The organism is Flavobacterium sp. Root901, from assembly GCF_001429765.1.
Classification (GTDB): Bacteria; Bacteroidota; Bacteroidia; order Flavobacteriales; family Flavobacteriaceae; genus Flavobacterium.
This window is the reverse complement of the sequence record NZ_LMJB01000006.1, coordinates 865070-908823: the sequence shown is the minus strand read 5'-3', so window position 1 is coordinate 908823 and position 43754 is coordinate 865070. Positions and strand designations below refer to the sequence as shown.

37 protein-coding genes, 2 tRNA genes, 1 rRNA gene and 1 pseudogene (1 of these 41 cut by a window edge) are annotated in these 43754 nt (G+C 32.9%); 25 read left to right on the top strand and 16 right to left on the bottom strand.

Features of this window, described 5'->3' with window-relative positions; genetic code table 11:
* Window positions 1-3 precede the first annotated feature (3 nt).
* From rrf to ASE21_RS13455, 5 genes are all read left to right on the top strand, one after another.
* A 5S ribosomal RNA gene (gene rrf, locus ASE21_RS13475) occupies window positions 4-113 on the top strand.
* Between the two features lie 71 nt (window positions 114-184).
* Window positions 185-257, top strand: a tRNA-Phe gene (locus ASE21_RS13470).
* A 9-nt stretch (window positions 258-266) separates the two neighbouring features.
* Window positions 267-352: transfer RNA gene (locus ASE21_RS13465), tRNA-Leu, on the top strand.
* Between the two features lie 140 nt (window positions 353-492).
* Window positions 493-945, top strand: coding sequence for a DUF1569 domain-containing protein (locus tag ASE21_RS13460; protein ID WP_057123167.1), 453 nt, complete (start codon window positions 493-495; stop codon window positions 943-945).
* Window positions 946-964: 19 nt separating this feature from the next.
* Window positions 965-1399, top strand: coding sequence for a nuclear transport factor 2 family protein (locus ASE21_RS13455; RefSeq protein ID WP_057123166.1), 435 nt, complete (start codon window positions 965-967; stop codon window positions 1397-1399).
* Between the two features lies 1 nt (window position 1400).
* On the opposite strand, the gene ASE21_RS13450 is transcribed toward ASE21_RS13455, so the two are convergent.
* Both ASE21_RS13450 and ASE21_RS13445 read right to left on the bottom strand, forming a co-directional pair.
* Window positions 1401-2054 (bottom strand): endonuclease III domain-containing protein, encoded by a 654-nt coding sequence (locus ASE21_RS13450; RefSeq protein WP_057123165.1) that lies wholly within the window; start codon window positions 2052-2054, stop codon window positions 1401-1403.
* Window positions 2055-2102: 48 nt separating this feature from the next.
* Window positions 2103-2969, bottom strand: coding sequence for an alpha/beta hydrolase (locus ASE21_RS13445; RefSeq protein WP_057123164.1), 867 nt, complete (start codon window positions 2967-2969; stop codon window positions 2103-2105).
* A gap of 115 nt (window positions 2970-3084) precedes the next feature.
* Between ASE21_RS13445 and ASE21_RS13440 the strand changes: the two genes are divergently transcribed.
* From ASE21_RS13440 to ASE21_RS13415, 6 genes are all read left to right on the top strand, one after another.
* A complete protein-coding gene (locus ASE21_RS13440; protein WP_057123163.1) occupies window positions 3085-4512 on the top strand; it encodes a glycogen synthase in 1428 nt (475 codons plus the stop codon).
* Entirely contained in the window at window positions 4502-5782 is a 1281-nt protein-coding gene (locus tag ASE21_RS13435) for a glucose-1-phosphate adenylyltransferase (protein WP_057123162.1), read from the top strand. Before ASE21_RS13440 ends, ASE21_RS13435 begins: the two co-directional genes overlap by 11 nt.
* Before the next feature lie 57 nt (window positions 5783-5839).
* A complete protein-coding gene (gene glgB / locus ASE21_RS13430; RefSeq protein ID WP_057123161.1) occupies window positions 5840-7744 on the top strand; it encodes a 1,4-alpha-glucan branching protein GlgB in 1905 nt (634 codons plus the stop codon).
* 198 nt (window positions 7745-7942) lie between these two features.
* A complete protein-coding gene (locus ASE21_RS13425; protein WP_057123160.1) occupies window positions 7943-10345 on the top strand; it encodes a glycoside hydrolase family 31 protein in 2403 nt (800 codons plus the stop codon).
* Between the two features lie 83 nt (window positions 10346-10428).
* On the top strand, window positions 10429-11241 hold the full coding sequence (locus ASE21_RS13420; RefSeq protein WP_057123159.1) for a M48 family metallopeptidase: 813 nt from the start codon (window positions 10429-10431) through the stop codon (window positions 11239-11241).
* Window positions 11242-11393: 152 nt separating this feature from the next.
* Window positions 11394-12713 carry an MFS transporter gene (locus ASE21_RS13415; RefSeq protein WP_057123158.1) on the top strand — a complete coding sequence of 440 codons (1320 nt, stop codon included), beginning with the start codon at window positions 11394-11396 and terminating at the stop codon, window positions 12711-12713.
* An 87-nt stretch (window positions 12714-12800) separates the two neighbouring features.
* On the opposite strand, the gene ASE21_RS13410 is transcribed toward ASE21_RS13415, so the two are convergent.
* From ASE21_RS13410 to ASE21_RS13395, 4 genes are read right to left on the bottom strand one after another with little or no spacing between them, the layout of a single operon-like run.
* The gene (locus tag ASE21_RS13410; protein WP_057123157.1) at window positions 12801-13517 is read right to left on the bottom strand and encodes a head GIN domain-containing protein; all 717 of its coding nucleotides are present in this window, start codon (window positions 13515-13517) and stop codon (window positions 12801-12803) included.
* Between the two features lie 25 nt (window positions 13518-13542).
* Window positions 13543-14601, bottom strand: coding sequence for a hypothetical protein (locus ASE21_RS13405; RefSeq protein WP_057123156.1), 1059 nt, complete (start codon window positions 14599-14601; stop codon window positions 13543-13545).
* Entirely contained in the window at window positions 14585-15121 is a 537-nt protein-coding gene (locus ASE21_RS13400) for a hypothetical protein (RefSeq protein WP_057123155.1), read from the bottom strand. The genes ASE21_RS13405 and ASE21_RS13400 overlap by 17 nt, the downstream gene beginning before the upstream one ends.
* Window positions 15118-15672, bottom strand: a complete 555-nt coding sequence (locus ASE21_RS13395; RefSeq protein ID WP_057123154.1) for an RNA polymerase sigma factor — start codon at window positions 15670-15672, stop codon at window positions 15118-15120. Before ASE21_RS13395 ends, ASE21_RS13400 begins: the two co-directional genes overlap by 4 nt.
* Window positions 15673-15858: 186 nt before the next feature.
* On the opposite strand from ASE21_RS13395, the gene ASE21_RS13390 reads away from it, so the two are divergent.
* From ASE21_RS13390 to rpsA, 6 genes are all read left to right on the top strand, one after another.
* Window positions 15859-16845 carry a DUF6252 family protein gene (locus tag ASE21_RS13390; protein ID WP_057123153.1) on the top strand — a complete coding sequence of 329 codons (987 nt, stop codon included), beginning with the start codon at window positions 15859-15861 and terminating at the stop codon, window positions 16843-16845.
* Window positions 16846-17086: 241 nt separating this feature from the next.
* Entirely contained in the window at window positions 17087-19540 is a 2454-nt protein-coding gene (gene lon / locus ASE21_RS13385; protein WP_057123152.1) for an endopeptidase La, read from the top strand.
* A 237-nt stretch (window positions 19541-19777) separates the two neighbouring features.
* Window positions 19778-20797, top strand: a complete 1020-nt coding sequence (gene porQ, locus ASE21_RS13380; protein WP_057123151.1) for a type IX secretion system protein PorQ — start codon at window positions 19778-19780, stop codon at window positions 20795-20797.
* A gap of 418 nt (window positions 20798-21215) precedes the next feature.
* Window positions 21216-21908 (top strand): (d)CMP kinase, encoded by a 693-nt coding sequence (gene cmk / locus ASE21_RS13375; protein WP_057123150.1) that lies wholly within the window; start codon window positions 21216-21218, stop codon window positions 21906-21908.
* Window positions 21909-21977: 69 nt separating this feature from the next.
* On the top strand, window positions 21978-23240 hold the full coding sequence (locus tag ASE21_RS13370) for a nucleoside permease (protein WP_057123149.1): 1263 nt from the start codon (window positions 21978-21980) through the stop codon (window positions 23238-23240).
* A 450-nt stretch (window positions 23241-23690) separates the two neighbouring features.
* Entirely contained in the window at window positions 23691-25469 is a 1779-nt protein-coding gene (gene rpsA, locus ASE21_RS13365) for a 30S ribosomal protein S1 (protein ID WP_057123148.1), read from the top strand.
* Between the two features lie 143 nt (window positions 25470-25612).
* Here rpsA and ASE21_RS13360 read toward each other — a convergent pair.
* Together ASE21_RS13360 and ASE21_RS13355 are read right to left on the bottom strand one after the other, a co-directional pair.
* Window positions 25613-26125: pseudogene (locus ASE21_RS13360) on the bottom strand (ExbD/TolR family protein); the annotation flags it as partial.
* A gap of 55 nt (window positions 26126-26180) precedes the next feature.
* Complete coding sequence (locus tag ASE21_RS13355) at window positions 26181-26705, bottom strand: ExbD/TolR family protein (protein ID WP_057123147.1); 525 nt, start codon at window positions 26703-26705, stop codon at window positions 26181-26183.
* Between the two features lie 333 nt (window positions 26706-27038).
* On the opposite strand from ASE21_RS13355, the gene ASE21_RS13350 reads away from it, so the two are divergent.
* Together ASE21_RS13350 and ASE21_RS13345 are read left to right on the top strand one after the other, a co-directional pair.
* The gene (locus ASE21_RS13350) at window positions 27039-30554 is read left to right on the top strand and encodes a patatin-like phospholipase family protein (protein ID WP_057123146.1); all 3516 of its coding nucleotides are present in this window, start codon (window positions 27039-27041) and stop codon (window positions 30552-30554) included.
* A 199-nt stretch (window positions 30555-30753) separates the two neighbouring features.
* The gene (locus ASE21_RS13345; protein ID WP_057123145.1) at window positions 30754-31308 is read left to right on the top strand and encodes a fasciclin domain-containing protein; all 555 of its coding nucleotides are present in this window, start codon (window positions 30754-30756) and stop codon (window positions 31306-31308) included.
* Window positions 31309-31373: 65 nt separating this feature from the next.
* Here ASE21_RS13345 and ASE21_RS13340 read toward each other — a convergent pair whose 3' ends face one another.
* The 8 genes from ASE21_RS13340 to ASE21_RS13305 all read right to left on the bottom strand — a co-directional run bounded on the left by ASE21_RS13340 (window position 31374) and on the right by ASE21_RS13305 (window position 39619).
* Complete coding sequence (locus tag ASE21_RS13340) at window positions 31374-32216, bottom strand: EamA family transporter (RefSeq protein ID WP_057123144.1); 843 nt, start codon at window positions 32214-32216, stop codon at window positions 31374-31376.
* A gap of 95 nt (window positions 32217-32311) precedes the next feature.
* Entirely contained in the window at window positions 32312-32455 is a 144-nt protein-coding gene (locus ASE21_RS13335; protein WP_057123143.1) for a hypothetical protein, read from the bottom strand.
* A 79-nt stretch (window positions 32456-32534) separates the two neighbouring features.
* A complete protein-coding gene (locus ASE21_RS13330) occupies window positions 32535-33971 on the bottom strand; it encodes a serine hydrolase (RefSeq protein WP_057123142.1) in 1437 nt (478 codons plus the stop codon).
* A gap of 27 nt (window positions 33972-33998) precedes the next feature.
* On the bottom strand, window positions 33999-35810 hold the full coding sequence (locus ASE21_RS13325) for a M56 family metallopeptidase (protein ID WP_057123141.1): 1812 nt from the start codon (window positions 35808-35810) through the stop codon (window positions 33999-34001).
* A gap of 8 nt (window positions 35811-35818) precedes the next feature.
* Window positions 35819-36187 (bottom strand): BlaI/MecI/CopY family transcriptional regulator, encoded by a 369-nt coding sequence (locus ASE21_RS13320; protein WP_057123140.1) that lies wholly within the window; start codon window positions 36185-36187, stop codon window positions 35819-35821.
* Window positions 36188-36214: 27 nt separating this feature from the next.
* The gene (locus tag ASE21_RS13315; RefSeq protein WP_057123207.1) at window positions 36215-37846 is read right to left on the bottom strand and encodes a M56 family metallopeptidase; all 1632 of its coding nucleotides are present in this window, start codon (window positions 37844-37846) and stop codon (window positions 36215-36217) included.
* Window positions 37847-37865: 19 nt separating this feature from the next.
* Window positions 37866-38234 (bottom strand): BlaI/MecI/CopY family transcriptional regulator, encoded by a 369-nt coding sequence (locus ASE21_RS13310; protein WP_057123139.1) that lies wholly within the window; start codon window positions 38232-38234, stop codon window positions 37866-37868.
* A 167-nt stretch (window positions 38235-38401) separates the two neighbouring features.
* On the bottom strand, window positions 38402-39619 hold the full coding sequence (locus tag ASE21_RS13305) for an MDR family MFS transporter (protein WP_057123138.1): 1218 nt from the start codon (window positions 39617-39619) through the stop codon (window positions 38402-38404).
* A gap of 97 nt (window positions 39620-39716) precedes the next feature.
* On the opposite strand from ASE21_RS13305, the gene ASE21_RS13300 reads away from it, so the two are divergent.
* The 6 genes from ASE21_RS13300 to ASE21_RS13275 all read left to right on the top strand — a co-directional run.
* Entirely contained in the window at window positions 39717-40316 is a 600-nt protein-coding gene (locus ASE21_RS13300) for a DUF1684 domain-containing protein (RefSeq protein WP_057123137.1), read from the top strand.
* Window positions 40316-40969: a TatD family hydrolase gene (locus tag ASE21_RS13295; RefSeq protein ID WP_057123136.1), complete on the top strand. Its 654-nt coding sequence runs from the start codon at window positions 40316-40318 to the stop codon at window positions 40967-40969. Before ASE21_RS13300 ends, ASE21_RS13295 begins: the two co-directional genes overlap by 1 nt.
* 136 nt (window positions 40970-41105) lie before the next feature.
* Window positions 41106-41822: a ThiF family adenylyltransferase gene (locus tag ASE21_RS13290; protein ID WP_057123135.1), complete on the top strand. Its 717-nt coding sequence runs from the start codon at window positions 41106-41108 to the stop codon at window positions 41820-41822.
* 154 nt (window positions 41823-41976) lie between these two features.
* A complete protein-coding gene (locus tag ASE21_RS13285) occupies window positions 41977-42639 on the top strand; it encodes an HAD family hydrolase (protein ID WP_057123134.1) in 663 nt (220 codons plus the stop codon).
* Between the two features lie 71 nt (window positions 42640-42710).
* Complete coding sequence (locus ASE21_RS13280; protein WP_057123133.1) at window positions 42711-43553, top strand: DUF2911 domain-containing protein; 843 nt, start codon at window positions 42711-42713, stop codon at window positions 43551-43553.
* Between the two features lie 129 nt (window positions 43554-43682).
* Window positions 43683-43754, top strand: the beginning of a protein-coding gene (locus ASE21_RS13275; RefSeq protein ID WP_057123132.1) for a TetR/AcrR family transcriptional regulator. 456 nt of this gene lie beyond the right edge of the window; 72 of the gene's 528 nt are visible here — the first part of the coding sequence; the start codon lies at window positions 43683-43685; the stop codon falls past the right edge of the window.

The window sequence follows — 43754 nt, the reverse complement described above, 5'->3', positions numbered from 1 at the left end:
TCTTAAGGTGGTTATTGCGGCGGGGCTCACCTCTTCCCATCCCGAACAGAGAAGTTAAGCCCGCCTGCGCAGATGGTACTGCAGTTATGTGGGAGAGTATGTCGTCGCCTTTCTTTTTAAAAACCCTGTTTCCAAGAAACGGGGTTTTTTATTCTAATTTTTAGTTATTAGTGTAACTAAATAAGGTACCTTAGCTCAGATGGTAGAGCAATGGACTGAAAATCCATGTGTCCCTGGTTCGATCCCTGGAGGTACCACAATAAAATGCTCGGATGGTGAAATTGGTAGACACGCTGGACTTAAAATCCAGTGAACAGCAATGTTCGTGCGGGTTCAAGTCCCGCTCTGAGTACTAGAAACTTCAATTAGCAAAGCTAATTGAAGTTTTTTTTTGGATAAAACTAAAATTTTTAATATTTAGGATAGATTTGTATTAATTATAATTTTTATATTTTTACAGTGCTTATTGAATTTTAAAAATTATCTATAATCGTGCAAAACGTTTTTCTTAAAGAAGATTGTGATCAATTTATTAACAGAATAAATGAGCTTAAGTCAGATTCTCAACCACTTTGGGGTAAAATGTCTGTTAGCCAAATGCTTGCGCATTGTAACGTTACGTATGAAATGGTTTATGATAATATTCATCCCAAACCAAATTTTTTGATAAAACTTTTATTGAAATTACTGGCTAAGAATAAAGTTGTAAGCGAAAAACCTTATACAAGAAGTCTTAATACAGCTCCACAATTTATTATAACTGGTGACTGTAATTTTGCATTGGAAAAGAACAGACTTATAAATTATTTAATTAAAACTCAGGAATTAGGAGAAAATGAATTTGAAGGAAAGGAATCTCTTTCTTTTGGGAAATTAACATCTAAGGAGTGGAACAATATGTTTGCAAAGCATTTAGATCATCATTTTAAACAATTTGGAGTATAACTAAAAAAACGTTTTTATTATGAAAACTTATTTTATACTATTTTTTCTACTGTTGGGATTAGTTACAGACGCACAGAAACAAGAAGTTCAAAAAACTATTGAAATATTTTTTGAAGGTTTTCATCTAAGAGATTCTGTTAAAATAAAATCGGTTTGTGCTGATAAAATGATTTTGCAGTCGATTAATGAAAGTGTTTTAAAAGGAAATAAATTATCTGATGAAACAGCAAAAGAGTTTTATAAATCAATTGCGTCGATTCCTTCAAACATGAAATTTCAAGAAAAAATATTGAGTTATAATATCCAGATTGATGGCTCAATGGCACATGTCTGGGCACCTTATGAGTTTTATATTAATGATAAATTAAGCCATAAGGGAGTAAATACCTTTACACTGTTTAAAGAAAAAGACTTTTGGAAAATTATTTACTTAATTGACACAAGAAGAAAGTAGTTTAATTTCTTTGAACTACGACCGTGTTATAATAAAGACAAATATCAGTCAAAGGGCACTCTTCGCATTTTGGTTTTGGTCTGCATATTTCTCTTCCTAAAAATGAAATGGCCATTCCTATTTCTGACCAAATATTTTGTGGTAGAACCTGCATTAAATCTTTTTCTACTTTATTACCATCTTTACTTTCTTTGATGATTCCAATTCTTGGAGCTACTCTTATTACATGTAGGTCGGCAATAATTCCTTCAGCTGGTTTATTGGTTTCTCTTAAAATAACATTTGCAGATTTCCTTCCAATTCCTTTTAAAGCAGTTAGGGCTGACATGGTAGAAGGAATATTTTTATCGTCTTTTAGTTCTTGAGCAATTTCTAAAAGCCATTTAGCTTTAGTTGCATGGTTTCGTACCTTACTTATGTACGGCATGAATGTTTCAAAATCTGTTTTAGACAGACTTTTTAAATTTGGAAATTTTTCAAATAAAGCCGGAGCAATATTATTAATATTAGCGTCTGAGTCCTGAGCTGAGAGAACAACCATTACTAATAACTGATAAGTGCTATGATAATTGAGAGGATGCTGCCTGCCTTTGTACTTCTTTAAAATGGGCTTCAACTTAGCTTCCCAGTTTGATGATTCTCCAAATAAATCCATTTTTAGCTTTCTTTATTTTTGATTTTTAAATAGTTATCTCTTATAAAGTTAACTGATTTTAATGAATTCTAAAGTCTTTTTTATGACATTTTGATTTCCTAGAATTTTTCTGTGTCCAAGTCCTTCGGTTAAAAATAAAGTACCATTTTTTAAATTTTGATGAATATGGATTCCTGCTTTAACCAAAACTTCAGGATCATCATGATCATGAATTACTAAAACCGGAATTTCAATTTTTTGTGCTGCCTTGTAAGCTGTAAAATCATCCATTTTTACCTGATATTTTTCTTCAAAAAAGTTTTTAAGTAAATTACTGATTTCTTTTTTCAGTCCGAGTTTAAAAATAAATTCATCCAAAATATCCTGTACAATATCACCACTTCCAATAATTACGGCTTTCTTTACGTTGAGACCATCTTTTGTGGCATTTAAAACAGACATTCCTCCTAATGAGTGTCCAATTGCAATTTCAAAAGGCCCAAATTGTTTTTCTATTTCCAGTATTGAATCTATAAACTCAGACATTATTGTCGTTTTTCCTTCAGATTTTCCATGAGCAGGTGCGTCAAAACTAATAGTTGAATATCCATTTTGCAAAAGCTCATCGGCTATTTTGAATAACTGTGTTCCTCGTCCTGACCATCCGTGTACTAAAAGTATTTTACGTTCGCTACTCCCATATTTGTAAGTGACAATGCTTTTTTTGATTGCCGGAACGTAAATTTTTTTCTGTACGCTTTTACGATCCATTTCAAATTCTCGTTTTGGAATTTTATGTTTTATTGGTGTGGTAAAAATTCTTGCTGCAAATTTTGTAACCAATTTGCTGGATATATAAGAGAAGATTTTGGCAGATATTATAATTATCTGCGGAATTTTTAATGATTTAGTAGGATTAATTGCCTTTTTTGCCATTTCAATAAAACTTATTTTGAAGCTAAACTTTGCTTATTTTTTGCTAAATTTAAAAAACATAAAAATAGCATATTAATGATTGTTTCTTAAAAAATAATCACAAATAAATTTCTGAATGGAAATCTTTCATATTAGTGCAGAATGTTATCCGATGGCTAAAGTTGGCGGACTTGCCGATGTAGTTGGTGCCCTGCCAAAATATCAAAATAATGCTGGCCATGAGGTTAGAGTTGTAGTTCCGGCGTATGATACAAAATTTAAAAAAGAGAATGACTTTACGCTTGTTCATTCGGGGACAATTAAATTAGGAAGTTTCAATTTTCCTTTTAGTGTATTAAAGGAAAACAAGGATAAATTAGGATATGAATTATACCTCATAGAAATTGATGAATTGTTTAATCGATCAAATGTATACGGTTATGAAGATGATATTGAACGATTTTTATCTTTTCAAATTGCAACTTTAGATTGGATTATTACCCGAAATACAGTTCCGGATATTATTAACTGCCACGACCATCATACAGGATTAATCCCGTTTTTAACTCAGTTTGCTTATAAATATGAAAAGTTAAAAGATCTAAAAAGCGTTATAACAATTCATAACGGATTATATCAGGGATGGTTTGGTTTTGACAAACTATTTTACCTGCCGGAATTTGATTTGAAACATGTTGGATTTTTAGAATGGAATAATGCGATTAATTCACTTGCTGTTGGCGTTAAATGTGCTCAGGCCGTAACTACAGTTTCTCCGAGTTATTTAGATGAAATTAATTACGCCGCAAATGGTTTGGAAAGTTTATTCCAAACTGTTCGAAATAAATCGAAAGGAATTTTAAACGGAATTGATATTGAAGTATGGAATCCCTTAAAAGATCAAATGATTGCAGCAAATTATTCGATTGAAAATTTTGAAACAGGAAAACAGAAAAATAAAGAGAAGTTATGCGAGCAGTTTGAACTTGATCCTTCTAAACCATTATTTAGTTTTATTGGGCGTTTGTTTGAAGAAAAGGGAGGAGATTTGCTTCCACAAGCTTCTGCATTAGCATTGTCAGAAAATTTTGAAAATATTAATATTTTAATTTTAGGTTCCGGAAACTCAGAAATCGAATCCCAGCTCACACAATTACGTGATGACTATAAAGGAAATTACAATGTTTTTATTGGCTATAATGAAGAATTAGCCCATTTAATATACGCAGGTTCAGATTATATTTTAATGCCTTCGAGAGTAGAACCATGCGGGTTGAATCAAATGTATGCAATGCGTTATGGAACAATACCAATTGTTAGAAGAACTGGAGGTTTACGAGATACGGTTATTGATTTTGGCGACGAAGGAAACGGAATCTGCCATGATCAGGCTTCGGTTGGAGACATCTGTTATTCTATAAATCGTGCTGTAAAACTGTACAATGATAAAATTAATTTTAATAAAGTTTTAAAAAGAGGAATGGAAGCAGACCATTCCTGGGAAAGTGTCTGCCAAGAATATATTGAGATATACAACCTAATAATTCAGAAAAATGAAATTTAAAAAGAAAAACGTAGTTGCTATTATTTTAGGAGGAGGACAAGGATCACGTTTGTTTCCGTTAACTGAAACAAGATCAAAGCCGGCTGTTCCGATTGGAGGAAAATACCGTCTGGTCGATATTCCCATCTCAAATTGTATCAATTCTGATATTTTTAAAATATTTGTTTTAACACAGTTTAACTCTGCGTCTTTAAATGCACATATAAAAAACACTTTTAATTTTAGTATTTTCAGTCAGTCGTTTGTCGATATTTTGGCTGCAGAACAAACTCCTGACAATCCAACCTGGTTTCAGGGAACTGCAGATGCTGTTCGTCAGTGTATGTCTCATTTTTTGAAACATGACTTTGACCACGCTTTAATTCTTTCGGGAGATCAATTGTATCAAATGGATTTTAACGAAATGCTCGAAGCACATATTGCCGCTGATGCAGAAATTTCGATTGCAACTTTGCCGGTAAATGCTAAAGATGCACCAGAATTTGGAATCCTTAAAACCGATCATGAGAATAATATCCATGCTTTTATTGAAAAACCAGACGCTTCATTATTGCCTGAATGGGAATCTGAAGTGAGTGAACATATGCAGGAAAAAGGCAAAAAATATCTTGCGTCAATGGGAATTTACATTTTCAATAAATCGTTATTGGAAGAATTAATGGCGAATCAGGAAACTAAAGATTTTGGTAAAGAGATCATTCCGCAAGCTGTTGGAAAACATAAAATATTGAGTTATCAATATGAAGGGTACTGGACAGATATTGGAAATATAGAATCGTTTTTTGAAGCAAATATTGGTTTAACAGCTGATATTCCGGAGTTTAATTTATTTGATAACGAAAACAAAATTTTCACAAGACCAAGATTACTTCCTCCGTCTAAATTTAGAAATTCAATAATCAACCAGTCTTTAATTTCTGAAGGATGTATTATCAATGCCAAGGAAATAAAAAGTTCAGTAATTGGAATTCGTTCCAGAATTGGTGAAGGAACCGTTTTGGAGAATTGTTATGTTATGGGTAACGATTTTTATCAGGATATAGATGAAATGAACCATGACAGCAGCATCAACAAAATTCATGTTGGTATTGGTGAAAATTGTTTTATAAAAAATACTTTGGTAGACAAAAACGTTCGAATTGGAAACAATGTTCATATAAGCGGCGGAAAACATCTTGATAATTTTACAAACGAATTATACAGTATAAAAGACGGGATTGTTGTAATTAAAAAGGGCGTTACATTATCCGATAATTTCAGAATTGAATAATCTTAATAAATTCCAACACAAAAAATCCAAATTTAAATATTGCCTTAAAAACCAAATATGACCAAAGTAATCACACATTCCTTATTTACTGATTTTGATATCGATTTATTCAAAGCCGGAAAACACTTCAAATTATATGAAAAATTAGGAGCGCATTTAATAGAAGTGGATGGAATAAAAGGAGTTTATTTTGCTGTTTGGGCACCTACCGCACATTCGGTTTCTGTAGTTGGCGATTTCAATTATTGGACACAGGGAGAACATGTTTTAAATGTTCGCTGGGATTCGTCGGGAATTTGGGAAGGCTTTATTCCTAATATTTCTAAAGGAGCACTTTATAAATATAAAATCCAATCGAATATTAATGGAATTGTAACTGAGAAAGCAGATCCCTTTGCTTTATATTGCGAAAAACCACCACATACTGCTTCTGTAGTCTGGGATTTGGATTATAAATGGAAAGACGAAAACTGGATGCAGAATCGTAAACAAATCAATGCTTTAGATAAGCCATATTCTGTTTATGAAGTACATTTAGGATCCTGGAAAAGGGCAGATCATAACAAGTTTTTAAGTTATCTGGAACTGGCTGATGATTTAGTTAACTATGTAAAAGAAACTGGTTTTACGCATGTAGAATTTATGCCTGTGATGGAATATCCCTATGATCCTTCCTGGGGATATCAATTGACAGGATATTTTGCACCTACTTCACGATTTGGAAAACCACAGGATTTTATGGTTTTAGTCGATAGACTGCATCAGGAAGGAATTGGTGTAATTTTAGACTGGGTCCCTTCACATTTTCCGGATGATGCCCATGGTTTAGGCTATTTTGACGGATCACATTTATATGAACATCCGGATCGTCGAAAAGGGTATCATCCTGATTGGAAAAGCTTAGTTTTTAATTATGGAAGAAATGAAGTTCGTGCGTTTTTAATTAGTAATGCCGTTTTTTGGCTTCAAAATTATCATATTGACGGATTAAGAGTTGATGCTGTTGCTTCGATGTTATACCTTGATTATTCGAGAAAAGAAGGAGAGTGGGAAGCCAATATTTTTGGAGGAAGAGAAAATCTGGACAGTATAAGTTTTCTTAAAGAATTTAATGAAGTAATCTATTCTAATTTTGATGGAGTTCAGACTATTGCCGAAGAAAGTACTTCTTTTCCTATGGTGTCAAGACCAACATTTACGGGTGGTTTAGGATTTGGAATGAAATGGATGATGGGCTGGATGCACGATACTTTAAAATATTTTCAAAAGGAAACAGTATATCGAAAATACCATCAAAATGATTTGACTTTTTCAATGACATATGCCTTTACAGAAAATTTCATGCTTCCGTTTTCTCATGACGAAGTGGTATACGGCAAAAAATCTTTAATTTATAAAATGCCGGGTGACGAATGGCAGCGATTTGCCAATTTAAGATTATTATACGGTTATATGTTTACACATCCCGGCACAAAGTTATTGTTTATGGGTGCCGAATTTGGTCAAACCGGCGAATGGAATTTTGAGCAAAGTCTCGACTGGCATTTACTGCAATACGATTTCCATTCGGGAATAAAAAGATTAATTACAGATTTGAATAAGTTGTACAAAACATATCCTGCATTGTATGAAAAGCAATTTACAGGAGATGGTTTTGAATGGATTAATTATTCGGACCACCAAAATGCGGTTTTATCTTATATACGAAAAGGGAATAATGCTGATGAAAATGTTGTTGTAGTCTGCAATTTTACTCAGGTAGTACGAGAAAATTACAGAATTGGAGTTCCGCAAAAAGGCAAATTACAAGAGATTTTCAATACTGATGCTTCAATTTATGGAGGAAGCGATGCTGGAAACGAAAAATCTTTAAAAGTTGAAATCACTCCTTATGATGGAAGAGATTTTTCTGTTGAATTAATTTTACCACCTTTAAGTGTAACCGTTTATTCTTTCGTTTAAAAATCTGACAAATATTTTTTGCAGTATTGTTTTGTCATTTTATTGGTTTTAAATTACCGAATTATTGATTTTTTGAATGGTAATTTAATACTCAGTCAGAAAAAACGTTTTCGTGAATAAACCTTTTATTCATAGCCCTTTACTAACTTTTTTTGTATGTTTGAAAGACATTATTGTTATAATTAATTCATTGGCGGTATGATTACAAACACATCATTAGAATACAAAGGCGATTTATATCCATCAAAAATTATTTCGTACGAACACGAAGGAGATTCTATCTTTTTTAATACGGATAATAAAGTAATTTTAAAAGTCACTATTCTCAGAGACAGTTTGATTCGATTTCGCTTCACCACAAAAGGCTATTTCAGTAATGACTTTTCGTATGCAATTGATAAAACACAGCTTCATGGATATAATTTTCTTGAGCTTACAGAAGAAGAAACTTTTTTCCAAATCAGGACCAGCAAGGTAAAATGTAAGATCCAGAAAGCCGATTTACGTCTTACCATTTATGATTTAAATGATTTTCTAATTCTTGAAGATGAACTTGGTTTTCATTGGGAAGAAAGTTATGAATATGGCGGAAATATAGTAAAAATGAGCAAATTCTCTAAAGATGGAGAATGTTATTATGGTCTTGGAGATAAAGCAACTCAAATGAATCTTAAAGGTAAAAGAGTAGAAAATTTTGCCACAGATCAATATGCGTATCAAAAAGATCAGGATCCGCTTTATAAAGTGGTGCCATTTTATATCGGTCTTCATAACAAACAATCTTACGGAATTTTCTTTGATAATACCTTTAGGACTTTTTTCGATTTTTGTCAGGAAAGACGAAATGTGACCAGTTTTTGGGCAGAAGGCGGAGAAATGAATTATTATTTTATCTACGGCCCGCAAATGCAGGACGTCGTAACGACCTATACTGATTTAACCGGAAAACCGGAGCTACCGCCGCTTTGGGTTCTCGGCTATCATCAATGCAAATGGAGTTATTATCCGGAAAGTAAAGTAAAAGAAATCACATCAAAATTTAGAGAACTTAAAATACCCTGTGATGCTATTTATCTGGATATCGATTATATGGAAGGATTTAGATGTTTTACATGGAATAAAAACTATTTTCCTGATCCAAAAAGAATGGTTGCCGAATTAGCCGAAGACGGTTTTAAAACAGTTGTCATTATAGATCCGGGAATAAAAATCGATAAGGAGTACTGGGTTTACAAAGAAGCTTTAGAAAAAGATTATTTCTGCAAAAGAGCTGATGGTCCTTATATGAAAGGTAAGGTGTGGCCTGGAGAATGTAATTTTCCGGATTATACAAATCCCGTAGTCAGAGAGTGGTGGGCCGGATTATTTAAAGAATTAATTGCAGATATTGGCGTTAAAGGAGTTTGGAATGATATGAATGAACCGGCTGTTATGGAGGTTCCAAATAAGACTTTCCCAATGGACGTGCGCCATGTTTACGACGGAAATCCATGCAGTCACAGGAAAGCACATAATATTTACGGAACACAAATGGCAAGGGCAACTTATCATGGTGTTAAGCGATTTGCTTATCCAAAACGACCTTTTGTGATTACAAGATCAGCATATTCCGGTGCGCAGCGCTATACATCTTCCTGGACAGGAGATAATGTAGCAACCTGGGAACATTTATGGGTTGCCAATATTCAGGTGCAGAGAATGTCAATTTCTGGAATGGGATTTACGGGTTCTGACATTGGAGGATTTGCAGAACAGCCAACGGGAGAGTTATATGCACGCTGGATTCAGTTAGGAGTTTTCCATCCGTTTTGCAGAACGCACTCTTCCGGAGATCACGGAAATCAGGAACCTTGGGCTTTTGATGAAGAAGTAATCAACATTACAAGAAAATTTGTCAGCCTTCGTTATCAGTTATTACCTTATTTATATACTATGTTCTGGCAGTATATTGAAGAAGGGGTTCCGATGCTGAAACCTCTGGTTTATTATGATCAGGATGACACACAAACCCATTATCGTAATGATGAATTTATCTTTGGAAACCAAATATTAGTATGTCCGATTTTGGAACCAAATGCTGTAGGCCGACGCATGTATATTCCAAGAGGTGAGTGGTATAACTATTGGACAAACGAACTTTTTATTGGAGGAAGAGAAATATGGATTGATACCAAATTTGATGAAATTCCGGTTTTTGTAAAAGCTGGAGCGATTATTCCAAAATACCCGGTTCAGCAATATGTTGGAGAATTAGAATTTGATGAGCTGACGCTTGATGTGTATTACAAAAATGGTAAAGAACAATCAGCAGTTTATGAAGATGCGCAGGACGGTTATGATTATAAAAAAGGACGTTTCAGCCATTTATCATTACGAACTATTGGAAAAGAAAAAGAATTAATAATCCAGCTTCATAAAGAAGGAAAATACGAAACACCGTATTCAAAATATAAAATTAATTTAATAGGACTGCCTTTTAAAGTTACAGAAATAGAAATCGATAATGAAAAGGTTGAATTTGATAAATTTACTTTCGAATTAAATAATTTTTTAATAGTTGATAAAGAGTTTAATGAACTGCATATCGTAGGTGATAAGTAAAATTGTGATAGCGTTTGAAATAATTATGTAAGATTTTAAGTAATATAAATTGTATTTTTGTGTATGTTTAAAATTTTAAGATCATGAAAAAACATTTAATTTCAGGCCTTTTTGCTGTTGTTTTAGTATGCAGCTGCGCAACAAATCCAATTACCGGAAAACAAAATCTAAATTTTGTTTCTAATAGTGAATTATTTCCATCTTCATTTCAGCAATACAATCAGTTTTTATCTGAAAATAAAGTAATCACCGGAACTGCAGATGCAAAACGCGTAGAAACTGTTGGATACAAAATTAAGGCAGCAGCAGAAAAATATTTAACCTATTTAGGACAATCACAATATTTAAAAGATTATCGCTGGGAATATAAACTGGTAGATAATAAAGAAGTTAATGCCTGGTGCTTGCCGGGAGGAAAAATTGTTGTTTACTCAGGAATTTTGCCAGTTACACAAAATGAATCCGGTTTAGCAACTGTTATGGGGCACGAAGTATCGCATGCATTGGCTAATCACGGGGCACAAAGAATGTCAGCTGCACAATTGCAGCAAATTGGCGGAGTAGCTTTAGATGCAGCCACAAGCGGTAAGTCTGAATCTACACGACAAATATTTGCTCAGGCTTACGGCCTTGGTTCAGAAGTAGGGGTAATGCTTCCTTTTAGCAGAAGCAATGAAAGCGAAGCAGATAAAATCGGCTTAACTTTAATGGCTATTGCAGGTTATAATCCGGATGATGCTGTAGCGTTTTGGAGTAGAATGTCTGCCAAATCTGGCGGTGGATCAACTCCTGAGTTTATGAGTACACACCCTTCTGATGCTACCAGAATAGCTAATATTAAAGCTTTAGTGCCAGAAGCAAGAGCGATTGCGCTAAAAGTGGGTACAATCAAATAAAAAATATTTAAAATATAAAAAAAGCTATTCGTTTGAGTAGCTTTTTTTATGCCCGGAATTGTTTATAATTTATTAATAAACGATTTAGATAAATTATATTTGATTATCGCAAAAAATAGATAAATTCGTAGCGCATTAACAAAACCATTTCTATGAAAAACCTACAAAAAGGAGACAAGAAATTATTAAATGCCTGGGCATTTTATGATTGGGCAAATTCAGTTTATACGCTTACAATTGCTTCGGCAGTATTTCCAATTTTTTATGAAGCATTATTTGCAAAACGCGATCATTATATTGATGTATTCGGGATGCATTTAAAAAACTCTGCATTAATTAGTTTTATAACTGCAGCGGCTTTTATGGTTGTTTCTTTTATTTCACCTTTACTATCCGGAATTGCAGATTACGTTGGAAATAAAAAGTCTTTCATGAAGTTTTTCTGCTATTTGGGAGCCCTTTCCTGCATGGGATTGTACTGGTTTGATTTAGAAAATATTTATGTTGGACTCATCTTTTACTTTTTAGGATTATTAGGTTACTGGGGAAGTTTGGTTTTTTATAATTCCTATCTTCCGGATATTGCTTTTGAAGAGCAGCAGGACAGAATTAGTGCCAAAGGATATTCAATGGGATATATAGGAAGTGTGCTTTTGCTGATTATTAATTTAATGATGATAATGAAACCGGACTGGTTTTCAATCGAAGGGCCGGAACCGGCTATGAAAGCCATGAGATATTCTTTTATAATGGTAGGAGTCTGGTGGATTTTATTTAGTCAGTATACCTATTACTATTTACCAAAAGGAAGAAAAGAAACCGGAGCAAAGCTAACAAAATCTGTTGTTTTTAACGGTTTTAAAGAATTGAAAAAGGTTTGGGTCCTATTAAATGACAATGTTCCTTTGAGACGATATTTAGGAGGTTTTTTTGTTTCAAGTATGGCGGTACAAACCGTAATGCTTGTAGCGACTTATTTTGGAGCGCAGGAAATCCAGTGGACTTCAAAAGAAGAAAGTACAATTGGTTTAATAATTTGTATTTTATTAATTCAGCTGGTGGCGGTTTTGGGCGCGGTTTTAACTTCTCGTGCTTCAGAAAAATATGGAAATATTCCAACCTTGATTTTTATTAATGCTATATGGGCTGTATTTTGTGCTTTGGCTTATTTTATAACCCTTCCAATGCATTTTTATGTTATGGCAACTATTGTAGGATTTGTAATGGGAGGAATTCAGGCTTTATCACGTTCAACATATTCAAAGTTACTGCCTGAAACAGAAGATACAGCTTCATTTTTTAGTTTTTATGATGTTGCTGAAAAAATAGGAATTGTAATAGGAATGTGCGTTTACGGAATTATCGATCAGATTACAGGAAGCCCGCGTGCTGCGATTGTTATTCTGGCTGTTTTCTTTGTAACGTCTATTTTTCTTTTGAGAAGAGTTCATAAAAAAGACGTTTCAAATTAATGAAACGTCTCTGATACCAATATCACGAATTGCAGGATTATTGATTGATGATGATTTTGAAATTCGTGATATTTTTTTACTAATACATTAACCTTTTGTAATATTTCCTGAACCGGAAACTTTTACGTCACGCTTTTCCGGATTTCCTAAATATTTAATATTTCCGGAACCTGCTACTCTTGCCGTAAGACTTTCATTTGAGCTTACTTTTGTGTTTCCGGAACCAGAAACATTGGCAATAACATTTTTAGATTTTAAGTCGGCTGCATCAATATCGCCGGAACCTGAAAGTTTTGTCGTAAAATTATCAGCTGTGCCTTTTAAATTGATGTTACCGGAACCGCTGACATTCAAATCTAAATTATTTGTATCAATTGGCAGATTAAAATCGCCTGAACCCGAAAGTTTTACAGATAAATTATCACATTTAATAATATCTTTAGACTGAACATTTCCTGATCCTGAAAGGCTTAATTGAGAAACTTTATCAAATGGAACTACAACTTCAATTGTTTTGGATGGACGAATGTTTGTCGATTTTTCAACATAAATTTTCAATGTATTTTCTTCTACTTCCACTTTAACATATGACAATAAATTTTCTTCACCTTTAATAGAAATTTTACCTTCTTTTCCGGCAACAAGATTTACATCAAAAGAACCAGAAACCTTAATTCCGTCATAATCGCCGGTTGTTCTTGTTTCACTAACTATTTTGCCATTTCCTTTAATTTTATTTTGAGCGTTGGCAGTAAAACTTAACAGAAATACTGTGCAAACTAAAAGTAGAATTGATTTTTTCATCGTTTTTGATTTTTTAAATGATTGATTAATTTTTTACTAATGATATATTTCCGTAATTAGAGGTAACATTGATTTTGTTTTGTCCTCTTTTCTTATAATAACCACTGATTCTTTTGCTGTTGCTTTTGACTTCACTTGTTGTTATATCTAAATTATTATCGTGTCTAATGCCTGTATATCTTCCAGAAATATCAAAGTCAAAAGCATAATTGGTATTATATCCTAAAGAAACATCTGTATATCCTGAATTAACAATAATGTTTCCGGCTTTTTCATTAATTGTTCCAATACTGATTTTGCTGTAATTTGTATCAAAATTTAAGCTGTTGGAAATTTCACCAATTGTAATGGTCAGATAATTTCCGGATCCAGATAATGAATTGATTTTTTGAAATTTAAAAGTTCCGTAATTGCATTCATATTTAATGTTCTGGCCGTCATTTAAAGTAACATCAGTATAATTGGCATCAAGATTAAGATTTCCTGAATCATTGATTCTCAGACCTGAATATCGGGCATCAATAACGCCGTTTTTAATATAGTCAACACTTGAATTTTGGCAGTAAGCAATCTCAATTCTGTTGCTCGCTCCGTTTAGCCTTCCCAGTGTCACTTTTCCGTATTTACAGCTAATATCAGTTGTTGATTCTAAATTCAGGGCAGAAATATTTCCATATTTATTAATTAGTTTTACAGAACCATTTTTCGGAATTTTGATAGTATAATTAATCTCAAAACTGTTATTGCTTCCCCGGCTTTTAAGAGATGAATTTCCAATATTAGTTATCGCAGTCACTAAACTTTTAAGCGCTGTAATATCAATGTCAATGCTGTTTAAACGTTCGTTTACCCACGTTTCATTGGCGCCATTGACCTTAATCGTAATGTCAAGATCTATTTTATCTTCATCCCAGGTAGACACAGAGATATTTCCGTATTTGTTATCAATATCAATTCCGGCATTCGGGTTTACGATATACGTTTTTTTAATAGTTTTTTGTTTTGTGATATAAGTATCATCATTTGAAAACCCTAAAAAAGGAATCAAAAGCAATAAGATTAATAAATTATAATGTTTTTTCATTAGATGTGTTTTTTAAGTTTTCGTTTTCTTCAATTCGCTGTAAAACTGTCTGTAAAAAAGAAATTCTAGTTTGCAGGTTGCTTATCATAGCGTAAATAATCTGTTTGTTTTCTCCGTTTTTCTGAACCTCTTTAATGATTTTTTCATAATCGGCGTCAAAAACTTTCATTTGCTTTAAAGCATCATTTATAATTTGCTCATTTTCCGGAGAATTTTTTTCTTTTAATTTAACTAGCTCATTCTCAATTAAAATATTAAAGATCGAATCGGTGCGTTTGGTTTCTTTTGATGCAAATTTGAATTCTTTAGGTTTTTCATTGTTGTTATAAAAGAATGATATTCCTAAAAGCAGTGCTATCGAAGCAGCCATAGCCCAGCCGTAAAAATTCTTTTTCTTTTGCGGTTTATTATTTAATTTATTCAAGAAATCAATTTGATGATCCGGATTCATTTCATGAATATCCCACTGATTTTCAAACTTGTTAAATAGTTGATCTAATTCTTCATTTTCCTTTTTCATATTTCCTCTAATTTTTTTCGTAAACTTTCTTTCGCTCTGCTCAGCGTTGTTCTGCAGTTGGCATAACTAATATTTAAGATTTCGCAGATTTCTTCCTGATCGTAACCTTCAATATAAAAAAGCGTAAGAACCATTCTGTAATTATCTTTCAGGCCTGAAATGGTATCCAGAACCTGTTTCACTTTAAGTGAGTTCAGGTCGATACTATCTGACAATACCGAATCGTTTTCCTCAATTTTAAAGAGCGTTTTGTTTAGGTCATCCATTTGAAAGGCATTGTTTTTCTTGTAAAAATCAATGCTATAATTAATGATGATCCTTTTGAGCCACGCACCAAACGCGACTTCCTGTTTATAATCGTTAATTTTTGTAAAAGCTTTCAAAAAACCTTCCTGCATGACGTCTTGTGCAAAATGCTCGTCTTTTACAATTCTGTAAGCTACGTTGTACATAGCTTTGCTGTAACGATTGTAAACTTCGAATTGTGCTTTCTGATTATTGGTTTTACAAAGCGCGATTAATTCTTCGATATTTTGATTAGTTATACTCAAGTAATGGTTGCTAGTTTTTTATAATGACTTTACTTTTTTTGGTTTGTTACAGTTTTGATAAAATTACTTTTATTTTTTTTGAAAATAATTTAATACTCACAACAGATGAAAATTTTTGAAGAATAAACATGTAAGATTTTTATTTCATTCGATAAAGTTTATATTTGCAGATAAATTAAATTAAGTATGAAAAAAAATAAGATTTTATTTCTTTTGTTTTTTGCAATAGCCGGTTTTTTGGGCTCGTGCAGTCAGGATTTTGATAATGGTTTGGATTTTTCTAATTCTGAAAATAATGGAAATGTAAATGAAAAAGCGGTTTTTACAGCTAAAGTTGGAGAAGAAGAATTTACTGCAAACGTTACAAATGCAATTGTATCAGATAATTATGTGGTTATAACTGGTGTTAGGTCTTCTAAAGGAGATTTAATCCAGATGATTTTACCAAGCAATAAAATAGGAACCTATACATGGGCAAACAGTCATGAAAATGCAGAAAGTTTTGTTCTGGCTTATGCTCAGGAGGTAGATGGAAACGGATTTATTAGTGCTTCAAACGAAGATGCTGCATTTTTGGGTGTACAAAATTATACAGACACTGCTATTATTAAAATTACTGCGGTAGATAAAACAAAAAAAACGATTTCAGGTACATTTCAATTTACAGGATTTAGAGAGACTGAAAATGATTTAACGGAGATAAAAGTAATTACAAATGGAACTTTTACAAATATATCCTACACAGAGGATATTCCTGCTGAAGATTCTGATAACATTTTGAAAGCAAAAGTCGACGGAGTTGATTTTATAAATGACAAAGTCGATGTAACTAGTGTAAGTGCAAGCGGAAGCAACCCGTACTATAGTGTAGTAGGAAAAAAGAATGATGGCAGTTCAAGTATTGGTTTAAAAATTAATAAATCATCTTCTGTTGGAACTTATCAGGTTTCGGGTAATGTATCGAATGAGGAAGGGGGACTTGTAAATGTAATTGGAGGTTATTACAGGGTAAATGACCTTTTGTATAATTCACAATCGGGTTCAATTACAATTACCTTAAAAACAGCATCAAACATTGAGGGAACTTTTAATTTTGTCGTTCAAAATTTTACTACAAACGATGAAAAGACAATAACAGGCTCTTTTAATATTAATATTGAAGATCTGGATTAACAAACTTTCGAAGAAATTAAATCCGCTTTGTGCGGATTTTTTTTGGTAATACAATTTGGTTTTATTAGTTTGGCTAATTAAATAGATTCACATATTCCATTCTTGGCATAGTGATTGTCTATTTTAAAGTTATATCTTGTAAATTAAATGTTTAGTTTATTTTTATTAAAAAATAATGAACGCTGGACCTTATTTACAAGTTGTATTAAACTTTTAATGACAAAAAGACTTATATATTATTATGTCAAATCATAAAATACTCACTATTGACAATCTGTCACTTCAAGAATTTGATTCAGAAGCAGAATTAATTCCATTATTAACTCCAGAAGACGAAGAGGAAATGAACAATGAGGAACTTCCTGTTTCCCTGCCAATTTTACCTTTAAGAAATACTGTTTTATTCCCGGGAGTTGTGATTCCAATTTCTGCTGGGAGAGATAAATCAATTAAACTGATTAATGACGCCAATGCCGGCGGAAAAATTATTGGTGTAGTTTCTCAAATTAATGAAGAAGACGAAGATCCGTCAAAAGACGATATTCATAAAATAGGAACCGTTGCACGTATTCTGCGTGTTTTAAAAATGCCTGACGGAAATGTAACGGTTATTCTGCAGGGAAAAAAACGTTTCGAAATTGACGAAGTTATTTTAGAAGAGCCATACATGACTGCAACAATTAAAGAAGTTGCAGAAGAACGCCCGGATGAAAATGACAGTGAGTTTACGGCTATTTTAGATTCTGTAAAAGAACTTGCCATTCAGATTATCAAAGAAAGCCCAAATATTCCTTCTGAAGCAACATTTGCCATTAAAAACATTGAAAGCCAATCGTTTTTAATCAATTTTGTTTCTTCAAATATGAATTTATCCGTAAAAGAAAAACAAGGTCTTTTATCGATAAATGGTTTAAAAGAACGCGCCTTAGAAACATTGCGATACATGAATGTTGAACTTCAAAAATTAGAATTGAAGAACGATATTCAGTCAAAAGTTCGTTTTGATTTAGATCAGCAGCAGCGTGAATATTTCCTTCACCAGCAAATGAAAACCATTCAGGAAGAATTGGGAGGCGTTTCGCAGGAAGAGGAAATGGACGAAATGGGACAGAAAGCGAAAACCAAAAAGTGGGACGAAAAAACGCAGAAACATTTCGAAAAAGAATTATCTAAAATGCGCAGAATGAATCCGCAGTCACCAGATTTTGGTATTCAGCGTAATTATTTAGAGTTGTTTTTAGAATTGCCTTGGGGCGAATATTCCAAAGACAAATTTGATTTAAAATTTGCCCAAAAGGTTTTGGATAAAGATCATTTTGGCCTTGAAGAAGTCAAAAAAAGAATGATTGAGCATTTGGCAGTTTTAAAATTGCGAAATGATATGAAATCACCAATTATATGTTTAACAGGACCTCCGGGAGTTGGTAAAACCTCAATTGGCCGTTCTGTAGCCGAGGCTTTAGGACGTGAATATGTACGTATTTCATTAGGCGGTCTGCGCGATGAAGCAGAAATTCGCGGACATAGAAAAACATATATCGGTGCAATGCCGGGAAGAATTATCCAGAGTTTAAAGAAAGCAGGAACATCAAATCCGGTTTTTATTTTAGATGAAATTGATAAATTATCAAACGGGAACAGCGGTGATCCATCTTCTGCATTATTAGAGGTTTTAGATCCGGAGCAAAACAATGCTTTTTATGATAATTTCCTGGAAATGGGTTACGACTTATCAAAAGTAATGTTTATTGCGACTTCCAATAATATGGGCGCTATTCAGCCTGCTTTGCGTGACAGAATGGAAGTTATCAAAATGTCTGGTTATACCATTGAAGAAAAAGTAGAAATTGCAAAAAGACATCTTTTTCCTAAACAGTTAGAAGCTCACGGATTAACGGCCAAAGATTTGACAATTGGTAAAAAACAATTAGAAAAAATTGTAGAAGGTTACACAAGAGAATCCGGTGTTCGTAATCTGGAAACAAAGATTGCACAGGTAATTCGTAATGCAGCAAAAGCTGTTGCAATGGAAGAGGAGTATAACAAAAAAGTTACCGACGAAGATATTATAAAAGTTTTAGGAGTTCCGAGACTAGAGCGTGATAAATACGAAAATAACGATGTTGCCGGTGTTGTTACAGGTTTAGCCTGGACAAGTGTAGGAGGTGATATTTTATTTATCGAATCTTTAATTTCTGAAGGAAAAGGTTCTTTAACAATTACCGGAAACCTTGGAAATGTAATGAAAGAATCGGCTACGATTGCGCTTGAATACATTAAGGCAAATGCTAAAAAGTTAGGTTTGGGTATTGAATTATTCCAAAAATATAATATTCACCTGCACGTTCCGGAAGGGGCAACGCCAAAAGACGGTCCAAGTGCGGGTATTGCAATGCTTACGTCTTTAGTGTCATTACTGACTCAAAAGAAAGTAAAGAAAAGTCTGGCTATGACCGGAGAAATTACTTTGCGTGGAAAAGTTCTGCCTGTTGGCGGAATTAAAGAAAAAATCCTTGCCGCAAAAAGAGCCGGAATTAAAGAGATTATTCTTTGCCATGAAAACAAAAGCGATATTGACGAAATCAAAGCTGAATATTTAGAAGGTCTTTCTTTTCATTATGTAAAAGAAATGAGCGAAGTTTTAGCAATAGCTTTAACAGATCAAAATGTTAAGAATGCTAAGACGTTGAAATAAATTCAATATTTTAAATTCCAATATTTAAATTCCAAATTCCAATCTAGGTTTTAAAACCTAAATTTTAAATTCCAAATTCCAATTTTACTATTGGGATTTGGAATTTTTTATTTTCATTTATCTATGATTTTTTTTGATTTTGGAATTTTTGAATGAAAGTTGTTTTACTTTTATTTTTCCTGTATATAATTTTATATTTGTATTCGCGTTATTCCCACATAGGAACGCCACAAACAAATGTTAAAACACTATGTTTTATTTTTTATGATACTAATTTGTTCGGTTTCGTTCGGGCAGGTTGGAGGGCGCTACACCTATCAGTTTCTAAATTTAACAGCATCTCCGCGTCAGGCAGCTCTTGGCGGAAAAATTATTACAATATATGATGAAGATGTTAATCAGGCTATGTCTAATCCGGCAGTTCTGAATGAAGACATGGACAATCATCTTGCCTTGAATTATGGGAATTACTATGGAGAAGCTTCTTACGGAACGGCTTCATATGCTTATACGTATGACCGCCATTTGCAGACTTTTTATGCAGGGGTTAATTATATAAACTATGGTTCTTTTGAAGGTTATGATGAAAATGGTCAGGCAACATCTGATTTTACAGGAAGCGAAGGCGCATTATCTTTAGGATATGCTTACAACGTTCCTTTTACAGATCTTCATATTGGAGCAAATGCCAAATTAATAACTTCAACTTTAGAAAGTTATAATTCAATAGGAGGAGCAGTTGACTTAGGTTTTTTGTATGTGATTGAAAAAAATGATATAAACCTGGCATTGGTATTCCGTAATATTGGTACTCAGTTTACAACCTATTCGGGAATAAAGGAAAACCTGCCTTTTGAAATTACAGCTGGAGTTTCGCAGGAATTAGAACATGTTCCCATTCGCTGGCATCTAACTTTGGAAAACCTGCAGCAATGGAAAATAGCTTTTTCAAATCCTGTGAGGGGAGAAACCAATATTGACGGATCAACAAGCGAGGAAAAAATTTCATTTGTAAATAATGCTTTGCGACATGTTATATTAGGTGTGGAGCTTTTTCCAAAAAGAGCATTTAATCTGCGTTTAGGATATAATTTTAGAAGAGGGGAAGAATTGCGTGTTGAAGAACAGCGTAATTTTTCCGGAGTTTCATTAGGTTTTGGATTAAAAATGAATAAGTTAAAGTTTAATTATTCTTATTCCCGATATACATTGGCGGCAAATACGAGTCTTTTTGGGTTAGTTTTAAATTTCCAGTAATTAATATAAAATTATCAGGTTTACTTTTATTTACGACTTTAGGCTTCAAAACACTAATTTAAAGAATTTTCTACATTGGCAGAAGTCACGGCTGTCCAATGGTTAGGAGCAGTTTTTTAAAAAAATAGAAAAAATAATTGATAATTCTAAATCAAATATTCTTTTGGATATTTATTATTTAAACGATTCTTTTTAGATTCAAATACAGGCTTTTTATTGTCAGTCAGTGAAAAGCTTTTTTGCATTTTATTTGGATTGAAGGTCTGTAATAAGAAAAAGTTTGCTATTATTTGATATTCTATTTCAAGAGAAAGATGGCTACATTTGCATTAAATTAGATGAATTTATAAAGAAGTGATAGTCATGCATTGAAATTGAATTCATTACATTTTTAGGATAAAAATTAAAACATAAAAAATTGAGAAAAATAACTATTGCCATTGATGGTTTTTCATCAACAGGAAAAAGTACATTAGCCAAACAACTCGCAAAGGAGCTTGAATATGTATATGTAGATACAGGTGCTATGTACCGCGCTGTAGCTTACTTTGCAATGCAAAATCAGTTTATTGGTGCTGATTATTTTAATAAAGCAGCCTTGATAGAATCTTTGCCAAAAATTCAGTTAGAATTTAGATTTAACAGCGATTTGGGTTTTGCTGAAATGTACTTGAATGGTGAAAATGTTGAAAAACAAATCAGAACTATAGAAGTTTCTAATTTTGTGAGTAAAGTTGCCGAAGTGTCTGAAGTTCGTTCTAAACTTGTGGAACAACAGCAGGAAATGGGAACGAATAAAGCCATTGTTATGGATGGCAGGGATATTGGAACCGTAGTTTTCCCGAATGCCGAACTTAAAATTTTTATGACTGCAAGTGCAGAAACCCGTGCACAAAGACGTTTTGATGAATTACAGCAAAAAGGTGATAATGTGTCTTATGAAGATGTTTTGAAAAATGTAGTCGAAAGAGATTATATAGATACACACCGTGAAGATTCTCCTCTTATAATTGCCGAAGATGCTATTGAGATTGATAATTCTTACTTAAATAAAGAAGAACAATTTGCTGCTGTTTTGGAATTAGTAAATGATGTTGTTAAAATAGATTAATTTTTTGTATATATTATTTTTAATGGTAGTTTTACGACTTAATTTTTACTAAAAAGACAATTTCATTATATGGGAATTAAATTAAGACTGACTATTATGAATTTTCTCCAATTTTTTGTTTGGGGAGTTTGGTTGATTTCATTAGGTGGTTATATGGGACAAGTTTTTGGCCCAATTGAAGGAGGGAGTGTTGGTTTATCTATAGGAAGAACTTATGGTTCTATGGGATGGGCAAGTTTATTTATGCCTGCTTTATTAGGTATAATAGCTGATAAATATTTCAGCGCACAAAAAGTGTTAGGAGTTTCTCATATAATTGCTGGAATAGCTATCTTTTTTGCTACTAAGGCAAATAATTCTCAGGAAATGTATTGGGTTATTTTTGCTACAAGTTGCTTTTATATGCCAACCATAGCATTAAATAATTCTGTTAGTTATGCAGTTCTAAATAAGTTTCAATTTGATGTACAAAAGGCATTTACACCTATCCGTGTCTGGGGTACAGTTGGCTTTATAATTGCAATGTGGATTACTGATTTAACGGATTGGAAATCAAATACAAATCAATTCGTTTTCGCTTCTATTGCGATGGTTGTGACTGGTCTTTTTTCTTTTACAATGCCAGATGTTCCTGCAGAAAATAAAAACACAAGTCAATCTTTATCTAGTAAATTTGGTTTAGACAGCTTTGTTTTGTTTAAACAAAGAAAAATGGCAATCTTTTTTGTTTTTGCAATGTTGTTAGGTGCAGCATTACAAGTAACAAATATGTTTGGAGATACATTTATTAGAAGTTTTGGTTCTAATCCTGAGTATCAAGGTACATTTGGAGTAGAACATTCTGTGTTTATAATTTCATTATCTCAAATTTCTGAGACCTTATTTATTTTAACTATTCCTTTTTTCTTAAAAAGATTTGGTATTAAACAGGTAATGATGTTCAGCATGATTGCTTGGGTATTGCGTTTTGGTTTGTTTGGAATTGGCAACCCTGGTTCTGGAGTAATTTTCCTTATACTGTCTATGATTGTATATGGAATGGCTTTTGACTTTTTTAATATTTCGGGTTCTCTTTTTGTTGAGAGAGAAGCAGATAGTAAAGTCAGATCAAGTGCACAGGGTTTATTTATGTTAATGACGAATGGTATTGGTGCTATTTTAGGTGGAGAATTTGCAGGCAGAACGGTAAGTTATTTTAGCGAAGGAAATAATGTTGAATGGTCTAAAGTCTGGTTCTCTTTTGCTGGTTATGCTTTTGTGATTTTAATTCTATTTACTTTATTGTTTAAATATAAACACGATCCAAAAGAAATAGAGAATTTAAATCATTAAGATTTTAAAATATAATCTTTGTAAAAGTTTAAATCTTTATAACAAAGAGAGTTGAATACCCCAAACCCGACAGGTTTTTAAAACCTGTCGGGTTTTCTAGTTTCAAATTAGTCTCCTTTTGTTTGAAAACGTCTTATGAAATCAAAAACATCTAATCTAGTCCCGATAGAAATGGAAATCCTTTTATGTCTCGTTTTTTCACGAGACATAAAAGATTGGAATGGATAGCGGGACAAAACGTCTGAAAAAACCTAAATTCGTCTGCTTCTAATCAACATCCTGATAATCATTTCGATTTGTTTTGTAAATCCAAATATTTGTAGTAATTTTGCAGACCTTTTGGTGAAGAAGAGTTTCCTTTAGGTATCAACCTTTTATGTAAAACAACTTCTGTATTTTCTATCACATTAAGAAACTCAAGAAAAGCAGAATACAAATTTTTTTATCAGCATGTCTGAACAATTAAAATCACAAGAAGAGTTTTTAGCAAATTTTAACTGGCATAACTTCCAAGAAGGAATCGATGCAGTAGATGAGAAAAACTTACAAGAGTTTGAAGAACTAGTATCAAAAACTTTCATCGCTACAGATCAGGAAGAAGTAGTTGAAGGAGTTGTTGTTAGAATTACAGATAGAGACGTTATCGTTGATATCAATGCTAAATCTGAAGGTGTTATTTCTTTAAATGAATTCCGTTACAACCCAAACTTAAAAGTAGGTGACAAAGTAGAAGTATTAATTGACATCCGTGAGGACAAAACAGGTCAGTTAGTATTATCTCACAGAAAAGCACGTACTATCAAATCTTGGGATAGAGTTATTGCAGCTAATGAAACTGGAGAAATCGTTAACGGTTTTGTTAAATGCAGAACTAAAGGAGGTATGATCGTTGATGTATTCGGTATCGAGGCGTTCTTACCAGGATCTCAAATTGACGTTAAGCCAATTAGAGACTACGATGTATATGTAAACAAAATGATGGAATTCAAAGTGGTAAAAATCAACCACGAATTCAAAAATGTTGTTGTATCTCACAAAGCTCTTATCGAAGCTGATATTGAAGTACAGAAAAAAGAAATCATCGGTCAATTACAAAAAGGACAAGTATTAGAAGGTGTTGTTAAAAACATTACTTCTTATGGTGTGTTCATTGACTTAGGTGGTGTAGACGGATTAATTCACATTACTGACCTTTCTTGGAGCAGAATCAACCACCCAAGTGAAGTTCTTGAATTAGACCAAAAATTAAACGTTGTAATCCTTGATTTCGATGATGAGAAAACAAGAATTCAATTAGGATTAAAACAATTAAACGCTCACCCATGGGATGCTTTAGATGCTAATTTAACAATTGGTGATAAAGTAAAAGGTAAAGTAGTTGTAATCGCTGATTACGGTGCATTTATCGAAGTTGCTGAAGGTGTTGAAGGTTTAATCCACGTTTCTGAAATGTCATGGTCAACTCACTTACGTTCTGCTCAGGACTTCGTGAAAGTTGGAGATGTTGTTGAGGCTGTTATCTTAACTTTAGATAGAGATGACCGTAAAATGTCATTAGGTATCAAACAATTGACTCAAGATCCATGGACAGACATTACTTCTAAATACCCAGTAGGTTCTAAACATACAGGTATCGTTAGAAACTTTACAAACTTTGGTATTTTCGTAGAATTAGAAGAAGGAATTGATGGATTAATCTACATTTCTGACCTTTCTTGGACTAAGAAAATCAAACACCCATCTGAGTTTGTAAACGTTGGTGAAAAACTTGATGTAGTAGTATTAGAATTAGATGTTGAAGGACGTAAATTATCTTTAGGTCACAAACAAACTACTGCTAATCCTTGGGATCAATACGAAGATTCTTTCGCTGTAGGAACTATCCACAATGGTGAAATTTCTGAAATCGTTGACAAAGGAGCTACTGTAGAATTCGGAGATGATATCGTTGCTTTCATTCCAACTCGTCACCTTGAAAAAGAAGACGGAAAGAAATTGAAAAAAGGTGATACTGCTGATTTCAAAGTAATCGAGTTCAACAAAGAATTTAAAAGAGTAGTTGCTTCTCACACTGCTATCTTCCGTGAAGAAGAAGAGAAAAACGTGAAAGCTGCTGCTGAAAATACTTCATCTGCATCTACTACAAACGCACCAGCTGCAACTTTAGGAGATAACAATGATGTATTAGCTGCATTAAAAGCTAAAATGGAAAAAACTGAGAAAAAATAATTCTTAGCTTCCTCTAAATAGAAAGTCCCGCTTTTTGCGGGACTTTTTTTTGTGTTTATTTGTTTCAGGTTCAAAGTTTCAAGTTGTTCACGTTTGTTAGTTTGAGAGGAGTCAAGAAACTTTTGAAGCCAAATTTTATTCAATTAATTAGAAGCTAATAATTTAGTTTCATCCGGAGTAAATTCAGGTATAATCGCATAAGACGTAATTCCTGTTATTTTCATTTCATCAAGAATATCGACTAAATTACCATAATTAGATTTTTTAGCAGGTTTAATAATTACTGTAATGCCTTGACTTGGCTTACCTAATTTGGCTGAATATTCTAGCACAGTTTTTTTTCTAGCTAATAACTCTTTTCTAATTCCATTTTTACCGTATTCAATCTCTTTTGGAGTAATAATAGGATCAAATAATAATCCGCAATAAGTGACTATTTTATTATTATCATCTAAAAGAATTGTCATAATACGATTTTCGTCAGGTTTATTACATTCTCCAAATCTGCAGCCTTCACGATTGCTAAAGTCGTACTCCATAACTTTAGGTTTAGATAATTCACCAACAAGCATAAAAAATATAATCAGTAAAAAAGAAACACTAACCATTGCAGTTAAATCAAGTCTGGAACTTAACTTTCTGCTTCTAACTTTCTGCTTCTAACTTTTTGCGGTAGATTTTTCATAGTTTTAGATTTAGGTGAATATAAAATTAATTTGAGGCCAATAATTTAGATTCCTCCTGACTAAAATCATTTACAATTGCATAAGTATCAATTTTTGTAATTGCCATTTCATCGAGAATATCAACAAGATTTTTAAAATTAGATTTTTTACTTGGTTTAATTATTACAATAGCTCCGCTTTTAGGTTTTCCTAACGCAGTAGAATACTCCAGTATGGCTTTTTGTTTATTAAGCAATTCTTTATGTATTCCATTCTTTCCATATACGAGTTTTTTAGGTGTTTCTAGAGGATAATCTAATAAACCTGAATATGCTACTATTTTGTTATTGTCATCTAGTAATATCGTATATATTCTAGTTGCGTCAATACATCCAGAATGGCAATCATCACAGTCATAATCTGGGAGACTTAAATCCATTATTTTGGGCTTTCTCAACTCTGTAGCAACCATAAAAAATATAATCAGTAAAAAAGAAACACTAACCATTGCAGTTAAATCAACTCTGGAACTTAATTTTCTGCTTCTAACTTTTTGCGGTAGATTTTTCATAATCGATGAATTTAATACTAATGTAATAAAATAAATGTTTCGATTTAATATCTGAATTAAATTCTTTTAAAATGTTAATTTTTTAAAATTGCATTAACTTAAAATGTTAATTTATAAAATTAAGTATTTTGTAAACAGGTAGTTATACTTGCTTTTTGAATAGATTTTTAATGTAATTTAGTCATCTATTTTAATATTTTAAAAATCCCAATACCCTTTTATTCAAAGAGCACGATTTAGACCTATAAATATCCTCCCAAACACGAAGTTAGCTCTGCAATTCGATTTTTTTTATCGAAATCTCTAATAAGTAATCATTTAATCTTATTTGTTATGGACATTGTAACTGACCTAACCGCTGAAGCAATATCGTATTTGACTCTTTTTCAGGATATTTTAAAAAACGATCCTCAAAATAATTTCCCCAAAGAGTTTACAGGCAAGGATTCATGGAAGAATCTTAAAACGAAAAGTAATGATGATTTTAAGTTAAAAGCCGGACTAACTCCGGCTCAGATAGATGAAATAACAGATTTGGTTTTTCATACTCTTGATGAACCTGATAGTCAGAATTTAATAAATGTATATTTTGATATTATATATAATTTGTTAGATTGGCTTGGGGAAAATCTGGATAAAAAATATGCAGATAACCCCGAAAGTAAAGAACTTTTATTATTTAAGGTGCCTTTTTTTTGGAGAAAGCAAATACGCGCTGCCTTATATAAGGGGAAGTTAGAAGAACGCAAAAAACTTTCGGCAATACTTGAATATATGCCGGTACAGGTTATATTAGCTATCGTTGGTCAAAACCAATCTTCATATTATATACGTCTTTATCAATTTTATACTCCTGATAAAAAAGAAGATGAATATCATAACTTCTTAAAAGAAACCGATTTTCAAAATCATAAAATATGGTGGAATAATAATCGAAAAACAGCAGAGAAATACCTCGAAAATGATAATTTGCTTCTTTCAGAATTATTGAGAGACGATAAAACTGATAATATAAAAAGAGAATTCACCCTGCCATTTGAAACCTTATTTAATGATGAATTAAATGAGATTGAAAGGGCACGTAAGAAGAGAAAAGACGAATGGCGGGCGTCAAAGAATGAAGAAATTTTAGACGTTTATTCATCTGATAGTGAAAAGAAAGACGATACGATAACAGGATTAACGAGTGAAGAAAATAAAGGCGACCCAATTGTAAGAGCATCGAAAATGAAACTTTACGGACTTGCTTTTTCCGGTGGAGGAATCCGTTCAGCTACTTTCAATCTGGGGATTCTTCAGCGATTAGCAAGTTTGGGCGTTTTAGGACAAATAGATTATTTATCAACCGTTTCAGGAGGAGGTTATATAGGAACCTGGTACACTTCATGGATAAAACGCTCCGGATCGCTGAGTAAGGTTACGGATCAGTTATGTCCGCAAAAATCATCAGATCCATTTGCTGATGAAGTCCGCCCAATACGCTGGTTAAGGATGTTCAGCAATTATTTGTCTCCCAATGTAGGCTTAATGTCACCCGATGCATGGACATCAGGAATGACCTGGCTCAGAAATACAATTGTGAATCAAGTCCTGTTATTACTGATATTCCTGACCGTTTTTTCCCTTATTTTAGATCTTTACAATTTTTGGGAATATCTTGCAGATCAATTTAGAGGTATAGGAAAGAAAACTGAAATACATTATCTATGGCTGAATAGTGTAATGCTGATTATAGGGGCATTTATAGCGGCATTTGCCATGCGGTCTTTCTATCAGGTAGAACAAGGCAGGAAAGTAAAAAAGGCGCCAAAAATCTGGAAACTTTTTAATATTAATATTTCCAAACTTACGAATATAGCAAACGATCTTCCTACATTACTGATAATATGGACTATTTTTTGTGCTTTTATGATAAGTACATTTATGTCTAATGTAACATTAGAGCAAATCTGCAATAATAATCAAACTATTTTTTATTGGTTTTTAATAAATGTTGCTATTCCATCACTTGGAGCATTGATTTTAGTTGGCGTAGTAGGCAATTATCATATAAGAAAAGATCTTATTCAGTTAAGTAAGGCAACAGTAGCAAAGAAAGTATTAACAGAAGATAAAAATGAAAAAAGAGATAAGCAGATCAGATTGTTCTGGCTTATAGTATCCTCAATTTGTGCTTCGGCTGTTTTGTGCTTTTTACTTTTTTTATTTTGGAAATATTATCACATTTCATTCAATTTTTTTAGCAGTTATATAAAAAAAATAGATTCTGATTTAGTTTTAGAACAAAAAGTAGATTTAGATATTGCCAATAAGATAATGCTGCTAATTGGTCTTCCTGCAGTTTTAGAAATTTTTTCCCTTGCCATAATAACAAGAATGGCAATTATGGGCAAGATATTTCCTGATTACCGCAGGGAATGGTGGGGAAGGACTGGAGCTTATGTAAATCGGTTTATATTTTTTTGGATCCTTATTTGTTTTGGAATATTTATTATGCCTGCTTTATGGAGTTGTTTTAAAGACGGAGCTTTTATTGCTTTGCCAACCTGGGCAGGAGTTGTGGCCTGGGGAGTTAAAAAGGCATTTGTATCTAAAGATGCAGCAGAACCAGAAAATACTAAGAGTATTATGAATACTATTGTAAAGATTGTACCCTTTATTTTCATGATTGGAGTCATTCTTATTGGTTCTGCAATTATAAACGAAATCAGATCTAAACCTGATACCTGGCAGAATTGCGGGATAACAGTTGGATTATCTGTGCTTACAATCTTTTTAAGCTGGCGGATTGGAGTTAATGAATTTTCTCTTCATCATTTTTATCGCAACAGACTTGTAAGAGCTTTTATGGGAGCAACCCGAAGTAGAGAAGATCGTATTAAAACTGCAAATGCTTTCACGGGTTTTGATACAAATGATGATATATTACTGTCTTCGATGTTGGTTAAAAACAATTATTCCGGGCCTTTTCCTATTCTTAATACTGCTCTCAACGCAACGGTTGTTTCGGCACTTGACCGACAGGATCGCAAAGCAGAATCATTTGTTTTTACACCTTTGTACTGTGGTTACGATTTTAGCCCTACAAGAGCTTCAACATGGGATGTTGATAATGTTTATGAATACGGATATCGTCCTACAGCAAAATTTTCTAATCAGAATGGCGGTCCGACTATAGGTACAGCCATGGCAATTTCTGGAGCGGCTGTTAATCCTAACTGGGGTTATCATTCTTCTGCTCCCTTGGCTTTTTTGCTGACATTATTTAATGTCCGACTAGGATGGTGGCTTGGTAATACAAGACGTGAGAAATGGAAAAATCCTGATCCTACATTCGGTTTAATTTATTTGATTAGGGATTTGGTTGGAAAATCAGATATTAATAAAAATTATGTCTGTCTTTCTGATGGGGGACACTTTGATAATATGGGATTATACGAACTCATAAGAAGACGCTGCAGTTACATTATTCTTGGCGATGGCGAGCAGGACCAGGACATTGCCTGCGAAGGTCTCGCAAATGCTATTAGAAGATGCAGAATTGATTTTGGTGTTGAAATTGTGTTTGATAATTTTGAAGATATTACGAAACTGGTCGAGAAATCGAAGAAAAAACATATCATAAAAGGAGAGATTATTTATCCGGACACAAAAACGAAAGGTACTTTAATTTACATTAAAGCGACATTAACCGGCGATGAACCTATAGATATACGCGAATATGCCTTGAGTAATCCAGATTTTCCACAGCAATCTACGGCAGATCAGTTTTTTGATGAAGCACAGTTTGAAAGCTATCGTAAATTGGGCTATCATTCTATTCATAATTTAACAGAACTGCATTTGTAAACCAAATAGAGATTTAGGAGTAATAATTAAACAGAATCTTCAATAAATACAAATTATTTTAAAATTATAATAATTTGTAAGTACTTGTTTTTCATAGTAAATTTTGTAAATCACGCCATAAAATTTCATTTATATTTTTTTTGTTAAAACCAAAATGATTGTTACGTCGTAAATGACTTTATAACTTAAAAAATTAATTATGAAAACTAGAAAATTTTTAGCCGCAGCAATTTTAGCCTTAACATTTGGATTTACATCTTTCGCTCAAAAATCAGTAATGGTTGGAGGTGCAGCAATGTATCCAAACAAAAATATTATTGAAAATGCCGTTAACTCAAAAGATCATACTACTCTTGTAGCTGCAGTAAAAGCTGCCGAATTAGTAGAAACATTACAAGGCGCAGGACCTTTTACAGTTTTTGCTCCAACGAATGCTGCTTTTGATAAATTGCCAAAAGGAACTGTTGAAACATTATTAAAACCTGAAAACAAAAAACAATTACAAACGATCTTAACCTATCATGTTGTTGCAGGAAAAATGAATGCTTCTGATATTGCCGAAGCCATCAAAGCAGGTAACGGAAAAGCAACTCTAAAAACTGTCAGCGGTGGTACCCTTACTGCCTGGATGCAAGGAAAGAATTTATACATTACTGACGAAAATGGTAATAAATCTAAAGTTACAATTGCAGATGTTAACCAGTCAAATGGTGTAATTCATGTTGTGAATGCTGTATTGTTACCAAAAAACTAATAAAGATCTCCAAAAATAGAATGCCTACAACGAAGAAGCCTTGCATGAAGATTGCAGGGCTTCTTTTATTTTTTTGCTGTCAAAGTACTTCCGGCAGAAGCAACTACCACACACACAACTGCCATAATCTCCGTAAAATTCAGGTTTTCCTGTAGAAATATAAAACCACAAATAGAAGCTGCAGCGGGCTCCAAACTCATTAAAATACTAAATGTACGAGGAGGAAGCTGACCTAAAGCTTTCATTTCTAAAGTAAATGGAATAGCGCTCGATAAAAGGGCAAGAGCAACTCCCATTCCTAAAAATTTTGGGGTAAGATTGGCTAATCCGTTTTCCAGAAATCCAAAAGGCAGAATTAAAATTGCAGCAAAGAGCATTCCTGTCGAAACAGCCTGGCCGCCATTCATTATTTTTGAAATTTTTCCGCCCAATATAATATAAGCTGCCCAAAGACCACCTGCTAAAAGAGCAAACAAGATTCCTAAAACATCCAGACGATCATTGGTCCAGGGAGCAATTAATGCAATTCCCATTGCAGCCAGTAAAACCCAGCAATAGTCTACCAAACGTTTTGAGCCTATAATTGCCACTAATAACGGACCTAGAAATTCTAAAGTTACCGCCAAACCAATTGGAATTCTTTCAATAGCAAAATAAAAAATCAAATTCATAGCGCCCAAAGACAAACCATACGGAATTACAATTTTCCATTGAGCAGGTGTAATAGTTTTTAGGTTTGGTCTGTAAGCCAGTAATAAAATGAATGCCGAAATACCAATACGTATAGAAGCTGTTCCCGCTGCTCCTATAGCAGGAAATAAAGTTTTAGCAATTGCAGCGCCGCATTGCACACTAACAATGGCTAATAATACTGCCGGAACAGGAGGGAGATTAAATTGTTTTTTCATAAGATTGAGCTAAAATGCAACAGCACAAAAATACTATTCAAAAGAGCATGAGTGCTATTTTTGCTCAATATTTTGCATGAAAATATTTAATGATATTAATTACCTAAAGCGCGTTTGGTAACATAAGCACGGTAGCCAATAATAGCCATCTGCCATTTTTTTGCTTTAGAAATATCCAATCCTTGCTTGGTAAAACTAGGAAGAAGAATTTTATTTAGTTTGGCTAAAAATTTATACATCGCAGATTTGTTTTTTCAAAGATATAAAAAAAGACTTTGCGTTTCGGCAAAGTCTTTTAAGATATGAATTTTCAGAATATTAAAATTTCAGAATCAGGTTTTTGTCACCTTCCGTTTCTTTGTTTATGACATTTTCCGGAGCTGCAATCCAGCCGGTTTTGTTGATTACAAATTTAAACATGTGTGTTTTTCCTTTTTCAAACTGCGATTTCGGAACTTTTAATTCATAAGTATTTTTATTTTTCTGAACCATTTGAAAATTTTTATCTTCCGGATTCCAGTTATCAAACGTACCTGCTAAAGAAACGCTTTTAACCAAATCCGGATTTAAAGCTTTGTCATGCTCATAAGTGAAAACAACATTATCATCAACGATTTTGTATCCGTAAATACCCGCTGGAGTTTTATTGTCTGCAAGAAGAATATTAGAAAGCTTCATTACAGCTTCTCCCAAAGCATTTCCGGTATCTTCATCGCTTACATTTACAATAATCGAAAATCCAAGATTTCTTTCGGGATAAACAACTAACATGTTTTGTGTACTAAAAGCTCCGCCATGTTTCCAGCAGTTTCTGCCGTTGTTGTCAACCATAATATAATCCCAAAAATAACCATTCCATTCAGTAGGGCTGTTTAGAAGATTTTTCTGCGATTCAGCTGCAATTTTATTTTTTGTATTGATCTCATAAGCAATGAATTTGGTTAAATCACCTAAAGTAGATTTTAAATATCCTGCTGCGCCCCACAAATGATCTGAAATTACAGGCATTAAAACACCTTTTTTGTTGTAGCCATTTGCAATAACAGCGTTTTCTTTTAAGGTTAATCCGCTTGAATTCATGCCGAGTTTAGAAAGAATATTTTCTTTTAAAAGTGTTTCGTAATCCTTCTTATAAATATTTTCTAAAATATGCGCTGTAAGATTCAGGCTTCCGTTGCTGTATTTGAATTTTGTTCCGGGCAAAGTATCCAACTGCATGGTTTTAAGATCTTCAAAGAATTTTTCCCTGCTGTAGGAATCATCCATTCTCTTAAAAGCCAGATAACTGGTATCGCTGCGATTTTTTCTAATTTCTGAATTATCCGGCAGGTCTTTATTAAAACCCGTTCTAAAAGAAACCAAATCTTTAATGGTAATTGGTGTTCCGTTATACTGCAGATTAGGATAAGAACCCGTAATATATTTTCGAATATCATCATCAATACTGATTTTTCCTTCCGTAACAGCCTGAGCTACTAATAATCCGGTAAAAATTTTTGTAATCGAAGCAACTTCAAAAACCGTGTTGTTGTTGGCAGTATTGTATTTTCCTTTGTCAATTTCGCCATAATGCCTGGTATACGTTTTACCATTTCTCACGACCCCAATTGAAATAGAATTTGCTTTAGATTTTTCGATTAAACCAGAAGCAGCTTTATCCATTGCAATCAGAACATCTTTTTCAGAAATGCTTTTTTGCTGCGCATTGCCGGAAAAAACAAAGCCAATAAGTACAGCCAGTAAATAATTTTTCATAATGAAAGAAATGCTGCAATTTTAGAATTAAGATTTACTGTTTCTTCTTTCAGCTCTTCTCATTTCTTCTGCTTGCTTTTTCATTTCTTTTGCCTGCTGTTTCATGATTTCTGCGTGTCTTTTCATTTCCTCAGCATTTATTTTCGCATTTGCAGCATCATTTTTAAAGTCAAAATTAAAATTCTCATTAAAGTACATTTGATATTTATCCATATCTGATTCGTATTTTTCCATAGCGATTTCAAATTTGGCCATATCTTTTTCAAAAATGAATTCACGTTTTGACATTACTTCATTCATTTCTTTTTCAAATGCTTTCATATCGGGCTCAAATGCTTCCATTTTTTTCTCAAACTCAGCCATATCAACCTCAAATTTAGCCATTGCAACTTTGTCCTTTGGATTTACAGGAGGTTTTGGAGCTTTTGGTAACTTAGACATGTCTGGAACTTTTGGCAGCTCACCTTGAGGAAAAACCGGAGCAACCGGCGCGATAGGTGGAGTAGGTGCTGTTGGATAAGCAACATCTTCATCTTCTTCATTTTCAGCTTGCTGCGCAATAATTTTTTCGTCTATTGCAAGTGTAGGTACTTTTGGTGCTTCAGTATTCAGGTTTACATACTTTTTGCCGTCTTCATCTGTTCCAACAGCAAATTCCAAGTCTTTAATTGCTTCAGTACCATTGATTACAATAGTCTGTTTTTTACCATTTTCAGATTTTACTTTGATTTGAATCGCCGTTAATTCATTCTCGGCATTTCTTTTTACATTAGAAATTTCAATATCCACATTATGGCTTTCTTTAATTTTTGCTGTAAGCTCCTTTAATTGCTGATCGGTAGTGTTTTTTGTAATTTTAAAAGTTTCCTGAGTTATTTTAAGCGTTTCTTTTTGAGCAACAGCTTGATTTCTTTTCTTTTCCTGTGCAATAGTTTGTATTTGAAATAAAAGCACAAACGCACCAAGTGCCGGAATTACAGCATAATATTTCCAGTAATTCCATTTTTTTGATTGATTTTTGTTTAACATAACAATTCGTTTTTTGATTAATGATTGATAAAAATGATTGGTGATTGCAACACAGGTTTCATGTGTTGTGATTTTTAAAAGGGTGTATTGATACGCTTTTTTATCTGATATTTTTTTGGAAGCTTCATTGTCAGCAATAAATTCCAGATTCTGCAGAATTGCTTTTTTATAAAGCCATACAATTGGATTAAACCAAAACAGGATACAGAAGATTCTTGAAATCAAAACATCAATAGTATGATGCTGATCGCTGTGTACTTTTTCATGTTCCAAAATACTTTCCAGTTCGGCTGCCGTGTATAGTGATGAGTTATACACGATATAATCGAAGTATGAAAAAGGAGCGATGTTTTCATTTACATCAATAAATTTAAAATCTTCCTGCTGTTCGACTTTTTTTCCTTTTAAAACAGAATTTAAGCTGTAAAAATCCAGACCAAATTTGATCATGAAAGCCGCAAATCCAATTCCATAAACTGCGAGCGTAACGAGATTCCAATTAATTTCAAAATTTTCTTCTTCAGCGGTCTGCGCAGTATACTGAGGTGAATAAGAAGCAGTAACATTTTGATTATAAACCTGAAGATTTTCTACAGTTTCTTTTGCTATAACTGGCAGAGGTGCCGGATTAACCCAAATAATTTTGGTATAAACCACAAAAGGCAAAACAACAGAAGTGATTAATCCCGCGATTAAAAACCAGCGGCTGCTGGTAAAAAACGTCTCTTTGCGAAGTAAAAAAATGTAAGCAAAATAAAACATTGCTAATAGCCCGCTTGATTTTAAAATAAAAATGAAAAGTGCTTCCATGGTATTGATTATTTTTCTTCGTTTGGATTTTCGATCATAGCTAAAATTTCGCGTAACTCGTCTGCAGAAATTTTTTCTTCTTTAGCGAAAAACGAAACCATATTTTTATACGAGCTGTTGAAATAATTATCAATAGCCGTTTTCATATATTTTTTGCTATATGCTTCGAGGGTTACAATTGGATAATATTGATGTGTATTTCCAAAAGCATTATGTGCCACAAAACCTTTTTCCTCCAGATTTCGAACAATTGTCGAAAGTGTATTATAATGAGGCTGATCTTCTGTAATTTCTGCCTGTATCTCTTTTACAAAAGCTTTTTTCAGCTTCCATAAAATGTGCATTATTTCTTCTTCTTTATTGGTTAGTTTTTGCATTTTCGGTTTTTTAAAATTAAAAACGTTTTAATGACGGGTTTCGATTTCGATTACACCATTTGCTCCACGTTCACCATATTTAGTTATGGCATCAATCCCTTTAGAAATATTTACAGATTTAATGTCTTTTGCATCAATATCTTCAACATCAAAATCAGCTGGCATTTCTTTTCCATCCACAATAATAAGTTTTTGTATTAAGTTGCTACTTGTTTTTGCAGAAGTCGAAACGGCAATTTTTGAACCATTCCCAGTCGTAATTACTTTTGTTTTATTGTCTGTATTGATGGTTACAATAGTACTAATATTTTGGTCAGTATTAGTATTAGTTTTTGTACTAGTATTAGAATCAGTGTTAACATTGGTTGCTGTTTTAGTGATTAGTGTTTTTGAAATTACAGTTTTAGGTTCTTCATTATTAACAGATTCAGTCTTTTTGATGTTTTTACTTACTGCAATTTTATGATTCTCTTCATCAGAAGTCTGGATGCCGACATTTTTATTTCCTTTTTCGTCTGTTATAACGATTATTCCAAAATCTTTAATAATATTATCGCCTCCAACCTGAATAGATTGTGCCTGCTGCTTTCCATTTTTAATGTCAACTTTAATTGATGTTAAAAAGTTCTCTGCATTTCTTTTTATTTCAGAAGCTTCAAAATCAACATTGTGGTTTGATTTTAATTTTTCCTTAATTTCTTTTAATTCTGAATCTGTTGAATTTTTCTTCACTTTGTAAACATCTACAGATTTAATTTCTCCCGGAACTTCTTTTAAAGTTTGTTGTTTTTCTTTTGCAATTACTTCAATTTGGAATAACAGAACAAAAGCTGCAAGTACCGGAATTACAACATAGTATTTCCACGAGTTCCTTTTTTTTGATTGATTTTTGTTTAACATGACAATTCGTTTTTTGATTAATGATTGATAAAAATGATTGGTGATGGCAACACAGCTATCGTGTGCTGTAATTTTTAAAAGCGTGTACTGGTACGCTTTTTTGTCTGATATTTTTTTGGCAGCTTCTTTGTCGGCAATAAATTCTAAATTTTGAACCATCGCTTTTTTATAAAGCCAGATAACAGGGTTGAACCAGAAAAGCATACAGAAAGCTCTCGAAATCAAAACGTCGACAGTATGATTTTGATCGCTGTGTACTTTTTCATGTTCAATAATATTCTCTAATTCTGATGAAGTATACATTGATGAGTTGTAAACTATATATTCAAAATAGGAGAAAGGAGCAATGTTTTGAGTAGTATCAATAAATTTAAAATCGGCTTGCTGATGGATTTTTTTTCCTTTTAAAACAGCATTTAAGCTGTAAAAATCCATTGCAAATTTTGCCAGAAGAATTAAAAATCCGATACAATATACTGTCGCAAAAAGATAAATCCAATTAAATTCAAAATGCTTATTATCAATATTTTGAATAATATTTGCATTTGAAAAATTTATATTTGAAACCGAAGCAGCATTTACCCAGATCACTTTAGTATAAACAACAAATGGTAAAATGGCAGAAGTAATTAAACCCGAAAGTAAAAACCATCTGTTGCTGTTGAAAAAAGTTTCTTTTCGAAGCAAAAAATAATAAGCACAATAAAATAAGGTTACTAAACCCGCCGATTTTGCGATATAAACAAACAGTGCTTCCATAACAATTGCTTTTTGGATTTTATTTCTCTTCTTTTGGATTTTCAATCATTGCCAGAATTTCGCGCAATTCTTGTGCTGATATTTTTTCTTCTTTGGCAAAAAATGAAACCATATTTTTATATGAGCTGTTGAAATAATTATCAATAGCTGTTTTCATATATTTTTTACTGTATGCTTCGAGGGTTACAATTGGATAATACTGATGTGTATTTCCAAAAGCATTATGCGCCACAAAACCTTTTTCCTCCAGATTTCGAACAATTGTCGAAAGCGTATTATAATGCGGCTGATCTTCCGTAATTTCTGCCTGAATTTCTTTTACGAATGCTTTTTTGAGCTTCCATAAAATCTGCATTATTTCTTCTTCTTTGTTGGTTAACTTTTGCATGTTTTCTAATTTTAATTCAAACCTACAACTATTTTTTTAGTTACGCAACTATAAATATAGTTATTTAACTAATTTTTTCGTTTTCAGATAAATTGAAAGCACAGAAAAGCGATTCAAAATCAAAGTTAATGATTTGAATAATAAAGAATTATGTGCGAAAGTTAAATTTATTTATTTTTCTCCAGAAGTAAAGCTTTCCTGATCCAAAAGCAGCTAAGCGTAGCCACAATTCCGATAGAAGCCATAAAAAACCAATTGCTTTGATAACCAAAACTGTCAACGATTCCAAACCCAACTTTAGAACTAAATATGTGAGCTAAACTAAAACTCATAGTGTACAGTGCCATATAACGTCCTTCCTGACCACGCGGTGCACGGCTTAAAGCAAATGCATTAGAAAAAGGAAAGGTGAGGATTTCTCCAATCGAAATACAAATCATGCTGATAACCAGGATTCCGGCCCAGACATTAATCAATAATAAAACAAAGCTAAAGGCCATTACAAACGATCCTATAATAATGATTTTAATTTTTGGAAAACCTTTTCTTTCCATAAAACCAACGGTTGGCATTTCTAAAGCAAAAATCAAAAGCCCGTTTAAAGTCATTAAAAGTCCGGTTTGAAATTCGTTTAAATTATATTGTGCATGATGGTATAAAGGCAGAGTGGTAAAAAGCTGAAAGAAAATCATTGCCGTTATAAAACTCACAAATAAGAAAACCCAGAATATTTTATCATGAAATACTGATTTTACATTTGTAATGCTTTCGGTTTTGTCGCCATGATCGGCTTTTTTCTTTTCTTTAACCAATAAGGCAAAAATGGAGATAGAAAGAATACAGGAAGCACCATCAACCCAAAATAATCCGGAATATCCCATTCCTAAAATAATTAAACCGCCCAGAGCCGGTCCCGCAGCAAAACCTAAATTTACAGCAAGACGAACAAGTGTTAAGGCACGTGTCCTGTTTTCTGGTTTTGCATAAGCGCCCAGCGATACAAACATGGCAGGACGAAACATATCAGCAATTGTCATTAATACAAACATGCCAATGCACAAACCCCAAAATGAAGTTAAAAACTGAACCAAAAACATGGAAATTCCGGTTGTAAACAAACTAAAAATCATGATTTTGTAGAATCCTATTTTATCAGAAAGTTTTCCGCCAAGCCAGGAACCGAGCATTGAACCCAAACCAAATGAAACCATAATCCAGCTTACCTGAGGTAAAGAAAAATGCAAATCTTCATTTAAATATTTGGATAGAAATGGCAGTACCATTGTACCGGCACGATTAATAAAAGTAATTAATGTAAGTATCCAAATTTCTCTTGTAAATCCTCTAAAATTGTTGAAGTAGTGATTTGCGGCAGTTTTAAGCATTATAATTATTGTATTTGCCACAAAGTTAGGAAACTTTGTCACTTACAACGGTTGTTGCTTTGTTACTTTTAAACTATTTTTGCATAAAATTTCAAAGATGAAAAATTGTATCCTCCTTATTTTACTTACAGCTTTCAATTTTGGTTTCAGCCAAAATAAATTCAGCAAGAGTGAAGCTGAAAAATTTCAGAAGCATCTTAATTCAGAATATGCTGATGCCAAGACAAGTCCATTGATGGAAGAAGATTTAAAGACTTTTAAAACTTTAGATTTTTATCCAATTGATGCACGGTATTTTGTGAATGCAAGATTTGAAAGAGCTAAAAATGAAAAAGTTTTCGAAATGAAAACTACCGGAACCAGAACGCCGGAATATGTAAAATACGGAACTTTATTTTTTACCCTTAATGGTAAAGAATTACAATTAAATGTTTACAGAAATATTGAACTTTCTAAACAAAAAGAATACAGAGATCACTTGTTTCTTCCATTTTCTGATTTAACCTGTGGTAAAGAAAGCTACATTGGAGGCAGGTATATTGATTTGAAAATTCCAAAAGGAAAAACAATCGCTATCGATTTTAACAAAGCATATAATCCGTATTGTGCTTATAATCACAAATATTCTTGTCCGCTTGTTCCTTTAGAAAATGATTTAAAAGTGGAGATCAAAGCCGGAGTGAAAACTTTTCATTAATGGATTTTTTTAATTTTCATACTCATCAATTTACAAATCAGTCTAATATTTTAGAATTGGTTAATCAATATCCGCAGGAATTTGATGCATTGATTCCGTTTTATTCCATAGGAATTCATCCCTGGCATATTAAGGAAAATGAAATTGATCTGGAATTGAAAATCATCGAAGAAAAACTGCAGACCAAAAATTGTCTGGCCATTGGCGAATGCGGTTTAGATAAGCGAATCGAGGTTCCGTTAGATCTTCAGATTACAGTTTTTGAAAAACAATTGGCTTTAGCCGAAAAATATAAAAAACCAGTTGTAATTCATTGTGTTGCGGCTTTTCAGGAAATAACAGCCATTAAAAAGAAAATGAAAATTTCTGTTCCAATGATTATTCACGGTTTTGCAAAAAATAATCAGCTTGCCCAACAATTAATAAAGGACGGATTTTATCTTTCATTTGGAAAATATCTGTTGAGAAATCCTGATTTAAAAAACGTTTTTCAGAATGTTGCAAACGATCGTTTTTTTCTTGAAACCGATACAATTGAAGAAGATATTACAGAAGTATATAATATAGCATCAGAATATAAAAGCATAAATTTAAAAGAGTTACAACAGATTATTTCAAGTAATCTTTTGCAAGTTATGAATTATAAGTTATGATTTATAACTTATGATTTATCACCCTAAGCAAAGTCGAAGGGCGCTCTAATTGGAATAGGGCTTTGACTTCGCTCAGCCTGACAACCTGAAACTTGAAACCAAAAACAAAATTTAAAAAAACAAAAAAAAATATACTATGGCAGAGTGGACAGAAAGAGCCGAGCTTTTATTTACAAAAGAAGGATTAGAAAACTTGCGTAATGCAAATGTTTTAGTAGTAGGATTAGGCGGCGTTGGATCGTTTGCAGCTGAGTTTTTAGCCAGAGCAGGAGTAGGGAATATGACAATTGTTGATGGCGATGTCGTAGACATTACAAATATTAACAGACAATTACCGGCTTTACACTCCACAGTTGGAGAACCGAAAATTAAAATCGTCGGCGATCGTTTAATGGATATCAATCCGGAATTAAACCTAACCCGTGTTCAGGAATTTTTGTCTCCGGAACGTGCCTTTGAAATTGTTTCTTCAGATTTTGATTATGTTTTGGATTGCATTGACAGCATTACTCCAAAATTGAATTTAATTATTGCTGCAAAACGCAAAAGAGTAAAAATCATCAGCAGTATGGGAGCGGGAGGTAAAATGCTGGCTTCTAAAGTTAAAGTGGCTGATATTTCTAAAACTATTAATTGTTATTTTTCTAAAACAATCCGTAAACGTTTAAAAGCGGTAAAAATCAATAAATTGAAAGTTGTTTTTTCATCAGAAATTCAAAATGAAAACAGCTTAAAATTAACAGACGGGAAAAATTTCAAAAAATCCTTTTACGGAACAAACAGCTACATGCCGGGATTATTCGGACTGCACGCAGCTGAAACAGTTATTCGATATATTATTAATAAAGAGTAGTTTATAAGGTACTAAGGCACTAAGATGCTAAGGTTCTAAGATTAACTTTGAAAAGTCAAACAAAAAACTTAGTATCTCAGAATCTTAAAAAAAAACTTAGAACCTTAGCATCTTAGAACCTTAGTCCATCAGACCCTTAGCACCTCTAAAAAAAATGATTAAAACAGTAATTTTTGATATGGACGGCGTGATTGTCGATACAGAACCCGTTCATCGCTATGCTTATTACAAACAATTTTCAGAATTAAATATTGAAGTTCCGGAAGAAATGTATACCTCATTTACAGGATTTTCAACCCGAAATACTTTTCAGAGTTTAAAAGGCTTCTTTCCGGTCATTGAGCATGAAGTTGAAGACTTAATTCAGCGCAAGCGAACTATTTTTAATGATGCTTTTGATACCAAAGAAGATTTATATCTTTTAGAAGGTGTTGAAGATTTAATAAAAGATCTGCATGCCAGCGGATTCCAGTTAATTTTGGCATCATCGGCATCAAAAGTTACCATTGAACGTGTTTTTACCAGATTTAATCTGCATCAGTATTTTTCTCATATTGTGAGCGGGGAAGATTTTCCGCAGTCAAAACCCAATCCTGCGATTTTTATCCATGCAGCTTCTTTGTCAATCGCTCCAAAAGAACAATGCATTATTATTGAAGACAGCACAAATGGTGTAAAAGCCGCAAAAGCTGCCGGAATTTTTTGTGTAGGCTATAACAGCAATCATTCGCACCTGCAGGATCTGTCAGATGCCAATATAATTATCAATCATTTTAACGAGCTAAATGCCGAAAAAATATCACAGTTAAAGGACTGAATTATATTAAATTTAACATTTGTTAGATAATGGAATTTGTAAATTTGAATAAAACAAATTAAACTTAAATAATGAAAAAACTACTTATTGCATTAGCCATAATTCTGGCGCCTTTTGCTGTTGAAGCACAAGTTAGAACGCCGCAAGCGAGTCCAAAAGGATATATTAAACAAACCGTTGGTTTAACTGATGTTGAAGTTACGTATTCAAGACCGGGAGCCAGAGGCAGAGCTGTTTTTGGAAATTTAGTTCCGTTTGGTAAACTTTGGAGAACCGGAGCAAATGAAAACACAATAATTAATTTTAGCGACGATGTTATAATTGATGGCAAAACCTTGAAAAAAGGAAAATATGCAATATATACAATTCCAAAAATTGAAAGCTGGGAGGTTATCTTTTACCTTTCTACTGATAACTGGGGATTACCGGAAAACTGGAATGAATCATACGTTGTTTTGAGAACTACAGTAAAAGAAAATGCACTGCCAACTCCGGTTGAAACTTTTACAATTGGAATTAATGGTTTAGATCAAAACTTTGCCTATTTGGAAATGGCCTGGGAAAACTCTCATATTGCTTTAAAATTTGAGGTTCCAACTGCTAAAACTGCTATTGCAAGTATAGAAAAAACATTAGCCGGACCAACATGGAATGATTACTATGCTGCATCACAATATTTATTTTCTTCAAACGGAAATTTAGATACTGCAAAAACCTATGTTGATAAAGCTCTGGATATGAGCACAGAAAAGCCTTATTATGTATCAAGATTAAAATCATTAATTCAGGCAAAACAAGGTGATAAAAAAGGAGCAATTGAAACTGCAAAAGCTTCATTGGCCGCTGCCGAAGCTGCAAACAATCAGGATTATGTAAAGATGAATAAAGACAGTATCGCAGAGTGGAGCAGATAAGTTTTTTGAAATCTCAACTATAAATTAAAATCCGGAACTTATGAGTTTCGGTTTTTTTTTAAAACAATATAGACAGACTGGTCTGTATGTTAAAATAATTATTATATTTGCACAGTTAATTAAATAAAAATGCAGCCGAGAGAACGTATCTTAGAAAAGACATTTACTTTATTCCACAAACAAGGTTATAATGCTACGGGA

Coding starts and splice junctions, on each gene's coding strand:
- rpsA (WP_057123148.1), top strand. CDS start 23,691: ATGTCTGAACAATTAAAATCACAAGAAGAGTTTTTAGCAAATTTTAAC.
- ASE21_RS13390 (WP_057123153.1), top strand. CDS start 15,859: ATGAAAAAAAATAAGATTTTATTTCTTTTGTTTTTTGCAATAGCCGGT.
- porQ (WP_057123151.1), top strand. CDS start 19,778: ATGTTAAAACACTATGTTTTATTTTTTATGATACTAATTTGTTCGGTT.
- ASE21_RS13420 (WP_057123159.1), top strand. CDS start 10,429: ATGAAAAAACATTTAATTTCAGGCCTTTTTGCTGTTGTTTTAGTATGC.
- ASE21_RS13370 (WP_057123149.1), top strand. CDS start 21,978: ATGGGAATTAAATTAAGACTGACTATTATGAATTTTCTCCAATTTTTT.
- ASE21_RS13280 (WP_057123133.1), top strand. CDS start 42,711: ATGAAAAAACTACTTATTGCATTAGCCATAATTCTGGCGCCTTTTGCT.
- ASE21_RS13300 (WP_057123137.1), top strand. CDS start 39,717: ATGAAAAATTGTATCCTCCTTATTTTACTTACAGCTTTCAATTTTGGT.
- glgB (WP_057123161.1), top strand. CDS start 5,840: ATGACCAAAGTAATCACACATTCCTTATTTACTGATTTTGATATCGAT.
- ASE21_RS13290 (WP_057123135.1), top strand. CDS start 41,106: ATGGCAGAGTGGACAGAAAGAGCCGAGCTTTTATTTACAAAAGAAGGA.
- ASE21_RS13320 (WP_057123140.1), bottom strand. CDS start 36,187: ATGCAAAAACTAACCAATAAAGAAGAAGAAATAATGCACATTTTATGG.
- ASE21_RS13325 (WP_057123141.1), bottom strand. CDS start 35,810: ATGGAAGCACTTTTCATTTTTATTTTAAAATCAAGCGGGCTATTAGCA.
- ASE21_RS13405 (WP_057123156.1), bottom strand. CDS start 14,601: ATGAAAAAACATTATAATTTATTAATCTTATTGCTTTTGATTCCTTTT.
- ASE21_RS13345 (WP_057123145.1), top strand. CDS start 30,754: ATGAAAACTAGAAAATTTTTAGCCGCAGCAATTTTAGCCTTAACATTT.
- ASE21_RS13295 (WP_057123136.1), top strand. CDS start 40,316: ATGGATTTTTTTAATTTTCATACTCATCAATTTACAAATCAGTCTAAT.
- ASE21_RS13400 (WP_057123155.1), bottom strand. CDS start 15,121: ATGAAAAAGGAAAATGAAGAATTAGATCAACTATTTAACAAGTTTGAA.
- ASE21_RS13440 (WP_057123163.1), top strand. CDS start 3,085: ATGGAAATCTTTCATATTAGTGCAGAATGTTATCCGATGGCTAAAGTT.
- ASE21_RS13285 (WP_057123134.1), top strand. CDS start 41,977: ATGATTAAAACAGTAATTTTTGATATGGACGGCGTGATTGTCGATACA.
- ASE21_RS13410 (WP_057123157.1), bottom strand. CDS start 13,517: ATGAAAAAATCAATTCTACTTTTAGTTTGCACAGTATTTCTGTTAAGT.
- ASE21_RS13445 (WP_057123164.1), bottom strand. CDS start 2,969: ATGGCAAAAAAGGCAATTAATCCTACTAAATCATTAAAAATTCCGCAG.
- ASE21_RS13335 (WP_057123143.1), bottom strand. CDS start 32,455: ATGTATAAATTTTTAGCCAAACTAAATAAAATTCTTCTTCCTAGTTTT.
- ASE21_RS13425 (WP_057123160.1), top strand. CDS start 7,943: ATGATTACAAACACATCATTAGAATACAAAGGCGATTTATATCCATCA.
- ASE21_RS13315 (WP_057123207.1), bottom strand. CDS start 37,846: ATGGAAGCACTGTTTGTTTATATCGCAAAATCGGCGGGTTTAGTAACC.
- lon (WP_057123152.1), top strand. CDS start 17,087: ATGTCAAATCATAAAATACTCACTATTGACAATCTGTCACTTCAAGAA.
- ASE21_RS13415 (WP_057123158.1), top strand. CDS start 11,394: ATGAAAAACCTACAAAAAGGAGACAAGAAATTATTAAATGCCTGGGCA.
- ASE21_RS13305 (WP_057123138.1), bottom strand. CDS start 39,619: ATGCTTAAAACTGCCGCAAATCACTACTTCAACAATTTTAGAGGATTT.
- ASE21_RS13330 (WP_057123142.1), bottom strand. CDS start 33,971: ATGAAAAATTATTTACTGGCTGTACTTATTGGCTTTGTTTTTTCCGGC.
- ASE21_RS13435 (WP_057123162.1), top strand. CDS start 4,502: ATGAAATTTAAAAAGAAAAACGTAGTTGCTATTATTTTAGGAGGAGGA.
- ASE21_RS13450 (WP_057123165.1), bottom strand. CDS start 2,054: ATGGATTTATTTGGAGAATCATCAAACTGGGAAGCTAAGTTGAAGCCC.
- ASE21_RS13355 (WP_057123147.1), bottom strand. CDS start 26,705: ATGAAAAATCTACCGCAAAAAGTTAGAAGCAGAAAATTAAGTTCCAGA.
- ASE21_RS13340 (WP_057123144.1), bottom strand. CDS start 32,216: ATGAAAAAACAATTTAATCTCCCTCCTGTTCCGGCAGTATTATTAGCC.
- ASE21_RS13455 (WP_057123166.1), top strand. CDS start 965: ATGAAAACTTATTTTATACTATTTTTTCTACTGTTGGGATTAGTTACA.
- ASE21_RS13350 (WP_057123146.1), top strand. CDS start 27,039: ATGGACATTGTAACTGACCTAACCGCTGAAGCAATATCGTATTTGACT.
- ASE21_RS13310 (WP_057123139.1), bottom strand. CDS start 38,234: ATGCAAAAGTTAACCAACAAAGAAGAAGAAATAATGCAGATTTTATGG.